Genomic DNA, 57,671 nt, shown 5'->3' on the forward strand with positions numbered 1-57,671 from the left:
TTGTCTCCGTAGCCCTCACGGTCGAAGTACACGATGAACGCCGTACCGACGAGGACGAGCAGCGCCATCAGCAGCCGCTTGGCGACCTGCCACAGCGGACGCTCGACGACGCGTTTGGGCAGCTTGACCCGCCCGGTGACCAGATGTTCGTCGGCCTGACGGGCGATCGCGTCATGGCCCGGAAGTTTCACGTGGAACACACCCCAACGGCGGAAAGTGACCAGGGTAGGTCGAGAATCTCCAGTTCGTGCCCGGCCCGGACCCCACCGGGCGGCACCACCGCGATCGCGTCGGCGGCGGCGATCCCCCGCAGCATCGCCGGTCCGCTGTAGCGCAGCGGTACGGCCTCGTCGCCGCGCAGGGACACGGGGACGAGCCGGGTGTCGGACGGGTGCCCGGTGACCGCGTCCCGTACGGGTGCCGTGCACGGCTCCGGTGCGGGGCGTCCGGCCAAGGCGCGGATCAGCGGTTCGGCGAGCGTCAGCAGACCGGAGACCGCGGCGAGCGGATTGCCGGGCAGCCCGACGAGGTACCTGGGGTGCCGTCCGCCGGTGAGCCGGGCCAGCAGCATGGGGTGACCGGGACGCACCCGCACCCCGTCCACCAGGAGTTCGGCGCCGAGCCGTTCGAGGGTGGGCCGCACATGGTCGGCGGGGCCCGCGGCGGTGCCTCCGGTGCTGATGATCAGGTCGGCCGTGGACGCGGTCAGCGCGTCGTGGAGCGTGGCGGCGTCGTCGCGGAGATGACGGACGGCCGTCACCTCGACGCCGAGCGCGTGCAGCCAGGGGGGCAGCAGCGGGCCGAGCGCGTCGCGGATGAGCCCGTCGTGCGGCAGGCCCTCGTCGAGCAGTTCGTCACCGAGGACGAGGATGTCCGCGGTGGGTCGCGGGACGACGGTCAGCGTGTCGTAGCCCGCGGCGGCGGCGAGGCCCACCACGGCGGGGGTCACCAGGGTCGCGGCGGGCATCAGCAGATCGCCCTCGCGGCACTCCTGGCCGCGCGCACGGATGTCCTGGCCGGGCTGGACCTCGCGCGACGGATACAGCTGACCGTGGCGGTCGGCGTGGGCGTGTTCCGTCCTGACCACGGCGGTGGCGTCCTTGGGGACCCGGGCACCGGTCGCGATCCGTACCGCCTCGCCGTCGGTGAGCGGCGAGGGCGTGGTCCCGGCGGTCCCGGCGAGGACCCCCGCGCCCGTCTCGCGGACGGTCCAGGGGGCGGGACCCGAGACCGCCCAGCCGTCCATGGCCGAGGTGTCGAACGACGGAAGGTCCGTCAGCGCGGTGAGCGGGTGCGCGAGGGCCACTCCCGTGGCGGTGTGCAGCGGGGCGCGCACCGCGGGTCTCGTACGCCGCTCCGCCGCACCGGCCGCGGCGGCACGATCCCGCGCGACGGTCCAGGGGACGTGGCCGGGGTGTTGATCGGGGGGCTGCTGGTCGGGGTGCCGCTGGTCGAGCTGCCCCTGCTCCGGGCGCTGCTGATCGAGATGTCGCTGGTCGGGGGGCTGCTGATTCGGGTGCGGCTGATCCGGGTGCCGGCGGCCGGTGTGTCGGGCGGGTGCCTGCGCGGGGTGTCGGGCGGGTCGCCGCGGGCCGGAGTGCGGTGGGGCGGGGGCCTCGGTGCTGACCGGTCCGGTGTCGGTGCTGGCCGGTCCCGTGTCGGTGCCGGTCGGGGCCTTGTCGGTGCTGACCGGTCCTGTCTCGGCGAAGGCCGGGTCGGTGTCCGGGTCCGTGTCGGTGTCGGTGTCCGGGTCGCCCCGCCCTGCGTCGGCCGAGGCCGGGCCCGTCGCGCTGGATTCCTCCGTGCCGTCACCGGGGCCGGGTGGTGCGGGAGCCGGGTCGGGTGGGGTTTCCGGGGCGCCGGGGCCCTGTCCCGTGTGGTGCGCCGGGGCCGGTCTCCCGTCCGTCGTGCCCGTCGTGCCCGTCGTTCGCCGGGGGGTTTCGGTGACGGCTTCGTAGAGGGCCAGATGGTCGTCAGGATGCGGGCCGGTCATGGAGCATCGGGCCGGGGCGCGGCGGAGTCGGTGCCGGAAGCGGGAGCGGGGTTCGGGGCGGGGTCCGGGTCCGGGGCGGGGTCCGTCGGCCGCGTCCGTGCCGTCGGGTCCGTCGGCGCTCCGGGCCCCGGGGTTGCGGTCGGGTCCGTCGGCGCTTCGGGCTCCGGGGGTTCGGCCGGGTCCGTGGGTGCCCGGGGTCCCGGGGGTTGGGCCGGGTCCGGTTGTTCCGTGGCCCAGCGGGTGGCCAGGTCCGTCGCGCGGCGGGCCGCCGAGGCCACCGCCTCGGGGTCACCGCCCGCGCGGGCCGCCGCGTAGCCCACGAGGAACGTCGTCAGGGGCGCGGCGGGGCGGGCGACCCCGTGCGCGGCGTCCCGGGCGAGGTCCAGCAGCAGCGCGGTGTCGACGTCGAGGTCGATGCCCAGCTCGTCCTTGACCGCGGTCATCCATTCGTCCAGCACATGCCCATGCTCCCTGATCCGGGCGCGGGCCGTCGCGATGTCCTGCCAGGTGTCGCAGTCGAAGGAGGCGAGGGGGTCGGGGAGCCGGACCACGCGGAGGGCCGCGATCAGGGGGCGCAGCGGCAGACCGGCCGGGCCGCCGTGCTCCCTGATCCGCGCGGCGAGCGCGTCGCGCAGCGGGCGGGTGCGGTAGGCGGCGACCAGTGGCTGGTCACGGCCGTGCGCGTCGGTGAGCAGGACGGCGTCGGCGTCGGGGACGGCGTTCAGTGCGGCGGGCAGACCGCGTACCGACCGGCGGTCGAGGAACGGCAGGTCGGCCGAGAGGACGACGGTCACGGGGGCGGTGACGTGCCGCAGTCCGGCGTCGAGGGCGGCGAGGGGGCCGCCGCCGGGCGGGTCCTCCCGGGCCCACCGCACGGGTCGGGCGGTGGGCCGTGGCGCGGCGACGACGACGGTCGACGCGGCGTCGGCGCAGGCCGTGAGGACACGGTCGAGCAGCGTGCGGCCACCCACCCGTATCCCCGGCTTGTCCGCCCCGTCGAGGCGCCGGGCGGCACCTCCGGCGAGGACCACGGCGTCGTACGCGCCGTCATTCGCGGTCATCCCCCGAGTATGGGCGCTGAGTGGATCAGCGCCGCCCCGGGGGCCGTCGTGGTGGTCGGCCGGCGCTCGGGGGAGGCGGCCCAGGGGTGCGGGTCAGAGGGTGCGCAGCAGCACCGCCGGTTGTTCCACGCAGTCCGCGACGTACCGCAGGAAGCCGCCCGCGACCCCGCCGTCGCACACCCGGTGGTCGAAGGTCAGGGTCAGCTCGACGACCTGGCGGACCGCGAGCTCTCCTTCGTGGACCCAGGGCCTCGGGATGATCCGGCCGACGCCGAGCATGGCGGCCTCGGGGTGGTTGATGATCGGGGTGGAGCCGTCGACACCGAAGACGCCGTAGTTGTTGAGCGTGAAGGTGCCGCCGGTGAGTTCCGCGGGGGTGAGGCGGCCTTCGCGGGCCGCGTCGGTGAGCCGGGCGAACTCGGCGGACAGCGACTCGGCGTCGCGGGTATGGGCGTCCTTGACGACGGGCACCACCAGACCGCGCGGGGTCTGGGCCGCGAATCCGAGGTGCAGGGCGTCGAACCGGACGATCTCCCGGGCTGCCGTGTCGACCGTGGAGTTCAGCTCGGGGTACCGCTTGAGGCCCGCGGCGCAGATCCGGGCGAGGAGCGCGAGGAGCGAGACCCGCGGGCCGGTCCCGGCGTTCATCGCGGTCCGCGCGCGCATCAGCTCGGTGGCGTCGGCGTCGACCCAGACGGTCGCCTCGGGTATCTCCCGGCGGCTGCGGGCCAGCTTGTCGGCGACGGCGCCCCGTACGCCCTTCAGCGGGGTACGGACGACGCCGCCCGCGGGGACGGACCGGTCGGCCGGGGAGCTCTCCGCCGACGGGCGGGGGGCCGGGGTCGTGGCGTGGTCCTGGCCGGGCACGGCACGCGGGCGTGTGCGCGCGGCGTGGGCCGCGTACTCCACGTCGGCGCGCAGTATCAGGCCGTCGGGGCCCGATCCGGCCAGCTCCGCGAGGTCGATGCCGTGCTCCCGGGCGAGCCTGCGCACGAGCGGCGAGATCACGGGGACGGGGCCGTCCCCCCGCGCGGGTGCCGTGCCGGGCGCGGCCGGGGTGTCCCGTCCGGCGGTCACGGACACGGGGATGCCGACGGGGGCGGGCCCAGGAGTCCCGGGGGTCCCGGTGGCCGGGGCGGTGCGCGGCACGGTGGCGGTCGGCCTGGTGGGGCCGACCCGGCGGCGCCGGGCGGGCGCCGCGGCGGTGCCGTATCCGACGAGTACGTTGCCCGAGGCGCCGTCGGCCTCCCGGGCGGCCCCGTTCGTGGCGGAGCCGTTCGTGGCGGAGCCGTTCGCGGCAGATCCGCTCGGGGCGGCGTCGTTCGCGGCGGCGTCGTGCGCGGCGGCGGGGTCCGCCGTGCCGGACGGGGCCGGGGTGGCCGTCTCCAAGGCGTCCGGCACCTCGTCGGGGCTCAGCGCGCCGACCGCCACGGTGATCAGCGGCGCGCCCACGGGCAGTTCCGTGCCCTCCTCGCCGAAGCGGGCGGTGACCACCCCGCCGTACGGGCAGGGCACCTCGACCATCGCCTTCGCCGTCTCCACCTCGACCACCGGCTGGTCGACGGCGACGACGTCGCCGACCTCCACCAGCCAGTGGACGATCTCCGCCTCGGTGAGTCCCTCCCCGAGATCGGGCAGCTTGAATTCCAGCACCTGTGCCATCAGCTATCCGCCTCCCACTGAAGCCGGGCCACGGCGTCCAGGATCCGGTCGACGCCCGGAAGGTGGTGCCTTTCGAGCATCGGCGGCGGATACGGGATGTCGAACCCGGCCACGCGCAGTACTGGAGCCTCAAGGTAATGGAAACAGCGCTCGGTGACCCGGGCGGCGATCTCGCCACCCGGTCCGCCGAAGCCGCCCGCCTCGTGGACGACGACGGCGCGGCCGGTCCTGCGCACCGAGGCGCAGACGGTCTCGTCGTCGAAAGGCACCAGCGAGCGCAGATCCACCACCTCCAGGTCCCACCCTTCGGCCGTCGCCGCCTCGGCCGCCTCCAGGCAGACGGGGACGGACGGCCCGTACGTCAGAAGCGTGGCGCTGCGGCCTGTCCGCCGCACCACCGCGCGTCCGATGGGTTCAACGGACAGCGGGTGGTCCGGGTTCCAGTCGGCCTTCGACCAGTACAGCCGCTTCGGTTCGAGGAAGACCACGGGGTCGTCGGAGGCGATGGCCGCGCGCAGCAGCCCGTAGGCGTCGGCGACGGTCGCCGGGGTGACGACATGCAGACCGGGTGTGGCCAGGTAGTACGCCTCGGAGGAGTCGCTGTGGTGCTCGACCCCGCCGATGCCGCCGCCGTAGGGCACGCGCACGGTGATCGGCAGGGGCATGGCGCCCCTGGTGCGGTTGCGCATCCGGGCCACATGGGAGACGAGCTGCTCGAAGGCGGGGTAGGCGAACGCGTCGAACTGCATCTCCACGACGGGCCGCAGCCCGTACATGGCCATGCCGACGGCCGCGCCGAGGATGCCGGCCTCCGCGAGCGGGGTGTCCGCGCAGCGCTCGTCGCCGAACTCCGCGGCGAGCCCGTCGGTGATCCGGAAGACCCCGCCGAGGGTGCCGACGTCCTCGCCCATGACATGCACGGCCGGGTCGTCGGCCATGGCGTCCCGCAGGGCGCGGCCCAGGGCCTGGGCCATGGTCGCGGGTTTGGCGGCGACGGTGGTGCTCATCGGGGCGTTCCTTCCGGCCGGTCCTCGGCTGCCGCGGCGATCTCGGCGCGCAGCTGTGCTTCCTGTTCGCGCAGCTGGGGGGTCGGCTCGGCGTAGACGTGGGCGAAGAGGTCCATGGGGTCGAGCGGGGCGTCCTGGTTCATCCGGGCGCGCAGGTCGGCGGCCATGGTCTCGGCGTCCGCCCGTACGGCTTCCAGGGTGTCCGCGTCGAGGAGCCCGCGGGCGGTCAGCTCGGCCTCGACGAGGGCGACGGGGTCGTGGGCGCGCCAGGCGTCGCCGTCGGTGGGGGCGCGGTAGCGGCCCGCGTCGTCGGCGTTGGTGTGGGCCTCGACGCGGTAGGTGAGGGCTTCGACGAGGGTAGGTCCGCCGCCCGCGCGCGCGTGGCGGACGGCTTCGGTGAGCACCTCGTGGACGGCGAGGGCGTCGTTGCCGTCGACCAGCCGGCCGCGCATGCCGTAGCCGACGGCCTTGTGGGCGAGGGAGGGGGCGGCGGTCTGCTTGTCGAGCGGGACGGAGATCGCGAAGCCGTTGTTCTGGACGAGGAAGACGACGGGGCTGCGCCAGACGGCGGCGAAGTTCAGCGCCTCGTGGAAGTCGCCCTCGCTGGTGCCGCCGTCGCCGACCATGGCCAGCGCGACCACGTCGTCGCCCTTGAGCCGGGCCGCGTGGGCGAGTCCGACGGCGTGCGGGAGCTGGGTGGCGAGGGGGGTGCTGAGCGGGGCGACCCGGTGCTCGTAGGGGTCGTAGCCGGTGTGCCAGTCGCCGCGCAGCAGGGTCAGCGTCTCGACGGGGTCGACGCCCCGGGCGATCACGGCGAGGGTGTCGCGGTAGCTGGGGAACAGCCAGTCGCGCTCCTCCAGGGCGAACGCGGCGCCGATCTCGCACGCCTCCTGCCCGGTGCTCGACGGGTACACGGCGAGCCGGCCCTGCTTGGTGAGCGCGGTGGCCTGGGTGTTGTAGCGGCGGCCGCGGACCAGCGCGGTGTGCAGGCGCCGCAGCAGCTCCGGGTCCGCCTCACGGGCCGCGGGGGTGCCGAGGACGCGGTACGGCTCCGCGTCGGGCAGCAGCGGGGCGGGATCGGTACGCGGGGTCCAGGCGGGGGGCGGGGTGGGCGTGTATGCCCCGCGCTGCTCCATCACCGGTGTGCTGTGCCTCTTCACGCGTGCACCTCCTCGTCGAAACGGTCTCCTCGTGGGAGCGGTGGAGGCGGCGACGGGGTGCCACGCCTCACCTACCGATTGTTCGGTCGTCGGCACAATCTGGCTACAGGCACCGCCAGGCTGTGGACAAACGGTTCTCCACATCCTGGGATAGGCGCAGTACGTCCATGGTAGGGAGGCCGGGGGACATGGCATCTGAACGAATGGCCGACGGGGCCGGGGCACAGGGCCGGGGCGGGCCGGAGGACGACGGCCGCCCGGAGCCTGGCGATCCGGCCCGGGAGGAGTCCCTGGGACTCATGGCCCGGGGCCCGGCCGGACCCTCCGCGCTGCCGCCCCGGCCGCTGGACGCCATCGACCGGGACATCCTCCAGATCCTCCAGACCGACGGCCGTGCGTCGATACGCTCGGTCGCCGAACGGGTCCATGTGTCGCGGGCGAACGCGTACGCGCGGATCAACCGTCTGGTCGAGGACGGTGTCATCCGGGGGTTCGGCGCCCGTATCGACCATGAGCGGGCCGGGCAGGGCGCTTCGGCCTACATCACCCTGAAGATCGTCCAGAACTCGTGGCGCACGGTCCGCGAGCAGTTGCGGGCGCTGCCGGGCGCCGCGCACATCGCCCTGGTCAGCGGGGACTTCGACGTACTGCTGCTGGTGCACTCCCCGGACAACCGGGCCCTGCGCGAACTGGTCCTGACCCGGCTCCAGGCGATCCCTGAGGTGCTGAGCACCCGCACCCTGCTGGTCTTCGAGGAGGACCATCTGTACCCCGAGCCGTGACGGCCCCGGGGCGGGGTCCACGCGCGCGGGTGCACTTCGGCACGGAGTGACGTGGGCAGCGTGCACGCGCGCGGGGCGACGTTGGGCGGGATGGCGTCGGGTGAGGGCGGCGGGGTGACGTACGACGGTCGTGGGTCGGCTCCGCCGGGGGTCAGGGTTGGCGGCGCAGGCCCTCGAAGACGAGGCGGACCACGGCGTCCACGACCTCCCGGTCACCGCTGCCCCGGCTGTCGGGGCGGTACCACTCCACGATCGAGTTGATCATCCCGAAGACCAGCCGGGTGGCCAGCCGGACCTCGATGTCCCCGCGCACCTCGCCGTCGGCCGCCGCGGCCTTCAGCAGATCGGAGACCCGGTGGTCGAAGTCCCGGCGGCGCTCCAGCGCCCAGCGCTCGGTGTCGGTGTTGCCGCGCACCCGCAGCAGCAGCGTCACATAGGGCAGTTCGCCTATCAGCACCTCGACCATGCGCCGGGTGACGTACTCCAGTCGCTCCACGGCGCGTCCCACGCGCGCGGGTTCCTCGTCGAGGATGCCGAAGAGGCCGTCCAGGGCCCGGCTGACGGCCCGTCTCAGCAGTTCCTCCTTGCTGGTCACATGATGGTAGATGGACGACTTGGAGATGCCCGCGGCCTTGGACAGATGCTCCATGGAGGTGCCGTCGTAGCCACGTTCGTTGAAGACGGTGACCGCCACGGCGAGCAGGGACTCAGGGGTGTACGTGTCGCGCTTCGGGGCGGTCATGAGGCGGGCTCCCGCTTCTCGGAGGCGTAGGCGTGGCGGTAGAGCGCCAGCGAGGGGGCGTAGCGGCCCGAGGGGTCACGCAGATGCAGATCGTCCAGCAGGGAGTGCGCCCAGCTGCGGCCGAGCCTGCGGCTCCACGCGAACGGGCCCAGCGGGTAGTTGACGCCGAGCCGCATCGCGGTGTCGATGTCCTCCTCGGTGGCGACGCCCTTGGCGACGGCGTCCATGGCCAGGTCGATCAGCCGGGCCACGGTCCGCGCGACGATCATCCCCGGGACGTCCCCGATGAGGCTCACGTCCTTGCCGAGCGCCTGGAACAGCCCGGTGGCCTCCTTCAGGGTGCGTGCGGAGGTGTCCTGGGAGGCGGACAGGGCGATCCGGGTGGCGGCCCGGTAGTCGAGGGCGAGATCGAAGTACACGACGTCCCGGAACTCCACCGACGTCTGGCCGTCGGCCAGCGCGAGCTGACCGCCGCCGGGCAGCAGCAGCCGGGTGCCGTGGTCCTCCTCCTCCTCGCGCACGGGGATGCCCGCCTCGCGGATCAGGTCCAGCAGCGCCCCGGCCGGGCCGAGATCGCCCTCGGCGACGACATGGGCGGGCACGGGCGCGGGGTCGGCGGTGTGCGGTTCGGGCTGTTCGGCGTCGTCCCCGTACGCGTACCAGCCGCGGCCGGCCTTGCGGCCGAGCATCCCGGACTCGACGAGCCGCCGCTGGGCCAGCGACGGGGTGAACCGCACATCGTGGAAGAACGCCTCCCACACCGAGCGGGTGACCGCCTCGTTGACGTCCTGGCCGATGAGGTCGGTGAGTTCGAACGCGCCCATCCGGAAACCGCCGCACTCGCGCAGCACGGCGTCGATGGTGGCCGGGTCGGCGCCCTGGTACTCGTGCACCGCGAACGCCTCGGCGTAGAAGGGGCGCGCGATGCGGTTGACGATGAACCCGGGGGTGTCCGCGCAGGCGACCGGGGTCTTGCCCCAGGCCATGGCCGTCTCGTACGCGCGCGTGGCCGACGAGAAGTCCGTGGCGAAACCGGAGACCACCTCGACCAGCGGCAGCAGCGGCGCCGGGTTGAAGAAGTGCAGCCCCACACAGCGGCCCGGGTGCCGCAGCGCCCCGGCGATGGCGGTCACGGACAGGGACGAGGTGTTGGTGGCGAGCAGACAGTCGTCGTCGACGATGTCCTCCAGGTCGCGCAGCAGCCGCTGCTTGACCTCCAGCCGCTCCAGGACGGCCTCGATCACCAGGCCGGACCCGGCGAGCGCCGAGAGCGTGGTGACGGGCTCCAGCCGGGCGCGGGCCGCGTCCCGCTCGGCGGCGTCGAGGCGGCCCTTGTCGACCAGCCGGTCGAGCCGGGCGCCGATCGCGTCGGCGGCCGACGCGGCGCGCCCGGGTTCGGCGTCGAGGAGCCGTACGGGGTGACCGGCGGTCAACGCGACCTGGGCGATGCCCTGGCCCATGGTGCCGGCACCCACCACGGCCACCGGGCTGCTGAGGTCGATTGCTGTCATGCTCGCAGATCCTCCCGCACGGGGTTTTCCACAGGTTCGGCGGACCCCCTTGTCCCGACCGATCGTTCGGTTACTCTAGCTCTGTCCGCCTGTTCCTGCCCAGCTCGTCGGCTCAGTCAGCAGCCGTCCCGAGGAGGAGTTGGTCCCCCATGGCCGCCGAACCCACCGCGCACCCGCTGGTAGCGAAGCACCGCCAGCTGCTCGACCAGGCCCTTGAGGCGATCGGTACCCGCGCGTACTGGTCCCCGCACCCCGAGCACCCCAAGGCGTACGGGGAGAACGGCAGCCTCGGCCCCGCCGAGGGCAAGGCCGCGTTCGACGCCGTCGCCGGGACCCGGCTCGACCTCGGCCAGCCCGGCACCGACGACTGGGTCGGCGGCGAGCGCTCGCCGTACGGCCCCGAGCTGGGCGTCGAGTACCCGCACCCCGACCCGGGCGTCCTGCTCCCGGCCATGCGCGCGGGCCTGCCCGCCTGGCGCGCGGCCGGGCCGGAGCTGCGCGCCGCGGTCTGCCTGGAGATCCTGGCCCGGATCAACGCCCGGACCCATGAGTTCGCGCACGCCGTCATGCACACCAGCGGCCAGGCGTTCATGATGGCGTTCCAGGCGGGCGGCCCCCACGCCCAGGACCGCGGTCTGGAGGCCGTCGCCTACGCGTACGCCGAGCAGGTCCGCACCCCCGCGTCCGCCGGGTGGACCAAGCCCCAGGGCAAGCGCGACCCGCTGGAGCTGACCAAGCGGTTCACCCCCGTGGGCCGCGGCGTCGCCCTGGTCGTCGGCTGCAACACCTTCCCCACGTGGAACGGCTACCCGGGCCTGTTCGCCTCGCTCGCCACCGGCAACGCCGTCCTCGTCAAGCCCCATCCGCGCGCGGTGCTCCCGCTGGCCCTCACCGTCCAGGTGGCCCGCGCGGTCCTCGGTGACGCCGGCTTCGACCCCGACCTCGTGGCCCTGGCCGCCGAACGCCCCGGCGAGGGCCTCGCGAAGACCCTCGCGCTGCGCCCCGAGGTCCGGATCATCGACTACACCGGCTCCACGGAGTTCGGTGACTGGCTGGAGGACAACGCCCGCCAGGCGCAGGTGTACACCGAGAAGGCGGGCGTCAACACCGTCGTCGTCGACTCCACCGACGACTACAAGGGCATGCTCGCCAACCTGGCCTTCTCGCTCTCCCTGTACAGCGGCCAGATGTGCACCACCCCGCAGAACCTGCTCATCCCCCGCGACGGCATCACCACCGACGCGGGCCCGCGCACGTACGACGAGTTCGTGGCCGACCTGGCGGCGGCGGTGAGCGGTCTCCTCGGCGACGACGCCCGTGCGAACGGCCTGCTGGGCGCCCTGGTCAACCCCGGGGTGAAGGCCCGGCTCGACGCCGCCCCGGACCTCGGTGAGGTCGCCCTCGCCTCCCGCGCGGTCAGCAACCCGGAGTACCCGGAGGCCGTGGTCCGCACCCCCGCCGTCGTCAAGCTGGACGGCACCAAGGCGGACGACGGGGCCGCGTACCTCGACGAGTGCTTCGGCCCGGTCTCCTTCGCCGTCGCCATGGACTCCACCGCCGACTCCGTGGAGCTGCTGCGCCGGACGATCCGGGAGAAGGGCGCGATGACGGTCGGGGCGTACACGACGTCCGAGGAGGTGGCACGGGCCGTCGAGGAGGTCTGTCTGGACGAGCCCGCCCAGCTGTCGCTCAACCTCACCGGCGGGGTCTATCTCAACCAGACCGCGGCCTTCTCCGACTTCCACGGCTCGGGCGGCAACCCGGCGGCGAACGCCACCCTGTGCGACGGCGCCTTCGTCGCGGGCCGCTTCCGTGTGGTGGAGGTCCGCGGCACGGTGTGACGGGAAGCGCGCCTACACCGCCGGGCCGTGGCCGGCGGACCAGTGGAAGAGGGTCATCGCGACACTCGTCGCCAGGTTGTAGCTGGAGACCCGGGGGTTCATCGGCAGCGACACCAGCTGGTCGGCGCGCTCGCGCAACGGAGCGGACAGTCCGGTGCGTTCGGAGCCGAAGGCGAGGATCGCGTCGTCGGGGAGGGTGAGGCCGCGGATGTCCTCGCCCTCCGCGTCGAGGGCGTACAGCGGCCCCGGGGGAAGCTGTCCGGCGTCCTCGACGCGCTCCACCACCGTCGCGAAGTGCAGCCCGGCGCCCCCGCGTACGACCGTGGGGTGCCAGGGGTCGAGCGTCCCGGTGGTGATCACCCCGGTGATCCCGAAGCCCGCCGCGAGCCGGATCACGGCCCCGGCGTTGCCCAGGTTGCGCGGCTGGTCGAGAACGACGACGGGGCGGGTCCGCGGGACACGGGACAGCGCGGCGAGCCCCTCCGCACGGGACGGACGCGAGCCGAGCGCGGCGACAGCGGTGGGATGCAGCCGGGGCACCAGCGCGCGCAGGGTGTCGGCCGGTACCTCCACGAGCAGGGCGTCCAGCGCGGCCCGTACATCGGGCGCGAGATCGTCCGCGAGGGCGAGGACGGCGGCCCGGTCGCTGGTCAGGGCGACGGGGACCGTCGCGCCGAACCGCAGGGCGTGCTTCACCGCGTGGAACCCGTCGAGCAGCACGGCGTCCGGGGCGAGACCCCGCCACGCCCGGACGGCGCCGTCGGGGTCACGGCCGTCGCCGGGGTGGGGAAGGGTTCCGCTCGCGTTCATGCCGGTCAGCCTACGTGCGGTCCGGGACCCGACAGTCGTGCCCCGGAGACGTGCGGTCGGGGCCCGGCCGCCCCGGCCCGGCCCGCCTCAGCCCTTGGCGGCGCCGCCCACGCTCGGCTCGGCCTCCCGCGGTCCCGGAGCGTCGGCGGACGGCTCCCCGGCACGCTGCCCCGGCAGTCTCACGGCCTTGGGCACCCGGCCGGCGAACGCCTTGGTGACCCGCACCCGCGCGCGCTCCGCCCGACGGCCGACCCGCCGCAGGAACGACGTCGGCAGGAAGACGGCGTCTGCCGCGATCATCGCCAGCGAGAAGAACGGCAGCCCCAGGGTGACCGCGATGACGCTGTGCTCGACGATCATGATCGCGAGAAGGACGTTCTTGACGCGCCGGTTGAACAGCGTGAAGGGGAACGCGACCTGCACGATGACGGTGCCGTAGGTGACGATCATGATGAAGGTGCCGTACTGCGTCATCAGGTCGGACAGCGCGGGCCACGGCGAGAAGTAGTCCAGATGCAGCGGGTAGTAGACCGCCGTACCGTCCTGCCAGCGACTGCCCTGGACCTTGTACCAGCCGGCCGTGGCGTAGATCAGACACGCCTCCGCCATGATGATCAGCAGCCCGGCGTTATGGGCGATGTTGGCGACGACGTCGAGCAGCCGCCGGTTCGCGTTGCCGGAGCCGCCACGGCTGCGGTTCGCGGCCCACCACAGGGCCTGGACGACCCACAGGCTCCAGAAGACCAGCAGCCAGCCCCAGGTGCCCTTGCCGCTGAACGTGACGGCCGACAGGACGACGCCCAGGGTCCACCACAGGACGGGCCCGACCACGTCCTCCGAGACCCGCACCCCGCGCGCGTGGGCAGCGGCCCGGCGGCGTTCCCTGCGGGCGTCCAGCGACCACACCTGACCGCAGCGGGTGAGGACCAGGTACATCGCCATCAGATGGATGACGTTGTCGCCGCCGTCGCCCATGAAGACACTGCGGTTCTGGAGGGACAGCACGCCGATCATGAACAGCACGGACATGGTCCGGGTGCGCCAGCCGAGCATCAGCAGGGCGCTGGACAGCAGGGCGATCCCGTAGACGATCTCGAACCAGAGCACGCTGTCGGACCACATCAGCACCGTGAAGGCGCCGTTGTCGGCGATGAGCTGACGGGCCATGTCCCAGTTCCACGGACCGTCCGGACCGTAGAGCTCATGGCGGTGCGGCAGTTCGCGCAGCAGGAAGAACAGCCAGGTCGCGGCGAAGCCGATACGGATGATCGCGCTCTGGTAGGGGCCCAGGGCACTGCCCGTGACCCGGTCGACGCCACGCGCGAAGGTACTGGCGAATCGCCTCACCGGGACCCCGCCTCCGTCCGGCCCTCACCCGCGCGCGGGTCGCCCGCCGCGTCGAGGGGCTTGTCGTCCTCGTCCACCAGCCACCAGGGGAGCTGCCGGAACGTGGGTTTGCGGTCGGCGCTCTCACCGCTCCAGGGCGGCGGCGCCACATTGGTGGTGACGGAGCGCATCTGGACCCGCTCGATCGTCCCGTCCCGCTCGTCGGGCCGCTCCGCGCGCAGACGTTCCAGCCGCATCACGGCGATCCGGCGGACATAGCGCTCGGAGAGCGCGCCGCGCAGCCCGGTGGCGCGGTTCTCGTTGTCGTGCGAGTTGCTGAAGAAGTCCCACGCGCGGCGCAGTTCGTTCTGCTGGGTGTGGCTCGGCAGCAGATTGCCGTCGATGGCCTCCCCGTCCAGCGCGGACAGGTCGTACCACCCGGTGACGAATGTGTCCCCGCCCTTGTCCCGCAACTGGGCGCGGACCTGGACGGCGACGTTCTGCTGCAACGGGTTCGGCGCGAACAGCTTCCAGTTCTGCTCGAACTCCGGGTACACCCAGTCGTCTATGGCCTCGCTGTGCTGCTTGGTCAGCGTGTTGGACGGCGCGACATGCAGGAAGACGATCGCGAGATGGGTACCGGCGGCGACGGCGATCAACGCGAGCGCGAGGGCCGCGACGATCTGCTGCCCGAACGGCAGCCCCGCTATGCCCGCGCGGGGCGGGGCGGCGGGGGCGGCGGGCCTGCCGGGGGTGCCGGGCCCGCCGGGAGTGCCCGGTGCGGTGTGGGTGCCTGGTGCGGCGGTGGGCCAGGTGCGGTTGTCGGGGGCCGGGGTGCCCGCGGGGGGCCAGGCGGCACCCGGAGGCCAGGCGGCACCGGTGTGTGGGGTGCCACCCGGTGGAGGCCAGGCGGCACCGGGGAGCGGGGCGCCGGGGGCGTTGGCCGTGGGGCCGTCGGAGCCCGGTACGGGGCCCGGTACGGGGCCCACCAGGCCCGGGATGGGGGTGGGGACCGGGCCCAGCACCGGACCGGGGGCCTGGCTGCGGCGCTGACCGGGGACGGGGCGGGGGCGGGGAGGACCGGGGTCGGCGTCTGCGTCGGCATCGACGTCGGTGTCGGTGTCGGTGCCAGCGCCAGGGCCGGCGTCGGCATCAGGGCCGGAACCGGGGCCGGGGCCGGAGTCAGGAACCGGATCGGGGTCCGGGGTGTCCGCGCGGGCCGCGGGGGCTTCGGACGCGGCCGGGGCTTGCGCCAGGGCGTCCGCCGGGTCACCGGCGGGTGTCTTCGACACCGGGCCGGCCGATCCGTCGGCCGACCCGTCAACCGACCCGTCAACCGGCTCGCGGACCGGCTCGCGGACCGGCTCAGGGACCGACCCGTCGGCCGGGGCGTCGAGCGGGCCGGGAGGGGGCGCGGACCGGGGTTCGTGGGCCCCGTCCTCCTCACGCGCACCCCGTGCGCCCCGCGCCTCACCGTCGTACGAGTTCATACCGCCCCGCTTCCGCTTCCGGTCCGATGCCGCGCCGCCCCGCCGCTCTCGCTTCGGCACGCTACTCAGGGCCGCCCGCCCGGCACAGCGTCATGGGGTTATCCACAGGGTTGACACCCTACGGGGCGGGGTCTCACCATTGAATCCGACGAACCGAACGATCGGTCGGTACACTGATCGGGAGCGGCCCGCACCGGACCGGGGCGGGCCGGAAGCCGATCGGGGGCGGACCGAAGCCGATCGCGCCGTGGACCACGGGCGCATCGGGGCGAAGCGGGACCAAGTCAGGCCGAATCAAGATCGAGCAGAGCCGGATCAGGGCCGGATCGGGATCGAAGGGGACGGGCATGGCGACAGCAGCGGCGCGACAGGCGGCCGGTACGGCACCGGAGGGCGCCGCCGAGGCGGTGCACACAGCCGCTTTGGAGGCGGTGTTCGACGCGGCGGTGGCGGCCGACGAGCGGATCGAACCACGTGACTGGATGCCGGACGCCTATCGGGCGACGCTGGTCCGGCAGATCGCCCAGCACGCCCATTCCGAGATCATCGGTATGCAGCCCGAGGCCAACTGGATCACCCGCGCCCCCTCGCTGCGGCGCAAGGCCATCCTGATGGCCAAGGTGCAGGACGAGGCCGGGCACGGTCTGTATCTCTACGGCGCCGCGGAAACCCTCGGAGCCAGCCGGGACGACCTCCTGGACAAGCTGCACACCGGCCGCCAGAAGTACTCCTCGATCTTCAACTACCCCACCCTGACCTGGGCCGATGTCGGCGCGATCGGCTGGCTGGTGGACGGCGCCGCGATCACCAACCAGGTCCCGCTCTGCCGCTGCTCCTACGGCCCGTACGCCCGCGCGATGGTCCGCGTCTGCAAGGAGGAGTCGTTCCATCAGCGCCAGGGCTACGAGCTCCTGCTCGCCCTCAGCCGGGGCACCGACGCACAGCACGCGATGGCCCAGGACGCGATCGACCGCTGGTGGTGGCCGTCCCTGATGATGTTCGGCCCGCCGGACGGTGAGTCACCGCATTCGGCGCAGTCGACGGCGTGGAAGATCAAGCGGCATTCGAACGACGAGCTGCGACAGCGCTTCGTGGACATCTGCGTCCCCCAGGCCGAGTCCCTGGGCCTCGCCCTCCCGGACCCTGACCTGCGGTGGAACGAGGAGCGGGGGCACCACGACTTCGGCGCCATCGACTGGACGGAGTTCTGGGAGGTGCTGAAGGGGAACGGCCCCTGCAACGACGAGCGGATCTCCCGGCGCCGCCGCGCCCACGAGGAGGGCGCCTGGGTCCGGGAAGCGGCGGCCGCCCACGCGCGCAAGCACACCCCCGGCGCCGCCGCAGGCGGCCACCCGCCCGCCACGGACCCCACGCACCCCACGGACCCCACGGACCCCACGGACCCCACGACATCAGCGGAATCAGCGGACGGCACGGCACCGTCGGGCGCTCCGGCCCCGGCACCGGCCGGGAGCGGGAAGGCGACGGCATGAGCGACACGACGGACTGGCCGCTGTGGGAGGTCTTCGTACGCTCCCGGCGCGGCCTGTCGCACACCCACGCGGGAAGCCTGCACGCCCCGGACGCCGCGATGGCCCTGCGCAACGCCCGGGACCTGTACACCCGGCGCGGCGAAGGCGTCTCGCTGTGGGTCGTCCCCTCCACCGCGATCACCGCCTCGTCGCCCGACGAGAAGGACCCGTTCTTCGAACCGGCGGCCGACAAGGCGTACCGGCACCCGACGTTCTACGAGATCCCGGAAGGGGTGAAGCACCTGTGACGCGCACCGTCCCGCCCACGCCGACCGCCCTCCCCACCACGCGTCCCACCGCGCACCCCGCCGCGCTGCCCCTCGGTGACGACGCGCTCGTGCTCTCGCACCGGCTGGGCGAGTGGGCGGGCAACGCCCCGGTGCTGGAGGAGGAGGTCGCCCTGGCGAACATCGCCCTGGACCTGCTCGGCCAGGCCCGGATACTGCTGTCGATGGCCGGTGACGAGGACGAACTGGCGTACCTCCGCGAGGAACGCGCCTTCCGCAACCTCCAGTTGGTCGAGCAGCCGAACGGCGACTTCGCCCACACCATCGCCCGTCAGCTCTACTTCTCCACGTACCAGCGGCTGCTGCACGAGGCGCTGGCCGCCGGTGACACGCCCTTCGCACCGCTCGCGGCGAAGGCCGTCAAGGAAGTGGCGTACCACCAGGACCACGCCGAGCAGTGGACCCTGCGCCTCGGCGACGGCACGCGGGAGAGCCGGGCGCGGATGAGCCGGGCGACCGAGGCCCTGTGGCGGTACACCGGTGAGATGTTCCAGCCGCTCGACGGCCTCGACCTGGACTGGGCCGGGATACGGGACGCGTGGACGCGTTCCGTGAGCGGCGTCCTGGAGGCGGCCACCCTCGCCCTGCCCGAGGGCCCGCAGTCCGGTGCGTGGCGCGCGGGCGCGGGCCGGGACGGTCTGCACACCGAGTCGTTCGGCCGGATGCTCGCCGAGATGCAGCATCTGCACCGCAGCCACCCGGGGGCGTCATGGTGACCACCCACAGCGTCCCCGGGGCGGCAAGCCCCGCCGCGACGGACGACCGCGGCCAGGAGCCCGGCACGGACACCGCCCTCGAAGCGCGGCTGCGGCGGCTCGCCGGATCGGTGCTCGACCCCGAACTGCCGGTGATCACCCTCGCGGAGCTCGGCGTGCTGCGCGCGGTGCGGCTGCGCGGCCCCGGCCGGGTGGAGGTCGACCTCACCCCCACGTACACCGGCTGCCCGGCCGTCGAGGCCATGTCCCTGGACATCGAGCGCGTGCTGCACGCGCACGGCATACCCGATGTGACGGTCCGTTCGGTGCTCGCCCCCGCCTGGACCACCGACGACATCACCGACGAAGGCCGCCGCAAGCTCCGCGAGTTCGGCATCGCCCCGCCCCGCACCCAGCGCCCCACGAGCCCGGTCGAGATCCGGCTCGGGCCGACCCGGGCGGCGGACCCGTCCGCCGCGGCCCCCGCCCCGGCCGCCCTGGAGCCGGTGACCTGCCCGGTCTGCGGATCGGCCGACACCGAACTGCTCAGCAGATTCTCCTCGACGGCGTGCAAGGCCCTGCGCCGCTGTCTTGCCTGCCGGGAGCCCTTCGACCACTTCAAGGAGCTGTGATGGCCCGCTTCCACGCGCTCCGGGTGGCCGCGGTCGACCGGCTCACCGACGACTCCGTCGCCCTCACCTTCGACGTACCGCCGGAGCTGCGCGCCTCCTACCGGCACGCGCCCGGCCAGCATCTGGCCCTGCGCCGCGTCCTGGACGGCACGGAGGTGCGCCGCACGTACTCCATCTGCTCACCCGCGCCGGGTCCCGAGGGGCCCCGGACACTGCGCGTGGGGGTGCGGCTGGTCGACGGCGGCGCCTTCTCGACCTACGCGCTGAAGGACCTCACCGTCGGCGACGAGGTCGATGTGATGCTCCCGGCCGGCCGGTTCACCCTCGACCCCGCGCCCGGACGGTACGCGGCGGTGGTCGGCGGCAGCGGGATCACCCCCGTCCTGTCGATAGCGGGGACCCTGCTGGAGCGCGAGCCCGAGGCCCGGTTCTGTCTGCTGCGCGGTGACCGGACGACGGCGTCGACCATGTTCCTGGAGGAGGTGGCCGACCTCAAGGACCGCTTCCCCGACCGCTTCCAGCTGGTGACGGCGCTGTCCCGCGAGGAGCAGCAGGCGGGCCTCGCCTCCGGTCGGCTGGACCGTGAGCGGCTGACGGCCCTGCTCCCGGCACTGCTTCCGGTGGAGCGGGTGGCGGGCTGGTTCCTGTGCGGGCCGCTGGGGCTGGTGGAGGGCGCCGAGCGGGCGCTGCTCGGCCTCGGGGTGTCGCGGTCCCGTATCCACGAGGAGATCTTCCATGTGGACGCCGCGCCCGCCCCGGCGGACCGCGTGCCCGCTCCCGCGCACAGCTCGGTCACGGCGCGGCTCGACGGACGCGCGGGGACCTGGGCGGTCCAGGACGGCGAGACGCTGCTCGAAGCGGTGCTGCGCAACCGGCCGGACGCCCCGTACGCGTGCAAGGGCGGCGTATGCGGTACGTGCCGGGCGTTCCTGGTCTCCGGTGAGGTACGGATGGACCGCAACTTCGCGCTGGAGCCGGAGGAGACCGGCGCGGGATTCGTCCTGGCGTGCCAGTCCCGTCCGGTGACGGAGGAAGTGGAGCTGGACTTCGACCGCTGACCGTCCGCCGCGGCCCGGGTACGCCCGGGCCGACGCGGGCTCCGTCCCGTCGGCCCGAGGTGCGTCCCGGTACGCGAGGTCCCGTCCAGGCGACGCGAGGTCCGTCCCCGTAGGCCCGGGCGGGGTGCGCCCGGCCGAGCGGGAGGGGGTCAGGTCAGACGACGAAGCCCGGGTTTCCCTTGGGGTCGGTCACGGGACGGCCCTCGGCCTGCCACGCCTCCATGCCCCCGGCGACGTTCGCCGCGTCGATACCCTGCTGCGCGAGGTACATCGTCACCTGGGCGGAGCGCCCGCCCGAGCGGCAGATGACATGGACGCGGCCGTCCTGCGGAGCGGCCTCGGTCAGCTCCCCGTAGCGGGCGACGAACTCGCTCATCGGGATGTGCAGGGCGCCTGCCGCGTGGCCCGCCTCCCATTCGTCGTCCTCGCGGACATCGAGCAGGAAGTCACCGTCCGAGAGGTCGGAGACGCCGACCGTGGGCACACCAGATCCGAGATGCATGCCCCCGACGCTACCCGACCTACCCGACCGGGTCCGCCTCGCCGTCCGGGCGCGGGGAGCCACCGGCCGCGGGTCCCGGAGCGGACGGGCCGGGCTCCGGCTGCTTGGGGGTGGGCAGATCGGCCGGGTCCGTGGCCGGGAAGGGGAACGTCGACGGGGCGGGGGCCTCGGGCGCGCGCGCCCCGAGCTGCCTCACGAGCCCGTCCAGCTCGCTCTCGCGTTCACCGACCTGGGTCAGCAGCTGCTCGGCGATCTCGTCCAGCAGGTGGTCCGGGTCCTCGGGCGCCATCCGCAGCATCGCGCCGATCGCGCTCTCCTCCAGCTCCCGCGCCACGACGGTCAGCAGCTCCTTGCGCTGCGACAGCCACTCCAGCCGGGCATACAGCTCCTCGCTGCGGCTGGGCCGCCACTCGGCCGGTACGGGGCCCGCGGCCCACTCCTCGGCGAGCTCCCGCAGCAGGGCCTCGTCGCCCCGGGCGTACGCGGCGTTCACCTGGGTGATGAACTCGTCACGGCGTTCGCGTTCCGCTTCGTCCTGCGCGAGGTCGGGGTGCGCCTTGCGGGCCAGCTCCCGGTACAGCTTGCGGGCCTCCTCGCTGGGCCGGACCCGCTCGGGCGGCCGCACCGGCTGGTCGGTGAGCATCGCGGCGGCCTCGGGGGACAGCCCGTCCGAACTCAGCCAGCCGTGGAACAACTCCTCGACGGCGGGCATCGGCATGACCCGCGCCCACGCCTCGGCCGCGGCACGCTTGTCCTCGGGGTCGCCGCTGAGCTTCGCCCGCGCGTCCGCGATCTGCGCGTCCAGCTCGTCGAGACGGGTGTACATCGGGCCCAGCTTCTGGTGGTGCAGCCGGGAGAAGTTGTCGACCTCGATACGGAACGTCTCGACGGCGATCTCGTACTCGATCAATGCCTGCTCGGCGACGCGGACGGCTCGTTCCAGCCGTTCCTCGGGGCGCGCGGCGGTGGTCTCCGTGCCGGGCTCCCGCGCGGCCGCTTCGGTGGGCTGCGCGGTCCTCCCGGACTCGGCGGCTTCGGCGGACTCAGATTCGGGACTCGTCACCCGTCCAGCGTAGGGCCTGCGGCCGCCCGTAGGTTCCTGTACTGGGCGTACTTGTCCCCGTGCGGGTCGCCTTCGCTTGCGCTTGTGAGGTCCGTCCGGGTGGGCGCACTTCGTTCCGGTGCCGTCGCTCGGTGGGTGCGCAGTTCCCCGCGCCCCTGGATGCTGCCCCGATCCGTTGTCCGTCGGGTGCGGGTCGCCCTCGTCTTTGCGCAGTTCCCCGCGCCCCTGAGGTTCCCCACCTGGACGTACCTGTTCCCGTGCGGGTCGGACGGGGGTGCGCAGTTCCCCGCGCCCCTGGATGCTGCCCCGATCCGTTGTCCGTCGGGTGCGGGTCGCCCTCGTCTTTGCGCAGTTCCCCGCGCCCCTGAAGGGGCGCCCCTTGCTGTTGTCCGTTGTCTGCGGACCCCCCCTCCTCGCGCAGTCGCCCGGCTACGGGAGGGGGTGGGCGGGAATCTCTGCTCGCAGACTCCGATGCTCTTCAGTCGGGTCACCGGACGACTTACCGAGCGTGTCGGATCGAGGACGGAGAATCCCGACCGGCACCGACCCGAAGTACCGGCCGGACGCGCCCCAAAGGGGCGCGGGGAACTGCGCGAAACCACCGAGCGACGGCACAGGAACGAAATGCGTCCACCCGGACAGACCTAGGAGGCGCAAGCGAAGGCGACCCGCGGGGAACTGCGCACCCCACGAGCGACGGCACAGGAACGAAGTACGCCACGCCGGACAGACCTCAGAAGCGAAGGCGACCCGCACGGGGAACCCCGGGGGCGAGGGGGACGAAGGACCCCCTAGACCCCCAGCTCCGCGGCCACGCGGCCACCCCGCACCGCCGCCAGCAACGCCGCGTGATCCGCCTCCGTACGGTCCGCGTACGCCACCGCGAACGCCGCCACCCCCGCGTCGAACTCGTCGTTCTTGCCGCAGTAGCCCGCGAGCACCCGCGGGTCCGCGCTGTGCGCGTGGGCGCGAGCCAGCAGCGCCCCGGTCATCCGCCCGTAGTCGTCGAGCTGGTCGGCGGCGAGGGCGGCCGGATCGACACTGCCCTTGCGGTTGCGGAACTGGCGCACCTGGAACGGACGGCCCTCGACCGTCGTCCAGCCGAGAAGCATGTCGCTGACGACCTGCATCCGCTTCTGCCCCCGGACGACCCGCCGCCCCTCGTGATCCGGCTCGGGCGCCGTGAACCCGGCCGTCGCCAGATGGGGCACGAGCACGGAGGGACGGGCCTCCTTGACCTGGAGTATCAGCGGCTCGCCCCGGTGGTCGAGCAGCAGCACGACATACGAGCGGGTGCCGACACTGCCGGTGCCGACGACCCGGAACGCCACGTCCTGGACGGTGTACCGGGCGAGCAGCGGCACCCGGTCGTCCGCGACGGTGTCCACGTACTCCGCGAGGGACGACGCCACCGACAGCGCCTCCTCGTCGGAGATCCGGCTCAGCACGGGCGGCGCGGCCAGAAAGCGCCGGCCACCGCCTTCGACGGGCTCCGTCGACCTCTCGGCGAACCGGCCACTGGTGTTGTTCCGGGCCTTCTCGCCGACCTTGCGCAAGGTGCCGGCCAGATCCTGGGCGTCCGCGTGGGAGACGAGCTCCTCGTCCGCGATGGCGTTCCACGCGTCCAGCGCGGGAAGCTTCGCCAGCAGCCGCATCGTGCGCCGGTACGCGCCGACCGCGTCGAAGGCGGCCCGCTCGCATATCCCGTCGCCCGCGCCCGTCTCCCGTCCGGCGAGGACGAGCGAGGTCGCGAGCCGCTTGACGTCCCACTCCCAGGGGCCGTGCACGGTCTCGTCGAAGTCGTTGAGGTCCATCACGAGCTCGCCGCGGGCGTCCCCGTACAGGCCGAAGTTCGCCGCGTGGGCGTCGCCGCAGAGCTGTGCGCCGACGCCGGTGACCGGGGTGCGCGCGAGGTCGTACGCCATGAGCCCGGCCGAGCCGCGCAGGAAGGCGAACGGGCTCGCGGCCATCCGGCCGACCCGTATCGGGGTCAGCTCCGGCAGCCGGCCCTGGTTGGACTCCACCACGGCCGTGACCGCGTCGGGACGCCCGGCGTCCGGCTCGAACCGGGCGTGCGCGCCGCGGGGGACCCGCTCCCGCAACGCCTTGCCCGCGTCCTTCGCGGACTCACCCGGCACCGGGGAGCCGTTGGCGAACCCCCGCACCCGCGAGAGCCGCACGGAACGGGCCGCACCCAGCGCCACCGCTTCGCCGTCCTCCTCGCCACCGCCGCCGGAACCGGCGTACACCGCCGCACCCCCGGTCGGATCCGCTTCCGGCTCCGCACCCACCAGATCCTTGGCCATCACGACCGCCCCCTCCCTCGTACGGCACCCGCCCGCCGCCGGCCCGCATCGGATCGCACTGATGAGCGATGAACACCGATCGGCCAGAACCGTACCCCCACAACCGGAGTCCGCGTCAGCCCTGTGGACAACCGCGCCCGCCCGGCCCACCGGACCGTCCGACCCGCCCCCACCTGTGGAAAACCCGGCCACCCGTCCGAGTGAGACCCCGACGCACCCCCGACGCGGCCATCCCGCCGAGCCCGCCCCCACACCCCGATCCGGCCGAACCCGCACCCCACGACCCGTACCCCGCACCCCACAGACCCGCTGCCCCGTCGACCCGCTGGCCCACCGCCCCGTCGACCCAGCAGCCCGTCTCGGCGGCCAACCCTCTGCGACTAACCCCCGGTGGCCGGACCCGCGCCCCGCGGACCGCCCGTCGCCCTGGGCGCGATCTGCTCCCGGCACGCCTGCGCCTTCTCCGGCAGATAGGTCTCGGCCCACAGCCCCAGCGCGGCAAGCGCGGGCTTCAGCGCGGCGCCCGTCTCCGTCAGCCGGTACGCGACCCGCAGCGGGGGGCCCTCGACGACCTCGCGCAGGACAAGCCCCTCGGCGGACAACTCGCTGAGACGGTCCGACAGCATGCGCTCGCTGATCCCGGGGATCGCCCTGCGCAGATCGGAGAAGTGCACGGGCCCGTCGAGCAGGACGGCGATGATCAGGCCGGTCCAGCGCTTGCCGAGCAGGCCGAACACCCGGGTCATCCCGGCGTCCACCGTCGCGCACGGACCGGCACCGTGCGCGTCCGCGGGACCCGGCCCGTGACCTGGCCCGGGACGGGCCTCCGTACCGCCGCGACCCGCCGCACCCCGAACCGCCGCAGCGGTCGGCTCCATCGCGTCCGTCGCGTTCGCGTTGCTCTCCGGGGCCGCCATGCCCACCAGCGTACTGCCCCTCCGAGGCGGGCTGAGAAAAAGTAAGTAGCTGTGCTACTAATAGCTACGAACGGAAAGGACGGCACGTCCGTCCCCCATGGTCGACGCCCAGCGCCGTGCGCCGCCATGAGATGTCCGGAAAATGTCTGTCCGCACCGATACCAGGAGACTTGATGGCCACCCTCCTCCACCTGGACTCGTCCCTCTTCCCGACCGTCGGCTCCACCTCGCGCACCGTGACCGGCGCCTTCCGTGAGGTCTGGGAGGCGCGGCACCCGCACAGCTCGGTGGTCTACCGCGACCTGGCCGCCGACCCGGTCCCGCACCTCGACTCCGTCGCCGCGTCCGCCGGGTTCGCCGATCCGGCGACGCACACCGCCGAACAGGCCACCGCCTTCGCCGCCCGGCTGGCGCTGGTGGAGGAACTGGAGCGCGCGGACGCGGTGCTGATCGGCGCGCCCATGTACAACTTCTCGATCCCGTCCACCCTGAAGGCGTGGCTCGACCAGGTGATCCTTCCCGGCCGCACCGCCGGACCCGCGTCCACGCTCAAGGGCAAGCCCGTCACGGTCGTCGCCAGCCGGGGCGGTTCGTACGCCCCCGGGACGCCCCGCGAGTCCTTCGAGTACGTGCAGAACTACCTGGGCGACCTGCTGAGCGAGATGCTCTCCCTGGACGTCGACTTCATCGTCCCGGAGCTGACGCTGGCACGGACCAACCCGGCGATGGCGGAGCTGATACCACTCGCCGACGCCTCCCGCGAGAAGGCCCTGGAGGACGCGAACACCAAGGCGAAGTCGCTGGCCGACCGTCTCGTCTCGTCCGCCGCGTAGACGACGCACGCCGGTGCGGGTACGGAGGACACCCTCCGTACCCGCACCGGCGTACCCGTACGCACCCCACCGCCACCGGCCGACCGACCACCCCGCGCGCGTGGACGTCGATCCGGGGCACGAGCGGGCACCGCCGCACACGCGACTCAGTACCGACGGCCTCGGCCCCGAGCGGCACCGACGGCCCCAGCCCTGGCCCCGGCGGCCTCAGTGCTCGTGCCCGTCACCGCTCTCCCCGGACCCACCGGACCCACCGCTCTCGCCGGACTCCCCGGCGCCACCGGACTCCTTGGGCGTCGCGTCCGAGGGCCCGCCCGCCGGCTCGCCCGCCCGGACGGTGAACGCGGCCGTCCGCACCTCGCCCTTGTGCTGGAAGTCGAGGAACAGCCGGTACGTGCCCGTGCTGGGGGCCGTGGCGTGGAACGACACCTCCGGGCCGGGCTTCGTCCTGCCGTCGCCGGGCTCACCGCCCGGGTGGACATGCAGATAGCCGAGGTCACCGGAGCGCAGCGCGACCAGATGACCGTACGAGCCGAGGTAGGGCTGGAGGTCCGTGACCTCGCGGCCGTCCCTGCTGACCTTGAGCCGCAGCTGTTCGGCCGCGCCGGGACGCAGCTCACCCGCGAGGGTGACGGTGTATCCGTCGACGGTGGTGGTCCGGGACGGGGCCGGGACGGCGGACGGCCGGTAGGCGCCGGAGACGGCGAGGTCCGTGCCCAGCGTCAGATTGCCGGGGTCCTCGGCGTCGCCGCCAGGGGTGAAGTCCGCGAAGAGACGGTAGTCGCCCGCCTCGGGCAGCTTCACGGGGGTGCTCCAGGTGCCGTCGGCGGCCAGCTCGGGGTGCAGATGCCGATAGGTCGTCAGATCCCGTGAGGCGAGGATGAGATGGAGATCCTTGCCGTGCTCACGGGTGTACGAGGTGAGCTTCCCGCCCTGGTCGTCGCGGATGGTGAAGCGCAGGTCCGTCTCCCGGTCTGCCGCGATCCGCGGGGTCCCGAGGTCGAAGGTGTAGCCGCCCTCGGACACCTGGAGCCCACCGGGCCGCGCCTCACCCGCCCCACCCGCCCCCTCGCCCTTCGCCTTCTCCTTCTCCTGCGGCTGCTCCGAGGAGGCGTGCTCCCCGTGAGCGGCGGGTTCCGCGTTCACCGGGTCGACCCCCGCACCCACCCCGTAGGCGGTCCCGAAGGACGCCGCCAGTGCTGCGGCGAAAGCGGTGATCTTCACTGCGGTGTTCATGGCTGCTCCTTGTGGCGTCAGGCGGCATGACTGCGGTCGGCACGGGCGGGCCGTCCGGCCGCCCCACACCGCGAACCTATACCCCTGGGGGGTATATTTCCACTCCCCTGGAACGCTTGCCTTTCGATAGGGGGTGGGGGTATACATGACCTCGACGCAAGGATACCCCCACAGGGTATCCAGACAACTGTGGGACAGCCCGTCGCACGACCCGCCGGAAGACAGTCCCGGCACGTCCCGCCCCTACGTACCGAGGAGCAGTTGATGAGCACGACGCTCGCCCCGACCGAACAGGTCGAGCTGGCCATCGGCGGCATGACCTGCGCCTCGTGCGCCGCCCGGATCGAGAAGAAGCTCAACCGCATGGACGGTGTCGAGGCGACCGTCAACTACGCCACGGAGAAGGCCAAGGTCACGTACTCGGGCGACATCGCCGTCGAGGACCTGATCTCGACGGTCGAGGCGACCGGCTACACCGCCGCGCCACCCCCGCCGCCCGACACGGGGAACGGCGGACAAGCGGCCGGCACCACCGCGCCCACCGAGGCCGACGAGCTGCGCCCGCTGAAGCAGCGGCTGGTCACGGCCGTGCTGCTGTCCGTACCGGTCATCGCGATGGCGATGACCCCGGCCCTCCAGTTCGAGTACTGGCAGTGGCTGTCACTGACCCTCACCGCCCCGGTCGTCACCTACGCGGCCTGGCCCTTCCACCGCGCCGCCTGGACCAACGCCAAGCACGGCGCGGCCACCATGGACACCCTGATCTCGGTCGGCACCTCGGCCGCGCTGCTGTGGTCCCTGTGGGCCCTGTTCTTCGGCACCGCCGGTATGCCGGGCATGACGCACGCGTTCGAGCTGACCATCGCGCGCGGCGACGGCGCGGCGAACATCTATCTGGAGACCGCCGCGGGTGTCACCGCGTTCATCCTGGCCGGGCGCTACTTCGAGGCCCGCTCCAAGCGCAAGGCGGGCGCGGCCCTGAGGTCGCTGCTCGAACTGGGCGCCAAGGAGGTCACCGTCCTGCGGGACGGCCGTGAGGAGCTCATCCCCACCCAGGACCTGGCGGTCGGGGACCGCTTCCTGGTGCGCCCCGGCGAGAAGATCGCCACCGACGGCACCGTGGTGGAGGGCTCGTCCGCGGTGGACGCGTCGATGCTGACCGGTGAGTCCGTTCCCGTGGAGGTCCAGGTCGGCGACACCGTCACGGGCGCCACACTGAACGCCGGCGGACGTCTGGTCGTGGAGGCGACCCGGATCGGTTCCGACACCCAGCTCGCCCGGATCGCCCGGCTCGTGGAGGACGCGCAGAACGGCAAGGCCGCCGCCCAGCGCCTCGCGGACCGTATCTCCGCCGTGTTCGTGCCCGTGGTGATCGCCCTGGCACTCGGCACGCTCGGCTTCTGGCTCGGCAACGGCGCGGGACTCACCGCCGCGTTCACCGCCGCGGTCGCCGTACTGATCATCGCCTGCCCCTGCGCCCTCGGGCTCGCCACCCCGACCGCGCTGATGGTCGGCACCGGCCGGGGCGCGCAGCTCGGCATCCTGATCAAGGGCCCGGAGGTGCTGGAGACGACCCGCAAGGTCGACACGATCGTGCTGGACAAGACCGGTACGGTCACCACCGGCCGGATGACCCTGCTGCACGTACGGACCGCCGAGGGCCAGGACGAGACCGAGGTACTGCGTCTGGCGGGCGCTCTGGAGCACGCCTCCGAGCACCCGATCGCCCGGGCCGTGGCCACGGGCGCCGAGGAGAAGGCCGGTCCGCTGCCGGTCCCCGAGGACTTCGCGAACATCCCCGGACTGGGCGTCCAGGGCGTCGTCGAGGGCCACGCGGTCCTGGTCGGCCGTGAGCGGCTGCTCGCGGAGTGGGCGATGGAACTGCCCGCCGACCTGAAGCGGGCCAAGGCGGAGGCCGAGGCCGCCGGACGGACCGTCATCACCGTGGCGTGGGACGGCGAGGCCCGCGCGATCCTGGAGGTCGCCGACGCGGTCAAGGAGACCAGCGCGGAGGCCGTACGGCGACTGCGGGACCTGGGCCTCACCCCGATCCTGCTGACCGGTGACAACAAGGCCGTCGCCGAGTCGGTCGCCCGTGAGGTCGGGATCGACGAGGTCATCGCGGAGGTCATGCCCGAGGACAAGGTCGCGGTGGTCAAGCGGCTCCAGGGCGAGGGCCGTTCGGTGGCGATGGTCGGGGACGGCGTGAACGACGCCGCCGCGCTCGCCCAGGCCGATCTGGGCCTCGCGATGGGCACCGGCACGGACGCCGCCATCGAGGCGGGCGATCTGACCCTGGTCCGCGGGGACCTGCGGTCGGCCGCCGACGCGATCCGGCTGTCCCGCAAGACCCTCGGCACGATCAAGTCCAACCTGTTCTGGGCCTTCGCGTACAACGTCGCCGCGCTTCCCCTGGCCGCGGCGGGCCTGCTCAACCCGATGATCGCGGGCGCGGCGATGGCGTTCTCGTCGGTCTTCGTGGTCGGCAACAGCCTGCGCCTGCGGGGCTTCCGCGCCGCGAGCTGATCCCCCGGGCGACCTGTGCCCCGTACCCCCGCTTCCTGGGAGTACGGGGCACAGCCGTGCGCGCCGGACCGTGTCGCGGGTGCCGTACCCGGGGGCGCGGGTCCGCGGGTGAACGGCGGAGGCGATGATTTCGGCATATGCCATCCGCAGCGTCGGTATGTCGGGCACGATGGGCGGGCCGCTTCGCACGCGGTCGCCACCGCCCGTCACCGTCGACCGGGTCCTCTCCCGTGTGTCATGGCCGGACCGGTGGTTGTACCGTCCCGGTTCCATGGCAAGTGTCAGAACCTTGCGGTGGCACGCGACTTGAACCGGGACCCGGGCCGACGGCGAGGGTGCCCGGCCCGGGTCGCGGATTCCATGGAGAGAAGAGCGCACCCCGGGGCCGTCGCCGCGCCGGGGTCGCTCGGTTCAGCACCCGGAGGTCCCGACATGACCAGCACTCCTCCCCCGACACCCCCGATACCCCCGATACCGCCCGCCGACCGGCCCGACGCCTTCGGCCCCCCGCACTGGGGACCCACGACACCCGCCCACGCCCCGCAGCCGTCGTCGGCCGGGGGAAAGCCGTCGAGACGCTGGGCGTTGCTCACCCATGGCGCGACGGCGGTCGTGGCGCTGATGCTCGGTATGGCGGCGACCGGCGGCGGGGATTCCGGCGGGGCGGGGGACGGCAAGGCGGCGCCCGCCCCGACCATGACGGTCACGAAGGCCCCCCGGGGCGGGGCCCCGGAGCCCGCCGCGACCGTCACGAAGACGGTCGAGAAGACGGTGAAGGAGACGGTCACCGCCAAGCCGAAGCCCGCGCCCAAGAAGGCCGCGGAGCCCGGCCCGTCCGCCGCGATCGAGGCCGACGGGATGTTCCTGGTGGGCGAGGACATCCAGGCCGGGACGTACAAGACGGCGGGTCCCGAGGACGACGACTTCGGCCTCGGCTGCTACTGGTCCCGCCAGAAGGACGCCTCGGGCGAACTGAGCGGGATCATCGCCAACGGCAACATCACCGGCATGACCCGGGTGACGGTCAACAAGGGCGAGTACTTCGAGACCACGGGCTGCCTGGAGTGGCGCAAGGTCTCCTGACCCACCACGGCCCACCGCGTGCACCGCCCGACACGGCGCTGGCACCGCCCGCCACGGCCCACCGCCGGCACCACCCGCTTCGGTCCGGCGCCGACACCGCCCGCCACGACCCCCCGTCGACCCCGACCACCACGGCGGACCCGCGTCCTCGGTCCCCCGTCGGTCCCGCCCACCGCGGCGGTCCCTCGGTCCGCCAACGGCCGTCCGCCCGCCGTGACCCATGTCACGGCGGGCAGGGCAGCACAGTCCCCGGACAAGGCGCCTGCGGACAACGAGAAACGGGCCCCCGCCCGGACCTGAGTCCTGGACGGAAGCCCGTTCACCGGTACTTCTCTGTGCGCGAGGGGGGAGTTGAACCCCCACGCCCTTTCGGGCACTGGAACCTGAATCCAGCGCGTCTGCCTATTCCGCCACCCGCGCATGGGTGTCGTCCTCGGGCCCCTCACTGGTGGTGCGGGCGCCTTCCGACATGCAGAAGATTAGCACGATGGCGAGGGTGGACTCACCCCCGTTTTCCCGCACCCCGGACCCGCCCGAACCCCGTCCCGCCCCGCCCGGAACCCATCGGACGCACCCCGCCCCACCGCTCCGACCACGGGAAACGCGCCCTCGGACACTCTCCCGGATGAAGTGCCGGGAGCCGGGCACTGCGCGCGGTGCTCGCACGTTCACCGTACGAAGGCACCCTCGGCGCCAAGAGGTCAACGGCACCACGGGGGACACCGGCCGCGGCGGATTCGGCGGCGGAAGAGCGGAAGCGGAGCACGTAAAGACGCGTAGGACACGGAGAAGGAGATCAGCGGAATGACGTAGGAGGCGGGAGAGGCGGAAGAGGACCGCCGGGCGGCAGGAGGCAGCCGCCGGGAGCGGAGAGCAGCGAGCCGCTGTTGACCGCCGGACCGGGAAACAGCCGGGCCGGCAGGTCGCCTGGCCGAGAAGCAGCCGGACCGAGGAGCAGCGGTCGGGGCCGAGGAGCAGCGGCCAGGGGCGCGGGGCAGGGGCACCGGGTGCGGGGCACAGGGAGGAGCACGGAGAGTGGTGAGCGGAGGCGTGGCGCCACCGACGCGGCAGACCGGGGCAAACCCGCACAAGCGGGGGAGTCGGTCCTGGGCCGGTTGCCCGTCACAAGGCACCGCGGGCGTCCCCGTCCTGTCCCAACCCGGCACCAGGCCGCGTCCATCCCACCGGTATGGACCGGAGTGCTCGCCAGGTGCGGGACACTGACACAAGAGCCCCTCTACGATCCCCCCGTGGGAACACGTTGTCGAGGGGGCCATGGGAACGGTCGGGAGGGGAAGGGGTTCCGGAGGGCCTGCGGAAGCCAGGTCCGGCTCGGAAGGATCACCCGCCCCGCCATGGGGCAGTCCTGTGAAGGCCGACACTCGTCGGCCGGGGCGGACAGGGGGAACCAGCCGATCGACCGGCGCGTGGATACGATCAGTAAGCAGTACCAGGACGGCAGCGAAGGAGGAGGTGCCCGATGGGAGTCCTGAAGAAGTTCGAGCAGCGCCTCGAAGGTCTGGTCAACGGCACCTTCGCCAAGGTCTTCAAGTCCGAGGTCCAGCCCGTCGAGATCGCCGGCGCGCTCCAGCGCGAGTGCGACAACAACGCGACGATCTGGAACCGCGACCGCACGGTCGTCCCCAACGACTTCATCGTCGAACTGAGCACACCGGACTTCGAGCGCCTGAGCCCCTACTCGGGCCAGCTCGGCGACGAGCTGTCCGGCATGGTCCGCGACTACGCGAAGCAGCAGCGGTACACCTTCATGGGACCGATCAAGGTCCATCTGGAGAAGGCGGAGGACCTGGACACGGGTCTGTACCGCGTCCGCAGCCGCACGCTCGCCTCCAGCACCTCCCAGGGCCCGCCCGGCTCCGGCGGCCCCACCGCGGCCGGCGCCCCCGGCGGCTTCCCGCCCGCCCCGGCCAGCCCCTCGGCGGCCCCAGGCCGTTCCGGCGGCGGCTACGGCTACCCGAACCAGCCTCCTGGCGCGCCTCCCATGCCCGCCGCACCGCCCGGACGCCCCGGCGCGGGCGGCCGCGGCCCCGGTGGACCCGCAGGCGCGCCCGGCACGCATACTCGGCACTGGGTGGAGATCAACGGCAACCGCCACCAGATCTCCGGCCCGACGCTGGTGCTCGGCCGCAGCACCGACGCCGACGTGCGGATCGACGACCCCGGAGTCTCCCGCCGGCACTGCGAGATCCGGACCGGAACGCCCTCGACGATCCAGGATCTCGGGTCCACCAACGGCATCGTGGTGGACGGGCAGCACACCACCCGCGCTACGCTCCGCGACGGCTCGCGGATCGTCGTGGGCAGCACGACCATCGTTTATCGGCAAGCCGAAGGGTGAAGCGGGGGCAATGTCAGAGCTGACCCTGACGGTCATGCGGCTGGGTTTCCTGGCCGTACTGTGGCTGTTCGTCATCGTGGCCGTCCAGGTCATCCGCAGCGACCTGTTCGGTACGCGCGTCACCCAGCGCGGTTCGCGCCGTGAGAGCGCGCGACCGCAGCAGGCCGCACGACAGGCCGCCGCGCCCCCGCAGCAGCGGGGCCAGCAGAGTGGTGGTGGTGGCCGCCAGCGGCGCGGGGCGCCGACCAAGCTCGTCGTCTCCGAAGGCACCCTCACGGGCACCACGGTCGCCCTCCAGGGGCAGACGATCACGCTCGGCCGGGCGCACGACTCCACGATCGTGCTGGACGACGACTACGCGTCCAGCCGTCATGCCAGGATCTACCCCGACCGGGACGGCCAGTGGATCGTGGAGGACCTCGGGTCCACCAACGGCACCTATCTCGAACGGGCCAGGCTGACGACCCCGACCCCGGTACCGCTGGGCGCGCCGATCCGCATCGGCAAGACCGTCATCGAGCTGCGGAAGTAGTACGACAATGAGCCAGCGGAGCGAGCGGGCCGGGACCGTCCCCACGACGGACGCCGGTGCGCTCCCGACCGGAGGGTGGGCACCGTGCGGATGTACCCGGAGCCGACAGGCGAGGTGCGCATGAGTCTGTCACTGCGCTTCGCCGCCGGATCGCACAAAGGCATGATCCGTGAGGGCAACGAGGACTCCGGTTACGCCGGTCCCCGGCTGCTCGCGATCGCCGACGGGATGGGCGGGCAGGCGGCGGGCGAGGTCGCCTCGTCCGAGGTGATCTCGACACTCGTCACCCTCGACGACGACGTGCCCGGCTCCGACATCCTCACCTCGCTCGGTTCGGCGGTGCAGCGCGCCAACGACCAGCTCCGGATGATGGTCGAGGAGGACCCGCAGCTGGAGGGCATGGGCACCACGCTCACGGCCCTGCTGTGGACGGGCCAGCGCCTCGGTCTGGTGCACGTCGGCGACTCCCGCGCGTACCTCCTGAGGGACGGCGTCCTCACCCAGATCACCCAGGACCACACCTGGGTGCAGCGGCTGGTGGACGAGGGCCGGATCACCGAGGAGGAGGCCACCACGCATCCGCAGCGCTCGCTGCTGATGCGCGCGCTGGGCAGCGGCGACCATGTGGAACCGGATCTGTCGATCCGTGAGGTCCGCGCGGGCGACCGCTATCTGATCTGCTCCGACGGGCTGTCCGGAGTGGTCTCCCACCAGACGATGGAGGAGACCCTCGCCAGCTACCAGGGCCCCCAGGAGACCGTGCAGGAGCTGATCCAGCTCGCGCTGCGCGGCGGCGGCCCCGACAACATCACGGTGATCGTCGCCGATGTCCTCGACATCGACAGCAACGACACCCTGGCCGTACAGCTCTCCGACACCCCGGTCGTGGTCGGCGCGGTCGCCGAGAACCAGCACCAGCTGCACGACGGCGGCGCCATGCAGACGCCCGCGGGGCGCGCGGCCGGCCTCGGCCGCCAGGTGCCGGGACAGGGCGGCGGCAGGGACGGCGAGTTCGGCCCGCCCGGCAGCGGTGACGACTACGCGCAGGAGGGGTCCTTCGGCGCGTACGGCGACGACGACTTCACCAAGAAGCGCGGCGGCGGCATGAGATGGCTGAAGATCTCGCTCGTCCTCGTGCTCGCCATCGCGGTCGTCGGCGGTGCCACGTACGGGGGCTGGCGCTGGACCCAGACCCAGTACTTCGTCGGCACCAAGGACGAGCACGTCGCGCTGTACCGGGGCATCAGCCAGGATCTCGCCTGGGTGAGCCTGTCCGAGGTGCAGAAGGACCACCCCGAGATCGAACTCAAGTACCTGCCGCCCTACCAGCGCAAGCAGGTCGAGGCGACGATCGCCGAAGGCGGCCTCGACCAGGCCACCGACAAGATCAACGAGCTGGCCACCCAGGCGTCGGCGTGCAAGAAGGACGCCGAGCGCCGCACGGTCGAGCGGGACAGCGCCAAGCCCGGCGAGGGCGAGGCGGGCGGCACCACCGGCACCCCGTCCCGTGCGGGCGCGGGGACGGCCACCGGCGCCGCGCAGGCACAGCCCGCGAGCTTCGGGCGGGCGCCCACCCCGACCCCGACCCCGGGCGCGAGCTCCAGTCCCCGTCCCACACCCACACCCGGCCCCAGCTTCTCCGAAGAGGAGCGCAAGCTGGTCTCGCTGTGCGGTAAGCAGTAAGCAGCCGTGAGGGGCCCTGTCACACCATGAGCCGTACGAATTCGTCGACGCACAACACCTCGACCATCGGTGCCATCGGCGCGCCCAGCAGGCGCAACACCGAGCTGGGACTGCTGGTCTTCGCGGTGGTCATCCCCGTGTTCGCGTACATCAACGTCGGGCTTGCCATCGACGGCGAGATCCCGACCGGTCTGCTCGGATACGGCATCGGGCTGGGCCTGCTCGCGGCCGTCGGCCATGTGGTCGTGCGCAGGTTCGCGCCCTACGCCGACCCGCTGCTGCTGCCGCTGGCGACCCTGCTCAACGGCCTCGGCCTGGTGGTGATCTGGCGTCTCGACCAGTCACCGCGGCTGCACGCGATGGCGGCGTCCCGGGGCAACGAGTTCGTCGCGGCGGCCCCCCGCCAGCTGCTGTACTCCGCGATCGGCATCGCGCTCTTCGTCGGTGTGCTGCTGCTGCTGAAGGACCACCGCATCCTCCAGCGGTACACCTACATCTCGATGGCCGCGTCGCTGGTGCTGCTGCTGCTGCCGCTGGTTCCGGGGCTCGGCCGGGATGTGTTCGGCGCGAAGATCTGGATCAGCATCGCCGGGTTCTCCATCCAGCCCGGTGAGTTCGCGAAGATCGTCATCGCGGTGTTCTTCTCCGGCTATCTGATGGTGAAACGCGACGCCCTCGCGCTGGCCAGCCGCCGGTTCATGGGGCTCTATCTGCCGCGTGGCCGGGACCTCGGGCCGATCCTCACCATCTGGGCCGTCAGCCTGCTCGTCCTGGTCTTCGAGAACGACCTCGGTACCTCCCTGCTGTTCTTCGGCATGTTCGTGATCATGCTGTACGTGGCCACCGAGCGGACCAGCTGGATCGTGATCGGCCTCGGGATGTCCGCCGCCGGAGCGGTCGGTGTGGCCACCTTCGCCGGCCATGTCAAGGCCCGGGTGGACGCCTGGCTCGACCCGTTCGGCTGTTACGCGGACTCCGGCGCCTGTGAGCAGATCGGCCAGTCGATCATGTCGTTCGGCTCCGGCGGGGTGCTCGGCACCGGCCTCGGCCAGGGCAACAGCGACCTGATCGGCTTCGCCGCCAACTCCGACTTCATCTTCGCCACCTTCGGCGAGGAGCTCGGTCTCGCGGGCGCCATGGCGATCCTGCTGCTCTACGGCCTGATCATCGAGCGGGGTCTGCGTACCGCGCTCGCCGCCCGTGACCCGTTCGGCAAGCTGCTCGCCGTCGGCCTCTCCGGCGCGTTCGCCCTCCAGATCTTCGTGGTCGCCGGCGGTGTGATGGGCCTCATCCCGCTGACCGGTATGACGATGCCGTTCCTCGCCAACGGCGGTTCCTCCGTGATCGCCAACTGGGCCCTCGTCGGCATCCTGCTCCGTATCAGCGACACCGCGCGCCGTCCCGCGCCGATGCCCGCTTCGAACCCCGACGCCGAGATGACCCAGGTGGTCCGCCCGTGAACAAGCCACTGCGCAGGATCGCGATCTTCTGCGGTCTGCTGATCATGACCCTGCTCATCCGGGACAACTGGCTCCAGTACGTCAAGGCGGGCGAGCTCCAGGACAACGGGAAGAACCGCCGGATCTCCATCGAGCGCTACGCCCAGCCGCGCGGCGACATCATCGTCGACGGCAACCCGATCACCGGCTCGGCGAAGACCAACGGCAGCGACTACGCGTACAAGCGCACGTACAAGAACGGCCCCATGTGGGCGCCCGTCACGGGCTACGCGTCGCAGGCGTTCGGGGCGACCCAGCTGGAGTCGCTGGAGGACGGGATACTCACCGGCAACGACGACCGGCTCTTCTTCCGCCGCACCCTCGACATGATCACGGGGAAGAAGAAGGAGGGCGGCAATGTCGTGACCACCCTCAACGGCGCTGCCCAGAAGGCCGCGTTCGAGGGGCTCGGCAGCAAGAAGGGCGCCGTCGCCGCGATCGACCCGACCACCGGCGCGATCCTGGCGCTGGCCTCGACCCCGTCGTACGACCCGTCCAAGTTCGCCGGGAACTCCACCACGACGGACACGCCCGCCTGGCAGAAGCTCCAGAAGTCGCAGAACCCGGACGACCCGATGCTGAACCGGGCGCTGCGGGAGACCTACCCGCCGGGCTCGACGTTCAAGGTCGTCACCGCGGCGGCGGCCCTGGAGCACGGCCTGTACCCGGACCCGGACGACAAGACCGAGACCCCGCTGCCGTGGGTCATGCCGAACACCCGGACCGAGCTGAAGAACGACGGCCCGCTGCCCTGCAAGGACGCGACACTGCGGATGGCCCTCCAGGTCTCCTGCAACACCGTCTTCGGCAAGGCCGGCGCGGACCTCGGCAAGGACAAGATGCGGGAGACCGCGGAGAAGTTCGGCTTCAACTCCGAGCACTTCATCCCGGTCCGCGCCAACGCCTCCGTCTGGCCGAAGGAGATGGACGAGCCGCAGACCGCGCTCAGCTCCATCGGCCAGTTCGAGACGGCCACCACCCCGCTCCAGATGGCGATGGTCGCCGCCGCCGTGGCCAACGACGGCAAGCTGATGGAGCCGTACATGGTCAGCCGGCTCCAGGCGCCCAGCCTCGACGTCATCGAGAAGCACACCCCGGACGAGATGAGCCGGCCGCTCTCCGAGGAGAACGCGCAGAAGCTCCAGTCCATGATGGAGACCGTCGTCGAGAAGGGCACCGGCAGGAACGCGCAGATCAACGGCGTGAAGGTCGGCGGCAAGACGGGCACCGCGCAGCACGGTGTCGACAACAGCGAGAAGCCGTACGCGTGGTTCATCTCGTACGCCAAAACGGACTCCGGCTCGCCGGTCGCCGTCGCGGTGGTCGTCGAGGACAGCGACGCGAGCCGGGGTGACATCTCCGGTGGCGGACTGGCCGCGCCGATCGCCAGGGACGTGATGAAGGCGGTCGTCGACGGCAAGGAGTGACCCCGGTCACGTCCCTTTGACATCGGTGCACGTTGCGGTACCGGTCCTGTATCAGGTCATCCACACGGCCGGGGCAGGTAGGACGATCCGGGTACGGTATGCCGGACAGCACACCGCCCGGACCGTACGACGACGGTACGGTCGGGACCGACGGAGAGGGCTGGAATAGCTATGGAAGAGCCGCGTCGCCTCGGCGGCCGGTACGAGCTGGGCCATGTGCTCGGCCGCGGTGGCATGGCCGAGGTTCACCTCGCGACCGACACCCGGCTCGGCCGCACAGTAGCCGTGAAGACACTGCGGGCCGATCTGGCCCGCGATCCGTCGTTCCAGGCCCGGTTCCGCCGTGAGGCCCAGTCCGCCGCCTCGCTCAACCATCCGGCGATCGTCGCGGTCTACGACACGGGTGAGGACTACATCGACAACATCTCCATCCCGTACATCGTGATGGAGTACGTCGACGGTTCCACACTGCGTGAGCTGCTGCACTCGGGCCGCAAGCTGCTGCCCGAGCGGGCCATGGAGATGACGATCGGCATCCTCCAGGCCCTGGAGTACTCGCACCGCAACAACATCGTCCACCGTGACATCAAGCCCGCGAACGTCATGCTGACGCGCACCGGGCAGGTCAAGGTCATGGACTTCGGCATCGCCCGTGCGATGGGTGACGCCGGGATGACGATGACGCAGACCTCCGCCGTCATCGGCACGGCCCAGTACCTCTCGCCCGAGCAGGCCAAGGGCGAGACCGTGGACGCCCGTTCCGACCTCTACTCCACGGGCTGTCTGCTCTACGAGCTGCTGACCGTGCGCCCGCCGTTCATCGGGGACTCCCCGGTGGCGGTGGCCTATCAGCATGTCCGGGAAGAGGCCCAGCCGCCGAGCGTCTTCGACCCCGAGATCACCCCCGAGATGGACGCGATCGTCCTGAAGGCGCTGGTCAAGGAGCCCGACTACCGCTACCAGTCGGCCGACGAGATGCGCGCCGACATCGAGGCGGCCCTCGACGGCCAGCCGGTCGCGGCGACCGCGGCCATGGGGTCCGTCGGCTACGGCGGCTACCAGGGCGGCTACGGCGACGACCAGTCGACGACGGCGCTGCGCAGCCACGACGGCGCGCCCGCGACGACGATGCTGCCGCCGGTCAACCCGGACGACGGCGGTTACGGCTACGACGACCGGCCCGACCGCCGCCGGCAGAAGAAGAGCAGTGCCGCGACGATCCTGCTCGCCGTGGCGGGTGTGCTGGTGCTGGTGGGCGCGATCCTGATCGGCAGGTGGATCTCCAGCGGCGGCGGCGGTGAGGACGCCCCCGTCGAGGTGCCGAACTTCGTCAGCAAGAAGCTGACCGACGCCGAGCGGCTGGCCGACAACAGCTATCTGAAGCTGAGCGTCGTCCGCAAGCCGTGCGAGGACCAGCCGCGCGAGAGCGTGTGCGACCAGACCCCGGCGGCGGACACCGAGCTCGACAAGGGCGAGACGGTCACCGTGACGGTGTCGACGGGCGCCCCCAAGGTCGCCGTGCCGAACGTCATCGGTGACGACGTCGGCGACGCCACCAAGAAGCTTGAGGCGGACGAGTTCAAATTCGACGTGTCGGAGGAGGCCAAGGAGTCCGCCGAGGAGCCGGGCACCGTCCTCGACCAGAAGCCGGGCTTCGGCACGGAGCTGGAGAAGGGCTCGCCCGTCACGCTGATCGTCGCCAAGGCCAAGCGCCAGGTCACCGTGCCGGATCTGGCCGGGCAGACCTGTGACACGGCCAAGCAGCAGCTCCAGAGCAACGACCTGGTAGGCACCTGCACCGAGGTCGAGACCGAGGACAGTGAGGCGGGCAAGGTCTTCGGCCAGACCCCGTCGGCGAACACCTCGGCCGTCCCCGGGTCCACGGTGTCCCTCCAGATCGCCAAGGCGCCGAAGGAAGAGGAGGAGGAGCAGCCCGCGCAGGTCGCGGTGCCGCTGCTGACCGCCAAGACCCTCGGCCAGGCGAAGCAGGAGCTGACGAACCTGAAGCTCGCGGTCGGCCAGGTCGGCGGACCGACGGACGACAACGCGATCGTCATCACCTCCAACCCGCCCGCCGGGACCCAGGTCGCGGAAGGCACGGCGATCACCCTCCAGACGACCGCCGGGGCCACCACCGGGAACCCGGGCGGTCCGGGCGACCAGGGCAACGGCGGCACCGGGGGCGACGGGGGCGGCGGCGAGGAAGGCGGCGACGAGGTCGGCTTCTTCGGCGGCGTGCTCGGAGGCCGCAGGAGCTAGCGGCTCCCGCGCACGGTCCGGTCCGGTCCGTCCAGCGCATCGCAGAAGGTCCCGGTCCCCCGCTCGACGGGGGGCCGGGACCTTCTGCTGTACGGACGGGTCCGCAGGCCGTACGTGCCGGTGGCCGGTTGCCTGTACGTGCCGCTCAGGGCGTCAGCGCAGTTCCTTCGGGGGTGTCCGGTCCTCGTCGACCTTCTCGGTGCGGACCATCTCGCCCCAGACCACGTACCGGTAGGTGGATGTGTACACCGGGGTGCACGTGGTGAGCGTGATGTACCGTCCGGCCTTCTTGGCGCCGGACTCCTTGGGCACGGGGTCGAGGACCTTCACGTTGTACTTCGAGGTCTCGGGCAGCACCGAGTACACCTTGTAGACGTACCAGGTGTCCTTGGACTCGAAGACGATCGGGTCGCCGTTCCTGATCTTGTGGATGTCATGGAACTTGGCGCCGTGGCCGTCCCGGTGCGCGGCGAGCGAGAAGTTGCCCTTGGGGTCCTGCGGGAGCGCCGACCTCACCGGCTTGGTGTAGTAGCCCGCGACCCCGTCGTTGAGGAGGCCGGTCGCCGTCCCCTTCTTGATCAGGATCTCGTCGTCGCCGTTCATCGTCGGGACATGCAGGAAGCCGATGCCGTCCTTGGTGTCCAGCGCGCCCGGTCCGCCGGGTCCGGCGGGCCCGTCACCGGCCCAGGTGTCACGGACCTTGTCGCCCTGCTTGTCGGCCTCCCGGTCGGCGAGGACGTTGGTCCACCACAGCGAGTACGCGACGAACAGACCGAGCACCAGCCCGGCCGTGATCAGGAGTTCACCGAAGACGCTGACGGCGGCGGCGGCCCTGCCGCGCCCCCGCCGCTGTCCCGGCGTGACCGGAGCCGTGTCCGGCCGCTCGTCGTGCTCGGTCGTCGTCACCACTGCATCGTGCCCTGTCTGTCCGTACGGTCCGTGCGGCTCAGCCGACGAGGGCGTCCGGCTTCCCCTCGGAACGCGGCCGCTCCTCGGCCATCTTGCCCCACACGATCATCCGGTACTTGCTGGTGAACTCGGGGGTGCACGTGGTCAGTGTGAGGTAACGGCCCGGTCCGGTGAAGCCCGACCCGGGCGGAATCGGTTCGAGGACGGAGACGTTGCTCGGCGGGGTCTGCGGCAGGATGCTCGCCATCTTGTAGACGAAGTAGGTGTCCTGGGTCTCGATCACGATCGGGTCACCGGGCTTCAGCCGGTTGATGTACCGGAACGGCTCGCCATGGGTGTTGCGGTGGCCCGCGACCGCGAAGTTGCCCGACTTCGCCTCCGGCATCGCGGTCTTGAGGCTGCCCTCGGCGTAGTGGCCGACCAGCCCGCGGTCGAGGACGCTCTTCTTGTCTATGCCCTCGGCGACGGGCACGACCACGTCCAGGGCCGGGATGTGCATGATCGCGAAGCCCTGGCCGGGCTCGAACGACCCGGGGGCGCGCTTGCCCTTGGCCCAGTCCTCCTGGATCTGGTTGGCGGCGCCGTTCGCCTGCTGCTGGGCCCGGATGTTCGTCCACCAGAGCTGGTACGTGACGAACAGCAGCATCAGCACACCGACGGTGATGAACAACTCCCCCAGCGCCCGGCTGACGACGACACCGGCGGTCGGCTTCCGCGCCCGTGCCGCGCGCCGGGCCTCCACCCGGGAGAGCGGGGCGGGCCCGTGGGAGTCGGGGTCGTCGTCGTAGCAGGCCCGGTCGCCGTACCGGTCGTACTCGTCGTGCTCGCCGTCCTCGTCGTACTCGTCGTGGGACCCGTGGCCGTCGTACGGGGCGGCGTCGTAGGGGGCCGGGGCGTGCGGGTCCCGGTGGCGGGGCGCGCGGTGGGCGGACCGGTCGTGGGCGCCGGGGTCGCGCCCGTCGTCCCAGCGGGGTCCGGCGAAGCCGTCAGGTGCCCCGGAGACGGCCGGGAGGACCACGGTGCTCTGTACGTCACCCGGGTCGCGTTCCGCGGCCCTGTGGCGGGCGGTACGGCCTTCGAAGGGGCGTTCGGGACCGGGGCCACCGCTCCGGGGGCCCGCCCGGTGCCCTCCGGGGGCGCCGTCGTACGGACGGAAGGGGGCGGTGTGCGGTGCGGGGACCTCCGCCGGGAGGGGGCCGGGTCCCGCTATTCGCGCGGCGGGCCCGGGGCGGCCGGTCCCGTCTACGGGAGCGGGGGCGGGGCCGGTCGCCGCGGGGCCGGTCGCTGCGGGAGCGGAGGCGGCGGGGCCGGCCGGGGCGGGGGCCGGGCCCGGGTGACGCGGGGCGGCCGGGCCCGGGGTGCCGTGGCCCGGGGTGGGGTACGGGGCGGGGCCGCCGTGCGACGGGGGTGCCGGGTCGACGGGGTGGTCCACGTATCCGTACGGGATGTCCTGGGCGGGGGCGGGCCGCTGCGGGGGATACCCGTCCGGTGCGGGCCGCTGCGGCGGGTATCCGTCCGGTCCGGGTCCGCCGTACCAGTCGCGGGCGTAGCCCTGGGGGTCGTACCACTCGCCCGTGGCGGGCGGCGGCTGGCCGGGCGGGCCACCAAGGTCCGGCAGCGGATCGCTCAGCGGATCGGCGAGCCCCCGCACGGCCGCCTCGAACGCCCCCGGCACCTCGTAGGCCGCCTCGTAGGACCCCGTACGGGGCACCTCGTACGGTCCGCCGTACCGGCCGTCCCCGTGGACGGCACCGGGGTCGCCGGTGTCCGGCGGGTCCGCGGCTCCCGGGCCGGAATCCCGCTCGGGGCGTACCGCGGTCACGCGCTGGCCCTGCCCACGACCGGGGCCAGCCCGGCCGATCTGTCCACGGCACCGCTGTCCCCGCAGACCGTCAGCCAGTTGGCGAGCATCCGGTGGCCGTGCTCGGTGAGCACCGACTCGGGGTGGAACTGCACACCCTCGACGGGAAGTTCGCGGTGACGCAGTCCCATGATGATGCCGTCGTGGGTGCGGGCCGTGACCTCCAGCACATCGGGCACGGTCGCGGGCTCGGCGGCGAGCGAGTGGTAGCGGGTCGCGGTGAACGGCGAGGGAAGCCCGGCGAAGACGCCCTGCCCGGCGTGCTCGACCGGTGAGGTCTTGCCGTGCAGCAGCTCGGGGGCCCGGTCCACGACACCGCCGTACGCGACGGCGATCGACTGCATCCCGAGACAGACCCCGAAGACGGGCACCCCGGTCGCGGCGCAGTGCCGGACCATGTCGATACACACGCCGGCCTGCTCCGGGGTGCCCGGACCGGGTGACAGCAGCACACCGTCGAACCCGTCCTGGGCATGGGAGGTGGAGACCTCGTCGTTGCGCAGCACCTCGCACTCGGCACCGAGCTGGTAGAGGTACTGGACGAGGTTGAAGACGAAGCTGTCGTAGTTGTCGACAACCAGAATCCGCGCGCTCACTGGGTGGGGGCCCTTCCCTCGTCGACGGTCACGTCGTTGAAGGGGAGCAGGGGCTCGGCCCACGGGAACACGTACTGGAACAGCACGTACACGACCGCCAGGGCGAGGATCAGGGACAACATCGCCTTGATCAACGCGTTTCCCGGCAGATGCCGCCAGATCCAGCCGTACATGCCGTCCCTACTCGCCGTCGGTGTTGTATGCGTCAACCAGAGTACGGGGACGGGACTCGGGTTAGGGGGTGTTGCCGTGCAAACCCCCGTCCGAGCGGCTCGGTGTCCGCGCCCTGGAGCACGGGCATGTTCCACGTGAAACAGAGCCGGGGGATGTGCGTCACAGCGAAGGGGCCCCTGAACCGATCCGGTTCCGGGGCGGGCCCGACAGAGCCCCTAGCCCACCGGCTTCGCCTGGTGAAGGTCCACCGTGCCCGCGTAGCCGGGGAGGGTCGTCATCCCGTCGTCGTTCACTTTCCAGCCCAGGCCGTAGACGTTCACGTACAGCATGTAGTTCTGGATCGAGGGGGCCGAGCTGAGGGCCCGCTTGAGCTTGGCGGGGTCGCCGACCGCGGTGATCTTGTAGGGCGGTGAGTAGACCCGGCCCTGGAGGATCAGGGTGTTGCCCACGCAGCGGACCGCGCTGGTGGAGATCAGCCGCTGGTCCATGACCCGGATGCCGTCGGCGCCGCCCTGCCAGAGCGCGTTCACCACGGCCTGGAGGTCCTGCTGGTGGATGACCAGGTCGTCGGGCTGCGGGTCGGGGTAGCCGGGCAGCTTGGGGGTGGCGTCCGGCGGGGCGTCGTCGAGGGTGACGGTGAGGGCCTTGCCGCGCAGTTCCTGGGTACCGGCCTGGGCCTCCAGCGCCTTCAGCCGGTCCTCCTCGGTCCTGGTCGCACCGCCGTGGCCGTTCTTGGTGAGGGTCTCGACGTCGTCGCGCAGGACGCCGTTGGACTCCTCCAGCTCCCCGTTCCTGCCGCTGCGCTCCTGGATCAGGTCGGAGAGTTTCAGCATGGAGGCGTCGGTGCGGATATTGGTGCCCTTGGCGGTGTTGAAGCTGGTCACGAAGAGGAGTCCGGCGAGCGCGAAGACGCCCGCGGTGAGGATTCGCACCGGTCGCAGACGCTTCTGACGAGCGGGACTGGTGCGCAGACCGGGGGAGTCGGCAGAATTGCTCAACGTACCCTTACTCCTTACGGCGCCGAGGAAGCACTACGCTAACGGACGCCCGGGGGAGCGATCGGTTTCCCCTAGCAGTTCCGCTTGTACGCTGCCCCCGAGCCCGCCGAGTCCAAGCGCGGCCACGCAGCGCATCGACAGGAGAGCCCCTCGTGCCGAAGTCACGTATCCGCAAGAAGGCCGACTACACGCCGCCGCCGTCGAAGGAGACGACGGCGATCAAGCTGAGCAACCGGAGCTGGGTCGCTCCGCTGATGCTGGCGATGTTCTTCATCGGCCTGGCCTGGATCGTCGTCTTCTACGTCACGGACGGCGATCTCCCGATCGACGCACTCGCGAACTGGAACATCGTCGTCGGCTTCGGCTTCATCGCCGCGGGCTTCGGTGTCTCCACGCAGTGGAAGTGACCTCCCGCTAGTCTCCGCACCCGCAGCCCCTGGCCAGGCACCGATCCATCCCCGGTCATGGGGCTTCTCGGGCTGCCCGGAGGGCGTCGGAGTATGGGTCCGGCAGTCCCCTCGCGGACCCGTGGGAGACCTCTGCCCCGAGCTGTTCCCTGAGTTATCCACAGAACTTTTCCACACTGGGGAAAAGGTCAGACGATCTGTGGATAACTCCTCGCGGGTTGACGCCGATGTGACTGGCGTACCGGTATCCGAAAACGTGTTCGCCCCTTGTCCTGGCTGGGAAAACCCAGGTCGGGGACAAGGGGCACAGACGTTCCCCACGCCATGCACAAGATCCGCCACACGCTGTGGACAACCATCGGGTGGAGTTGTGCGTCAGGGCCGTGCGGTGCCCGGTCGGCCCGGTCTCAGAGCAGCGTGAGCGAGCGGACGAGCACGGTGCCCACCACGACCAGCAGTACCGCCGCACAGGTCCCCCACTGGACCAGCGGCCGCCGCTCGCGCGGGGCGTGCACCATGGCGTAGGCGATGGCCAGACCGGCGATCAGACCGCCGACATGGGCCTGCCAGGCGATACCCGGCATGGTGAAGGTGAAGATCATATTGATCGCGAGAAGCGCGATCACCGGGCGCATGTCGTAGTTGAGCCGCTTCACGAGCACCGCTGTGGCACCGAAGAGACCGTAGACCGCGCCGGACGCGCCCAGCGAGGCGGAGGTGGGGTCGACCAGCACATACGTGAGGGCGCCGCCCGCGAGACCGGAGAGCAGATACAGCGCGAGATACCGGCTCCGGCCGAAGGCCGCCTCCAGCGGACCGCCCAGCCACCACAGGCTGAGCATGTTGAACGCGATGTGCCACACCTCCTGGTGCGCGAACATCGACGTCACCAGCCGGTACCACTGACCGTCCGCGACACCTTCCGTGACGGGGTACGGGGCCGGGGGCCAGGCCCCGAGCAGCACCAGATCGTTCACCAGACGGCTGTCGATCTGGATCGCGACGAAGACGAAGAGATTGACCGCGATGAGGATCTTCGTGATCAGCCGGGGGTCCTTGACGAGGGAACCGCCCGTGAGGGTGCGCGGCTGGTTGGCCGTGGGGGCGTGCCCGGTGCCCGATCCGTCGCGTACACACTCGGGGCACTGGAACCCGACCGACGCGCTGATCATGCACTCCGGGCATATCGGCCGCTCGCAGCGGGTGCAGCGGATGCCTGTCTCACGGTCCGGATGCCGGTAGCAGGTGGGCAGGCTCGGTGCGCCCTGCGGGCCCTGAGTCCCGTGCGGTCCGCCTGGCGCCTGGTCCATGGTCCCCTCATTCCCACTCGTCCGAAGGCATACGCCCGACCCGCGCGCCCCGGTCGGGAACACGGCCCCGGGGGTCGCACGGCCAACGCACTGCCCCGCCCTCCTTGACGGATGGGCGGGGCGGTTTGTTCCCCGGCTCACCGCCGGACGGGTACGGGGCGGGGCCCCGGTACCGGTCGGCGGCAGCGACGGCGGCTGTACCGGTTCAGCGCTTCTCGACGACGACCGACTCGATGACCACGTCGTTGACGGGACGGTCGGTACGCGGGTTGGTCTGCGTACCGGCGATCGCGTCCACGACCTTCTGGCTGGCGTCGTCCACGACCTCACCGAAGATGGTGTGCTTGCGGTTCAGCCACGCCGTCGGCTCGACCGTGATGAAGAACTGGGAGCCGTTGGTGCCCGGACCCGCGTTGGCCATGGCCAGCAGGTAGGGGCGGTCGAACTGGAGGTCGGGGTGGAACTCGTCCTTGAACTGGTAGCCCGGGCCACCGGTGCCGTTCCCCAGCGGGTCCCCGCCCTGGAGCATGAACCCGGGGATGACCCGGTGGAAGACCGTTCCGTCGTACAGCCGGTCGGTCGACCGCTTGCCCGTCTCCGGGTGGACCCACTCCCGCTGCCCCTGGGCGAGCTCGACGAAGTTCTTGACCGTCTCCGGCGCGTGGTCGGGCAGGAGCCTCAACACGATGTCGCCTTGGTTGGTCTTCAGGGTGGCGTAAAGCTGCTCGGCCACGATCTGCCTTCCGTTGTCCTCTGTGACCCTCCGATCCTCGCACGACCGGGAGGGCGCGTCGTGCGGCGGTCGGTTCTGCCCCGGCCGCACCCCCTTTCCCCGGCCCGGCACCCGCCACCGGTGTGACCCGGATGCCTTTCCTCACATGCTGTCGCGTGGTACGGCAGGCATGATCGCAAAAAGGGTGGAAAGGTGAACGGTGACTTTGTGTGTGTGGGGGACGACGCCCCAGGCATTACGTACGCCACCGAGGAGGAGGTTCCCGTGACCCGCATCGACAGCGTGCGCGCCGCGACCGGTTCGGCGAAGGACAGCGTGCTGCACGCCGCGGAAGTGGTGGCGCCCTACGCCGACACCGCCAAGGACCGGGCCGCACAGTACGCGACCGAGGCCCGCGTACGGCTGGCACCCAAGGTGTCGCATGCCGCGCAGCAGGCCGCCGAGCAGGCCCGTGTCCAGTACGGCGCCCATCTCGCACCCGTGATCGAGCAGGCCCGTACCCATGTACCGCCGAAGGTCGACCACGCCGCCCAGGAGGCCGCCCTGCGCACCCGCAAGGCGGCCCGGCAGGCCGCGGAGTACTCCCGGCCGCGGATCGAGCACGCGGTGGCCGCCGCCGGACCCGTACGGGACGAGGCGGCCTCCCGTGGGGCGGCGGCGATCGCCGCGCTGCGCGGACAGGTCAGCGCCGACGAGGTGCGCAAGCTGGTCCGCAGGCATGAGCGCCGGGCCCGTGCCGGACGTGCCGTGAAGGGGGTGCTGATCCTCGGCGTGCTGGCGGGTGGCGCCTTCGCCGCGTGGAAGTGGTGGGACAAGCAGGCCAACCCGGACTGGCTGGTCGAGCCGCCCGCCGCGACGGAGGTACCCGAGTCGGGCGGCACGCTGAACGCCGTCGACGGTTCCCCGGATGCCCTCGACCCCGAGGTGGAGGCCAAGCAGGCACAGCTGGACGCCGAGGGCGACCCGCAGGACCGGGAGTAGCGGCGCCACCGGGACCCGGGCTCCAGCTCCCGCGGCTCCAGCGACCACGACTCCGGCTCCGACTCCGGCTCCGACTCCGGCTCCGGCTCCGGCTCCGGCTCCGGCTCCGACGATGGGCGGCCACCCCGCGAGGGTGGCCGCCCATCGTCATGTTCCACGTGAAACCGTCGTGTTCCACGTGAAACGTCGCCGGATGGGTGTTTCACGTGGAACATGCTCTGCGGTGCCACGGAGACGTGGCGCCCCGGCGACGCGGCGGCCGTGCGGTGCGGTGCCTGCCTGCTGCCTGCTGCCTGCTGCCTGCTGCCTGCTGCCTGCTGCCTGGCGGTGGTGACGGTGGCGCGGTCGGGCGCCTGACACCTGCTGGCGAACTGGTGGAAGGTACGGCCGGCCGGCTCAGACCGCCGCCCGTCGTCGCAGATGGGTCAGCAGCACGTCCAGGGTGTTCCATGCCTCCGCGCGGGTGCCGTCGCCCAGGGGATAGTGCAGTGCCGGCCTGGCCTCCGGTCCCAGTTGCACGGGGCGCAGGGTGAGCGGGGGCCGGCGGGCGTGGGTGAGTGTGGTCTCCAGGACACCCTCGGCGCCGAGGGTGAAGGACAGCGGTACGGGCGGCGCCTCGAAGACCGGGGGCGCGGTGAGGTCACGGCGGGCCGGACCGAGGGTCGCCAGCAGGGAGATCAGCCCGTGCTCCCCGTCCGCCAGGGCCCCGGCAAGGGTTCGCACGGCGTCCAGGGGGACCCGCTCCCCTTCGCCGTAGCCGATGGTGAGGGTGACGTTCTCCTCGACGCCCGCCGTCGTCCGGGTGATCCGTACCGTCGCCAGGGCGGGCCGGTCGGGGCTGCCGACCGCCGTGATCAGGGTCGGCTCTGGCACCCGGCCGCGCGCCAGATCGGTGATCTGACGGGGTGACCACGGCAGATTGACCGGCTCGGCGGTTCCCCAGCCGGCCGGGGGCGCACCGGTGAGGGTCCGCCAGGCCAGTTCCAGGGAGCGGCCGAGCAGCAGTTCCCCTTCCGGCGGATAGGCAGTGCGGAAGGAGACGGTGAGCTGGTGTTCGCCGGTGGGGCCGGACGGCCGGTACGGCTCGGCGACGGTGCCCTGACCGGACTCGTCGGTGACGACGGCGAAGGTGCCGTGCTGCCAGCGCAGTACGGCACCGGTCAGCCCGTCGTAGTAGCCGCAGTCGGGGTGCTGGACGACCCAGCGGTTGGGCGGGCCGGTCAGCGCGGTCCGCAGATGGTGGCTGAGGCGGCAGTGGGCGGGGGTGACGATCTGGAGCGCGGAGTCCTGTGCGGCGGTGGTGCGCAGCACCTCGGAGAGCCAGGCGGTCAGCGGGACGACGGGCCGGTCCGCGAGCACGACCACCGTCGACTCGGTGACCACGTCGACCGCGGGCAGCGCGTCCTCGGCGACGATCACGGCCGTCTGGTCGGTCCCGTCACCGGGATCGCTCTCCACCGGCACCACGCCGATCGTGCCCGCGCCGGGCGGCCACACGGTGCCGCCGAGCAGATGGGTGAGCCGTCCGACGACCGATCCGGCGAGCCGCTCGGCCTCGGGCACCGCGCTGGAGGCACGGGTCTCCGTCCACCACACCGGTACGGGGGCCTGGGCCGCGCTCTCCGCCCCGAGCAGTCGCTCGATCTCGCCCGGTACCTGGACCAGGAGCGGTGACTCCACGGACACCAGCGGACGGCCGCCCGAGCCGAGGAGCTGGACCACGGCGCCGTCGGCGGTGGCCGTCACCTCCGTACCGGGACCGCCCGCGTGCAGTCCCACCAGCAGGGACAGCGCGTCGGGCATCTTCGGGGTGAGCGCGATGACGTCCTTGGTCATACGGCGGCCCGCCGCGCGGTGTGCTCACGGGTCCGGGGGCCGGGACGCCCGGGGCGGCGATGCCCGGGTCCGGGGTGCGGGGGATCGAGGGGCGGGGGATCGGGGTGCACCAGGCCCGGACGCGCGAGGTCCGGACGCGCTAGGTCCAGGTGCGCAAAGTCCAGGTGCACCAGGCCCGGACGCGCGAGGTCCAGGTGCACAAGGGCCGGGTGCACGGGGGCGGGGTGCACGGGGGCGGGGGGCGCGGGGGTCACCGGGTGCGCGTCGGTCATGAGTCGTCCGTCTCGTCGTCGGCGGCGGCCAGGGCGGTCTGGATCAGCTGATGGGGGCGTCCGCGCCGGACCAGGGTGCCCCGGCCGGGCGGCTGGGGGCTCGCGTAGAGACCGGGGAAGAGCTGGCCCTCGGAACGGTCGCCGGTCATCACCAGGGCCGCCGTCCCCGATTCCCGCAGGGTCGTCAGGAACGGCTCGTACAGGGCCCGGGAGGACCCGGCGACCCGGCGGGCGACCACGAAGTGCAGACCGATGTCCTGGGCGGAGGAGACATACGGCAGGAAGGGCGCGAGCGGCTGCTGTCCGGCGGTGGTCAGGATGTCGTAGTCGTCGACGAGGATCACGATCCTCGGGCCCGTGAAGGACGGGCCGTCGGCGGGTGCGTCGGGGTCGATGCCCTCGTCCGGGAGCCGTTTGTCGAGTTCCTTGGCGATGCCCGAGGCCAGCGCGGCGGAGATCCGGGCGTTGTGGGCGTAGCCGCCCCGGTACGGCTCGGGGACCACCGCGCGCAGTCCCCGCCGGGGGTCGAACACGGCGAAGACCAGCTCGTCGTCCGCGTGGCGGGCGATCAGCCCGGCGGCGATCAGCTTCAGCAGGTTCGTCTTGCCGCACTCGTTGTCACCGAGGATCAGCAGATGCTGGTCCTGGGCGAACAGGTCGAGGAGGACGGGTGCCAGCGCGTCCTGGTCGACCCCGATCGGGGTGCGGCGGGGTTCGCTGTGCGCGGCGGGCAGCTTCGCGGACGACAGCCGGGTGGGCAGCACCCGGACGGGCGGCGCGAGGTCGCCGTGCCAGGTGGCGCGGATCGTGGCGACGGCGTCCTCCAGCGCGGCGCCCGGGTCGCCCACGGTGTCCCCGTCGCCGTCGTCGCCCGTGCCGCCGTCGATACGGGGCAGCGCGACCTGAGCGAACAGCTTCTGGTCGGTGAGCACCCGGCCCGGGGCGTCCGTCGGGATCGTCTCGGAGAGCTTCCGGTCGATCCCCGAATCGGAGGGGTCGTTGAGCCGCAGCTCGACCCGCGTACCGAACATCGACTGGCCCGCGATCCGGACATCGTTCCAGCGCAGCATGCCCGCCACCACATGGATGCCGTAGCCGCCGCCGCGCCGGAGGATGTCGTTCACCGCGTCGTCGATGGAGGAGAACTCCTCGCGCAGGGCCCCGTATCCGTCGATCAGGAGCACCACGTCGGTCGCGGGGAGCTCACCGATCCGGCCCTGGGCGCGCAGCCGCCGGAGCTGGTCGACGGAGTCGATGCCGTGCTCGCGGAAGAGCTGCTCCCGGGCGGCGAGCATGTTCCGTACCTCCGCGACCGTGCGGGCCACCCGCTCCTGGTCGGCGCGGCCGGCGACCCCGCCGACGTGCGGCAGCCCGGCGAGCGCGGCGAGCCCGCCACCGGCCAGGTCCAGTCCGTAGACCGCGACGTCGCGGGGGGTGTGGGTGAGCGCGAGGGACAGGGCGAGGGTGCGCAGCAGCGTCGTCTTGCCGGACTGGGGGCCGCCGATCACGGCGGTGTGCCCGCCCGCCACGGTCAGATCCAGTTCCCAGGGGCCGCGCCACTGCCGGGCGGGGGCGTCCAGGACGCCCAGCGGGACCTTCATGGGGGCACCGCGCCGGTCACCGAGCCGCATCCCGTGCTCATCGGCGCCGAGCGGACCGGCGGCGGTGTCCAGGGACAGCGCGTCGGGCAGCGGCGGCAGCCAGATACGGCGGGCGGGCGGAGCGGCGCCCTTGAGCTGGTCGACCATCACGGACAGCACGGTCGGGCCGGTCTCCCGGACGGTGGCGGCGGGTCTGCTGTCCTCGGCGCCCGGTCCCTCGGCGCCGCCCGCGCTGTCGGCGAGGGTGTTGTACGTGGGATAGGCGAGGGCCAGCGGGCCCTCCTCCTCGGTCTTGTCCAGCAGCGCGCCCCGGTAACGCCCGGAGACGTAACCGGCCTTGAAGCGTGTGTACGCGGAGGTGTCGACCTTGAGGTAGCCGAAGCCGGGCAGCGGCGGCAGATGGAACGCGTCGGTGGTGTCGAGGACGGTCCGCGACTCGTCGGGGGAGAACGTCCGCAGCCCGAGCCGGTACGACAGATAGGTGTCGAGGCCCTTGAGCTTGCCGCCCTCGATGCGCTGGCTGGACAGCAGCAGATGGACGCCGATGGAGCGCCCGATCCGGCCGATGGACAGGAACAGGTCGATGAAGTCGGGCTTCGCGGTGAGCAGTTCGCCGAACTCGTCGATGACGACGAACAGATGCGGCAGCGGCTCCAGCTCGGGACGGCGTTCGGCGCGCAGCGCGGCGTAGTGGCCGATGTCGGCGACGTTGCCCGCGTCCTTGAGGACCTGCTGACGGCGCTTGACCTCGCCCGCGAGGGAGGTGTGGACGCGTTCGACCAGCCCCGCCTGGTTCTCCAGGTTGGTGATCACGCCCGCGACATGGGGGAGTTCGGCGAACGGCGCGAAGGTCGCGCCGCCCTTGTAGTCGACGAGGACCATCGCCAGTTGTTCCGGCGAGTGGGTGGCGACCAGCGCGAGGACGAGGGTGCGCAGCAGTTCGCTCTTGCCGGAGCCGGTCGCGCCGACGCACAGTCCGTGCGGGCCCATCCCCAGCTGGGAGGACTCCTTGAGGTCGAGCAGGACGGGCCCGTGCCGGTCGTCCAGTCCGATCGGTACCCGCAGGAAGTCGCGTTCCCCGCGCGACGCCCACAGCCGGTCGAGGTCGAGGGCGGCGGGATCGGTGACGCCGATCAGGGCGGGGAAGTCGACGGGCCCGGAGACCGGGGTGCCGTCCGCGACGGACTCGGCGGACAGCCGCAGCGGCGCCATCATCCGGGCGAGGCCCTCCGCGCCGGGCACCCCCAGCGTGTCCGAGGTGCCCTCGTCGGGCCGGGCCTCGGGCGCGGCGGACGTCGGGTCGGGCACCACCCGCAGATCCTCCACCGTGACGTGCTCACCGTCGACGGTGATCCGTACGGACACCTCGTCGGGCTCGTGGACCTGCTCGGCGAGCAGATGCAGCACGGTGACGTTCATGTCGGCGAGGCCCACCGCCGAGTCGGGGACGGGCAGTTCGACGGCGTTGCCGCCGTACTCGTCGCTGACCACCAGCATGCGGCTCGCCATCCGCAGCGCGTTGCGGTCGGACAGTCCCCGGCGGACCTCGGCCGCGTAGGACGCGCGGCGGCGCAGTTCCCCGCCGAGCACCACGGCGAGCTGCGGCATGCTCGGGGCGATCCGGCGCACGGCCACCGGGCCGTCCTGCTCCTGGGTGTCGAGGACATGGGGAAGCCACTTGGCCCACTCCCAGTCGTCCGCGAGCCGCTCCCCCGGCACCCCGAGGGCCAGCGACACGTCCTCGGGGGCGTGCAGCACGGCGGTGTGCGTGAGCAGCGCCCGCGCCACCCGCAGCACGCCCTCGCGGTCGCCGACGACGCTGATGTTCCCGGCGCGGTCCAGCGGCACGGTCAGCGGGAAGTCCCGGGCCCGGGTGAAGCGGGACAGCAGGGCGCCCGCCTCGTTCAGCATGAAACGGTCGGGCGGGGCGAGGACCCCGCCGGGGTTCTGGCCGAGCGTCAGGTCCTGGAGGGCGACCTCACCGGTGCCGAGGCGTACCCGCAGGAAGTCCGGGTCGGTACGGCGCCGCTCCCACAGCCGGGCCGGGTCCCGCACGATGTCGTACAGGGCCTGCGGCGGCGGATTGAGCCGCCGGGCCTGGCCACGGAGCTTGCGCTCCACGACGCCCAGTTCCTCGCGCTGCTCCTCCAGGTACTCCAGATAACGCTCGCGCTGGGTACTGCGGGTGCGCTGCGCCTTGCCGCGCTGGGACCAGAACAGGGCGACGGCGCCGAGCAGCGCGAAGACCAGCACGATCGCGCCGACGGCGGCGAACCGGCTGTTGCGGATGACCGTCATCATCACGACCGAGCCCATCACCCCGGCCATCGGCAGCAGCGCGGTCGCGGCGCCGCCGATCTTGCCCTCGGGGAGGTTCGGCGGGGCCTCGACGACCCGGTTCGCGGGCGGCGGCAGGGGCCGGGAGCTGCGGGCCGGCCGGTGGACGAGCTGCTGGGTCACCGCGCACCGACCGCGCGTTGCATCACCTCGGCGGCAAGCCGGGTCGCCGCCTGCCGGGTGGCCGCGCCGAGATGGTCGGTGCGGATGACCCCGCCGGACGCCAGATGACGGTCGTAGGGCAGGACGACGACGCCCACCCCACTGCGGGCCAGCGCCTCGGCGGCTGCGCCCGCGTCCAGGGAGGCATCGGGACTCGTGGCGGTCAGTACGACGACGGTGCGTGGCAGGACGGCCACCGGCAGGGAGCCGAGCCAGTCCAGGACCGCGCCGGTCGACGCGACGCCCTCGGTGGTCGCGGGGGTGACGAGCACCCGGGCCTGGGCGGTGTCCAGCGCGGTACGGGCGACCTCGCCGGGCAGGGTCTCGCAGTCCACGAGGGTCACCCCGAAGTACCGGCGCAGCGCGACCATCACCGTGCGGTAGGTGGCGATGTCGATCCGGGCACCGATCCGGCCCTGGCTGCCGGGCAGCAGCCAGCCTCCGTCGGTGAGCGGTACGAGATAGCCGGTGACGTCGGTGAGCTGCATCGACGGGCGCAGGATCTGGACGAGGTCGGTGCACGTCCAGCGCAACTGGTCGACGCCGAGCCGGGCGGGGAGGGTACCGAGCGCGGCATCGGCCTCCAGGGTGAGCACCGGGTCGTGCCGGAAGTGGTTGAACGTGCGGCTGAGCAGGGCGGTCACCGTGGTCTTCCCGGCGCCGCCCCGGATGCTGGTGACGACGATCTGCCGTCCGGTGGTGACGGGCTGCTGCACCTGGGCGACGAGTTCCGTGCTCTCGGCCACGGCCCGCGCGGCGGAACTCCCGAACGCGTGCTGCGCCAGCCGGAGCACCCGGCGCAGCACCGGGTCGCCGTGCCGGAGCCGGGCGCTCTTCGCCCCGGCGCCCAGTACGGGGACGGTGTCGGGGCCCGGGGCGGAACCGGGACGCACCCCGCCGGGCAGGGGCCCGTCGGGCCGGGTGCCGCCGGAGGTACGGGTGGCGGTACCCGTGAACGGGGCGGCGTGGGCGTACGGCTGGGCGGTGGGGTGTCCGGCGCGGGCGGGGGTACCGGCGGGGGCGGGGGTACCGGCGGGGGCGGGGGTACCGGCGGGGCCGGACGGTCCGGTGGGGCTCGTGGAAGCGGGGGAAGCGGCGGAGACGGGGGGAGTCGCGCCACCAAGGGCACCGACCGGGGGTCCGGCGGCGGGGGCGACCGGCCCGGCTGTCGCGGCACCCGGCCCGGCAAGGGCGGTGCCAGGCGCGGCGTGGGCGGGGCCAGGCGCGGCGTGGGCGGTACGGGGTTCCGGGGCGGTACCGGGTTCCGGGGCGGTACGGGGTGCGGGGGCGCCCGCCACGGGAGCGGTCTGGGTCGCGCTGGGCGGCGGCTGCTGCCCGGAGCGGCCCTCCCCGGGTCCGGCCGGGGAACCGGGCGAGGCACCGGACGGGGGCGCGGCGGTCGACGCGGTGGTGGGCGAAGCGGTCGGCGAAGCGGCAGGCGTGGACGACCCGGGTACAGACGACCCAGGAGTAGCCGACGCAGGGGCAGACGACCCGGGGCTGGATGGCGCAGGGGTACCTGACGCGGGGGTGGACGGTGTGGCGTCGGGTGGAGTGGCCGGAGCGGTCCCCGCAGGCTCCCCGGGCCGCGCCGCCGTGGCCGGGGTGTCCCCGCCCGGCCGCGCTCCCGGCTTCTTCGACGAGGTCAGAGCGCCCAACTCACCCAGCACGCCCGCCTGCCAGTCGTTCCGTTCCACAACACCGCACCCCCTGGGGCGAACCACACGCCTGCACGAACTGTCTGAGCTGTCCGGGCCGCCGACCGCCGTGCCTCTACGGTCACCGTGCCCCCGTGGCCCCCGGGGGCCACCTCCCTCACGCGAACGTGTCGAGCAGATCCCCGTACACCCCGAACGCCCCGATGAGCAGCGGCACCAGGGCGATCACACCGAAGGACTCGGCGGTGTCACCGGCCCTGCGCAGCCGTACCCGGACGTCCTCCGGGGGCTGGACGGCGAGGGCCAGCAGCGGCAGGACCGCGAGCACCACCAGCACCGCGAGGGGGCCCTCGGCCCCCGCGTTCCCGCTCCACACCAGCACCGCGCGCAGCGCGACGGCTCCGCCGGCGAGCAGCAGCACCACGACCTCGGCGACGAGCGGGAAGGCCCGTGCCCGCAGCCAGAGCACCAGCGCGGTGTCGACGGCCAGCAGCACGGTCCAGACGTTCGGATCGCGCAGCGCCAGCACCCCGGCCGCCGCGGCGGACACCGCGACGACGACGGTCGCCAGCGCGAGGCCCCGGTGGGTGGCGCCGAGCGCGGTGGACACCTGGTAGCGGCTGACGGACGCGCCACGGGAGCGGTGGTCGTCCAGACCGGTCAGACCCGCGGCGGACAGCGCGAGCCGGGGCAGCAGTCCGAGGACGACCACGGACACCACCGCGAGAACGGCTCCGGTGCGGGCCTGCTGGGTGACGGTCAGTGCGCCGTCCTGGGTGGCGGCGACGACCTCCCACACCGTCGTCATCACCAGGGTCGCGGCGGCACCGACGAGTCCGCCACGCCCCAGCGGGGTGAAGAGACCGAGCAGCGCGAGGGAGACGACGACGGCCACGGCGACCACCGCGAGCCGTGCGGTGCCGTCCCAGCCCTGGGCGTCGGCGAGGGTCCACGCGCCGAGGACGGCGACGGCTCCCGTGACGGCGAGCAGCGCGGTCGCGAGGCCCGCCTTGCCGCGCCGTCCGGCTATCGCCCCGCCGCCACCGGTGACGGCGGCCGTGGCGAGCAGGGCGGTGGCGACCGTCCGGGCGTCGAAGGCGCCACGGGCGAGAAGCCCGGCGGCCAGCGCCCAGCCGACCAGTCCCGCTCCGGCGGTCGCCCGCCGCGCGGCAGGACGCCAGCGCCAGGCCCGTACGTCCAGATCCTCGGCGACCTCGTCGGTGACGTCATGGACGACCGGGGCGGAGGGCGCGTCCTGGACGCGGACCAGCCGCAGCACCGCGCCGTCCGGCACGCCCGCGTCCTCCAGGGTGCTGTCCTGGGCGAGGACGGAACCGTCGGCGGTCACCAGATGCCGCAGTTGCGGCTGGCTCGCCACCCGGTCGTCGAGCAGTCTGATGACATCGGGCAGCAGCCGTCCGATGGGTTCCTGGGACGGCAGCACCAGATCCATGCGCCGTCGTTCACCGACCAGGGTGACCCTGCTCAGGACGGTCCGGCTTCTCGTTCCCCCGCTCACCACGCGACCGAACCTATCACCGGGCAACGCCCGTACCAGGGGCCCCGGAAGCACCGCTCCCGGAGCCGTGACGAAGGCCGTACGGTCCCTCGTCGACGACGGAGACGACAGCAGGGCCTTGGGACTTGGACGTGTCGTCCTCCAGCAGCCGGTTCACGACGAACGACCAGCCCACGCAGCCGGCACAGAGCACGGCGGCGATGACGAGCCCGGCGAGCACCTTGCCCACCCGCTCGTCGGCGGCCCGCCGGTACCGCTCCGCCCCGAACAGCAGGGCGTCCCGCATCCGCCGCCGCCGGATCACCACGGACTCCAGCAACTGACTGTCGTAGTCCTGCGCCGCCATCTCCCGCTCCCCGTCGTCCGACCGCCCGGATCGGCCTGTGGCACCCCGTCAGGACAGCACGCGCACGTTTCCCCCGCGCTCGGCGATCCACCGCGCGAGTTCCTGCCCGGCGATCTCCCGGAACCCCACGTCGGTGACGACCTCGACCGGCCCGAAT

General features: G+C 72.6%; 45 protein-coding genes, 1 tRNA gene and 2 pseudogenes (2 of these 48 cut by a window edge). 18 read left to right on the forward strand and 30 right to left on the reverse strand.

All coding sequences use genetic code 11. The annotated features are described in order from the left end of the window. The 6 genes and pseudogenes from OG711_RS19810 to pdhA all read right to left on the reverse strand — a co-directional run. Window positions 1-200 carry the 5' portion of a potassium channel family protein gene (locus tag OG711_RS19810; RefSeq protein ID WP_073782748.1) on the reverse strand. It extends 907 nt beyond the left edge of the window, so the window shows 200 of its 1,107 coding nt (coding positions 1-200); it begins with the start codon at window positions 198-200; its stop codon lies off the left edge, out of view. After that, a pseudogene (locus tag OG711_RS19815) lies at window positions 188-1,429 on the reverse strand (molybdopterin molybdotransferase MoeA); the annotation flags it as partial. The gene OG711_RS19810 and the pseudogene OG711_RS19815, both read right to left, overlap by 13 nt. Before the next feature lie 560 nt (window positions 1,430-1,989). Further along, window positions 1,990-3,054 carry a DUF6457 domain-containing protein gene (locus OG711_RS19820; RefSeq protein WP_329559946.1) on the reverse strand — a complete coding sequence of 355 codons (1,065 nt, stop codon included), beginning with the start codon at window positions 3,052-3,054 and terminating at the stop codon, window positions 1,990-1,992. Window positions 3,055-3,147: 93 nt separating this feature from the next. After that, entirely contained in the window at window positions 3,148-4,716 is a 1,569-nt protein-coding gene (locus OG711_RS19825) for a dihydrolipoamide acetyltransferase family protein (RefSeq protein ID WP_329559947.1), read from the reverse strand. Continuing rightward, the gene (locus OG711_RS19830; protein ID WP_073782744.1) at window positions 4,716-5,723 is read right to left on the reverse strand and encodes an alpha-ketoacid dehydrogenase subunit beta; all 1,008 of its coding nucleotides are present in this window, start codon (window positions 5,721-5,723) and stop codon (window positions 4,716-4,718) included. The genes OG711_RS19825 and OG711_RS19830 overlap by 1 nt, the downstream gene beginning before the upstream one ends. Then, the gene (gene pdhA, locus OG711_RS19835) at window positions 5,720-6,859 is read right to left on the reverse strand and encodes a pyruvate dehydrogenase (acetyl-transferring) E1 component subunit alpha (RefSeq protein WP_073782742.1); all 1,140 of its coding nucleotides are present in this window, start codon (window positions 6,857-6,859) and stop codon (window positions 5,720-5,722) included. The genes OG711_RS19830 and pdhA overlap by 4 nt, the downstream gene beginning before the upstream one ends. A gap of 212 nt (window positions 6,860-7,071) precedes the next feature. Between pdhA and OG711_RS19840 the strand changes: the two genes are divergently transcribed. After that, window positions 7,072-7,665, forward strand: coding sequence for an Lrp/AsnC family transcriptional regulator (locus OG711_RS19840; protein WP_404048316.1), 594 nt, complete (start codon window positions 7,072-7,074; stop codon window positions 7,663-7,665). 151 nt (window positions 7,666-7,816) lie between these two features. On the opposite strand, the gene OG711_RS19845 is transcribed toward OG711_RS19840, so the two are convergent. Next, the gene (locus OG711_RS19845) at window positions 7,817-8,407 is read right to left on the reverse strand and encodes a TetR/AcrR family transcriptional regulator (RefSeq protein WP_073782738.1); all 591 of its coding nucleotides are present in this window, start codon (window positions 8,405-8,407) and stop codon (window positions 7,817-7,819) included. Next, window positions 8,404-9,918 (reverse strand): 3-hydroxyacyl-CoA dehydrogenase, encoded by a 1,515-nt coding sequence (locus OG711_RS19850; RefSeq protein ID WP_073782735.1) that lies wholly within the window; start codon window positions 9,916-9,918, stop codon window positions 8,404-8,406. The genes OG711_RS19845 and OG711_RS19850 overlap by 4 nt, the downstream gene beginning before the upstream one ends. Window positions 9,919-10,067: 149 nt before the next feature. Here OG711_RS19850 and paaN point away from each other — a divergent pair, with 149 nt between their 5' ends. Next, window positions 10,068-11,759: a phenylacetic acid degradation protein PaaN gene (gene paaN, locus OG711_RS19855; protein ID WP_329559948.1), complete on the forward strand. Its 1,692-nt coding sequence runs from the start codon at window positions 10,068-10,070 to the stop codon at window positions 11,757-11,759. A 12-nt stretch (window positions 11,760-11,771) separates the two neighbouring features. Here the strand turns inward: paaN and OG711_RS19860 are convergent, their stop codons facing one another. The 3 genes from OG711_RS19860 to OG711_RS19870 all read right to left on the reverse strand — a co-directional run bounded on the left by OG711_RS19860 (window position 11,772) and on the right by OG711_RS19870 (window position 15,187). Beyond that, window positions 11,772-12,569: a TrmH family RNA methyltransferase gene (locus tag OG711_RS19860; protein WP_329559949.1), complete on the reverse strand. Its 798-nt coding sequence runs from the start codon at window positions 12,567-12,569 to the stop codon at window positions 11,772-11,774. A gap of 87 nt (window positions 12,570-12,656) precedes the next feature. Continuing rightward, complete coding sequence (locus OG711_RS19865; RefSeq protein ID WP_329559950.1) at window positions 12,657-13,916, reverse strand: HTTM domain-containing protein; 1,260 nt, start codon at window positions 13,914-13,916, stop codon at window positions 12,657-12,659. Continuing rightward, window positions 13,913-15,187 carry a DUF5819 family protein gene (locus tag OG711_RS19870; protein ID WP_329559951.1) on the reverse strand — a complete coding sequence of 425 codons (1,275 nt, stop codon included), beginning with the start codon at window positions 15,185-15,187 and terminating at the stop codon, window positions 13,913-13,915. Before OG711_RS19870 ends, OG711_RS19865 begins: the two co-directional genes overlap by 4 nt. 545 nt (window positions 15,188-15,732) lie before the next feature. Here OG711_RS19870 and paaA point away from each other — a divergent pair. The 5 genes from paaA to OG711_RS19895 are packed head-to-tail and all read left to right on the forward strand — an operon-like array spanning window position 15,733 to window position 19,589. Then, the gene (gene paaA, locus OG711_RS19875) at window positions 15,733-16,878 is read left to right on the forward strand and encodes a 1,2-phenylacetyl-CoA epoxidase subunit PaaA (RefSeq protein WP_329559952.1); all 1,146 of its coding nucleotides are present in this window, start codon (window positions 15,733-15,735) and stop codon (window positions 16,876-16,878) included. Continuing rightward, window positions 16,875-17,165: a 1,2-phenylacetyl-CoA epoxidase subunit PaaB gene (gene paaB / locus OG711_RS19880; protein ID WP_073782727.1), complete on the forward strand. Its 291-nt coding sequence runs from the start codon at window positions 16,875-16,877 to the stop codon at window positions 17,163-17,165. Before paaA ends, paaB begins: the two co-directional genes overlap by 4 nt. Beyond that, window positions 17,162-17,920 carry a 1,2-phenylacetyl-CoA epoxidase subunit PaaC gene (gene paaC / locus OG711_RS19885; protein WP_073782725.1) on the forward strand — a complete coding sequence of 253 codons (759 nt, stop codon included), beginning with the start codon at window positions 17,162-17,164 and terminating at the stop codon, window positions 17,918-17,920. The genes paaB and paaC overlap by 4 nt, the downstream gene beginning before the upstream one ends. Beyond that, window positions 17,914-18,531: a 1,2-phenylacetyl-CoA epoxidase subunit PaaD gene (gene paaD / locus OG711_RS19890; protein WP_329559953.1), complete on the forward strand. Its 618-nt coding sequence runs from the start codon at window positions 17,914-17,916 to the stop codon at window positions 18,529-18,531. The genes paaC and paaD overlap by 7 nt, the downstream gene beginning before the upstream one ends. Continuing rightward, on the forward strand, window positions 18,531-19,589 hold the full coding sequence (locus tag OG711_RS19895; protein WP_073782722.1) for a 2Fe-2S iron-sulfur cluster-binding protein: 1,059 nt from the start codon (window positions 18,531-18,533) through the stop codon (window positions 19,587-19,589). Before paaD ends, OG711_RS19895 begins: the two co-directional genes overlap by 1 nt. A gap of 154 nt (window positions 19,590-19,743) precedes the next feature. On the opposite strand, the gene OG711_RS19900 is transcribed toward OG711_RS19895, so the two are convergent. The 4 genes and pseudogenes from OG711_RS19900 to OG711_RS19915 form a co-directional block, all read right to left on the reverse strand. Continuing rightward, window positions 19,744-20,073 carry a rhodanese-like domain-containing protein gene (locus OG711_RS19900; RefSeq protein WP_073782720.1) on the reverse strand — a complete coding sequence of 110 codons (330 nt, stop codon included), beginning with the start codon at window positions 20,071-20,073 and terminating at the stop codon, window positions 19,744-19,746. A gap of 211 nt (window positions 20,074-20,284) precedes the next feature. After that, a pseudogene (locus OG711_RS19905) lies at window positions 20,285-21,154 on the reverse strand (J domain-containing protein); the annotation flags it as partial. A gap of 791 nt (window positions 21,155-21,945) precedes the next feature. After that, window positions 21,946-23,460: a DUF2252 domain-containing protein gene (locus OG711_RS19910; protein WP_329559955.1), complete on the reverse strand. Its 1,515-nt coding sequence runs from the start codon at window positions 23,458-23,460 to the stop codon at window positions 21,946-21,948. Between the two features lie 380 nt (window positions 23,461-23,840). Further along, window positions 23,841-24,206 carry a winged helix-turn-helix transcriptional regulator gene (locus OG711_RS19915; RefSeq protein WP_329563925.1) on the reverse strand — a complete coding sequence of 122 codons (366 nt, stop codon included), beginning with the start codon at window positions 24,204-24,206 and terminating at the stop codon, window positions 23,841-23,843. A 344-nt stretch (window positions 24,207-24,550) separates the two neighbouring features. Between OG711_RS19915 and OG711_RS19920 the strand changes: the two genes are divergently transcribed. After that, entirely contained in the window at window positions 24,551-25,210 is a 660-nt protein-coding gene (locus OG711_RS19920; protein ID WP_073782716.1) for an FMN-dependent NADH-azoreductase, read from the forward strand. Window positions 25,211-25,417: 207 nt separating this feature from the next. Here the strand turns inward: OG711_RS19920 and OG711_RS19925 are convergent, their stop codons facing one another. Further along, window positions 25,418-26,446, reverse strand: a complete 1,029-nt coding sequence (locus OG711_RS19925) for a hypothetical protein (protein WP_329559956.1) — start codon at window positions 26,444-26,446, stop codon at window positions 25,418-25,420. Between the two features lie 264 nt (window positions 26,447-26,710). Here OG711_RS19925 and OG711_RS19930 point away from each other — a divergent pair, with 264 nt between their 5' ends. Then, window positions 26,711-28,972, forward strand: coding sequence for a heavy metal translocating P-type ATPase (locus OG711_RS19930; protein WP_073782712.1), 2,262 nt, complete (start codon window positions 26,711-26,713; stop codon window positions 28,970-28,972). A gap of 432 nt (window positions 28,973-29,404) precedes the next feature. Continuing rightward, on the forward strand, window positions 29,405-30,055 hold the full coding sequence (locus OG711_RS19935) for a hypothetical protein (RefSeq protein ID WP_329559957.1): 651 nt from the start codon (window positions 29,405-29,407) through the stop codon (window positions 30,053-30,055). 336 nt (window positions 30,056-30,391) lie between these two features. On the opposite strand, the gene OG711_RS19940 is transcribed toward OG711_RS19935, so the two are convergent. Next, window positions 30,392-30,475 (reverse strand) — tRNA-Leu (locus OG711_RS19940). Between the two features lie 1,060 nt (window positions 30,476-31,535). On the opposite strand from OG711_RS19940, the gene OG711_RS19945 reads away from it, so the two are divergent. From OG711_RS19945 to pknB, 6 genes are all read left to right on the forward strand, one after another. Continuing rightward, window positions 31,536-32,414 carry a DUF3662 and FHA domain-containing protein gene (locus OG711_RS19945; protein WP_329559958.1) on the forward strand — a complete coding sequence of 293 codons (879 nt, stop codon included), beginning with the start codon at window positions 31,536-31,538 and terminating at the stop codon, window positions 32,412-32,414. Window positions 32,415-32,424: 10 nt separating this feature from the next. Further along, the gene (locus tag OG711_RS19950) at window positions 32,425-32,946 is read left to right on the forward strand and encodes an FHA domain-containing protein FhaB/FipA (RefSeq protein ID WP_073782706.1); all 522 of its coding nucleotides are present in this window, start codon (window positions 32,425-32,427) and stop codon (window positions 32,944-32,946) included. Window positions 32,947-33,066: 120 nt separating this feature from the next. Next, window positions 33,067-34,629 carry a Stp1/IreP family PP2C-type Ser/Thr phosphatase gene (locus tag OG711_RS19955; protein WP_245876566.1) on the forward strand — a complete coding sequence of 521 codons (1,563 nt, stop codon included), beginning with the start codon at window positions 33,067-33,069 and terminating at the stop codon, window positions 34,627-34,629. A gap of 26 nt (window positions 34,630-34,655) precedes the next feature. Then, the gene (locus OG711_RS19960; RefSeq protein ID WP_073782702.1) at window positions 34,656-36,089 is read left to right on the forward strand and encodes an FtsW/RodA/SpoVE family cell cycle protein; all 1,434 of its coding nucleotides are present in this window, start codon (window positions 34,656-34,658) and stop codon (window positions 36,087-36,089) included. Continuing rightward, entirely contained in the window at window positions 36,086-37,555 is a 1,470-nt protein-coding gene (locus OG711_RS19965) for a peptidoglycan D,D-transpeptidase FtsI family protein (RefSeq protein WP_329559959.1), read from the forward strand. The genes OG711_RS19960 and OG711_RS19965 overlap by 4 nt, the downstream gene beginning before the upstream one ends. Window positions 37,556-37,726: 171 nt before the next feature. Beyond that, window positions 37,727-39,814 carry a Stk1 family PASTA domain-containing Ser/Thr kinase gene (gene pknB / locus OG711_RS19970; protein ID WP_073782698.1) on the forward strand — a complete coding sequence of 696 codons (2,088 nt, stop codon included), beginning with the start codon at window positions 37,727-37,729 and terminating at the stop codon, window positions 39,812-39,814. Between the two features lie 153 nt (window positions 39,815-39,967). On the opposite strand, the gene OG711_RS19975 is transcribed toward pknB, so the two are convergent. The 5 genes from OG711_RS19975 to OG711_RS19995 all read right to left on the reverse strand — a co-directional run bounded on the left by OG711_RS19975 (window position 39,968) and on the right by OG711_RS19995 (window position 44,352). Next, window positions 39,968-40,723, reverse strand: coding sequence for a class E sortase (locus OG711_RS19975; RefSeq protein WP_107499100.1), 756 nt, complete (start codon window positions 40,721-40,723; stop codon window positions 39,968-39,970). Between the two features lie 37 nt (window positions 40,724-40,760). Continuing rightward, a complete protein-coding gene (locus tag OG711_RS19980) occupies window positions 40,761-42,545 on the reverse strand; it encodes a class E sortase (protein WP_405673824.1) in 1,785 nt (594 codons plus the stop codon). Next, complete coding sequence (locus OG711_RS19985) at window positions 42,542-43,180, reverse strand: aminodeoxychorismate/anthranilate synthase component II (protein ID WP_329559960.1); 639 nt, start codon at window positions 43,178-43,180, stop codon at window positions 42,542-42,544. Before OG711_RS19985 ends, OG711_RS19980 begins: the two co-directional genes overlap by 4 nt. Next, window positions 43,177-43,353 carry a hypothetical protein gene (locus tag OG711_RS19990; protein ID WP_099281593.1) on the reverse strand — a complete coding sequence of 59 codons (177 nt, stop codon included), beginning with the start codon at window positions 43,351-43,353 and terminating at the stop codon, window positions 43,177-43,179. The genes OG711_RS19985 and OG711_RS19990 overlap by 4 nt, the downstream gene beginning before the upstream one ends. A gap of 216 nt (window positions 43,354-43,569) precedes the next feature. Beyond that, entirely contained in the window at window positions 43,570-44,352 is a 783-nt protein-coding gene (locus OG711_RS19995) for a DUF881 domain-containing protein (protein ID WP_073782692.1), read from the reverse strand. A 152-nt stretch (window positions 44,353-44,504) separates the two neighbouring features. Here OG711_RS19995 and crgA point away from each other — a divergent pair, with 152 nt between their 5' ends. Next, window positions 44,505-44,759 (forward strand): cell division protein CrgA, encoded by a 255-nt coding sequence (gene crgA / locus OG711_RS20000; RefSeq protein ID WP_073782690.1) that lies wholly within the window; start codon window positions 44,505-44,507, stop codon window positions 44,757-44,759. Window positions 44,760-45,166: 407 nt separating this feature from the next. On the opposite strand, the gene OG711_RS20005 is transcribed toward crgA, so the two are convergent. Further along, window positions 45,167-46,069 carry a rhomboid family intramembrane serine protease gene (locus OG711_RS20005; protein WP_073782687.1) on the reverse strand — a complete coding sequence of 301 codons (903 nt, stop codon included), beginning with the start codon at window positions 46,067-46,069 and terminating at the stop codon, window positions 45,167-45,169. A gap of 205 nt (window positions 46,070-46,274) precedes the next feature. Further along, a complete protein-coding gene (locus OG711_RS20010; protein WP_073782685.1) occupies window positions 46,275-46,802 on the reverse strand; it encodes a peptidylprolyl isomerase in 528 nt (175 codons plus the stop codon). Between the two features lie 264 nt (window positions 46,803-47,066). Here OG711_RS20010 and OG711_RS20015 point away from each other — a divergent pair, with 264 nt between their 5' ends. Further along, complete coding sequence (locus OG711_RS20015; RefSeq protein WP_073782683.1) at window positions 47,067-47,783, forward strand: DUF5324 family protein; 717 nt, start codon at window positions 47,067-47,069, stop codon at window positions 47,781-47,783. Between the two features lie 396 nt (window positions 47,784-48,179). On the opposite strand, the gene OG711_RS20020 is transcribed toward OG711_RS20015, so the two are convergent. The 6 genes from OG711_RS20020 to OG711_RS20045 all read right to left on the reverse strand — a co-directional run. Continuing rightward, on the reverse strand, window positions 48,180-49,619 hold the full coding sequence (locus OG711_RS20020) for a DUF6177 family protein (RefSeq protein WP_329559961.1): 1,440 nt from the start codon (window positions 49,617-49,619) through the stop codon (window positions 48,180-48,182). Between the two features lie 268 nt (window positions 49,620-49,887). Then, complete coding sequence (gene eccCb / locus OG711_RS20025; RefSeq protein WP_329559962.1) at window positions 49,888-53,952, reverse strand: type VII secretion protein EccCb; 4,065 nt, start codon at window positions 53,950-53,952, stop codon at window positions 49,888-49,890. Next, window positions 53,949-55,289, reverse strand: coding sequence for a MinD/ParA family ATP-binding protein (locus OG711_RS20030; RefSeq protein WP_266509929.1), 1,341 nt, complete (start codon window positions 55,287-55,289; stop codon window positions 53,949-53,951). The genes eccCb and OG711_RS20030 overlap by 4 nt, the downstream gene beginning before the upstream one ends. Window positions 55,290-55,806: 517 nt before the next feature. Then, window positions 55,807-57,171, reverse strand: coding sequence for a type VII secretion integral membrane protein EccD (gene eccD, locus OG711_RS20035; RefSeq protein ID WP_329559963.1), 1,365 nt, complete (start codon window positions 57,169-57,171; stop codon window positions 55,807-55,809). A 13-nt stretch (window positions 57,172-57,184) separates the two neighbouring features. Next, window positions 57,185-57,514 (reverse strand): hypothetical protein, encoded by a 330-nt coding sequence (locus tag OG711_RS20040; RefSeq protein WP_266509932.1) that lies wholly within the window; start codon window positions 57,512-57,514, stop codon window positions 57,185-57,187. A 48-nt stretch (window positions 57,515-57,562) separates the two neighbouring features. Beyond that, window positions 57,563-57,671: the end of a pentapeptide repeat-containing protein gene (locus tag OG711_RS20045; protein ID WP_329559964.1), read on the reverse strand. Its footprint extends 461 nt past the window's final position; only the last 109 of its 570 coding nucleotides appear in the window; the start codon falls outside the window, past its right edge; the stop codon is at window positions 57,563-57,565.

Source organism: Streptomyces uncialis, from assembly GCF_036250755.1.
Classification (GTDB): domain Bacteria; phylum Actinomycetota; class Actinomycetes; order Streptomycetales; family Streptomycetaceae; genus Streptomyces; species Streptomyces uncialis.

Excerpts from the sequence above, each read along its gene's own strand:
- paaN (WP_329559948.1), top strand. The coding sequence starts at position 10,068 with ATGGCCGCCGAACCCACCGCGCACCCGCTGGTAGCGAAGCACCGCCAG.
- OG711_RS19920 (WP_073782716.1), top strand. The coding sequence starts at position 24,551 with ATGGCCACCCTCCTCCACCTGGACTCGTCCCTCTTCCCGACCGTCGGC.
- OG711_RS19840 (WP_404048316.1), top strand. The coding sequence starts at position 7,072 with ATGGCATCTGAACGAATGGCCGACGGGGCCGGGGCACAGGGCCGGGGC.
- OG711_RS19850 (WP_073782735.1), bottom strand. The coding sequence starts at position 9,918 with ATGACAGCAATCGACCTCAGCAGCCCGGTGGCCGTGGTGGGTGCCGGC.
- OG711_RS20020 (WP_329559961.1), bottom strand. The coding sequence starts at position 49,619 with ATGACCAAGGACGTCATCGCGCTCACCCCGAAGATGCCCGACGCGCTG.
- OG711_RS19960 (WP_073782702.1), top strand. The coding sequence starts at position 34,656 with ATGAGCCGTACGAATTCGTCGACGCACAACACCTCGACCATCGGTGCC.
- OG711_RS19990 (WP_099281593.1), bottom strand. The coding sequence starts at position 43,353 with ATGTACGGCTGGATCTGGCGGCATCTGCCGGGAAACGCGTTGATCAAG.
- OG711_RS19945 (WP_329559958.1), top strand. The coding sequence starts at position 31,536 with ATGGGAGTCCTGAAGAAGTTCGAGCAGCGCCTCGAAGGTCTGGTCAAC.
- pknB (WP_073782698.1), top strand. The coding sequence starts at position 37,727 with ATGGAAGAGCCGCGTCGCCTCGGCGGCCGGTACGAGCTGGGCCATGTG.
- OG711_RS20005 (WP_073782687.1), bottom strand. The coding sequence starts at position 46,069 with ATGGACCAGGCGCCAGGCGGACCGCACGGGACTCAGGGCCCGCAGGGC.
- OG711_RS19830 (WP_073782744.1), bottom strand. The coding sequence starts at position 5,723 with ATGAGCACCACCGTCGCCGCCAAACCCGCGACCATGGCCCAGGCCCTG.
- OG711_RS19895 (WP_073782722.1), top strand. The coding sequence starts at position 18,531 with ATGGCCCGCTTCCACGCGCTCCGGGTGGCCGCGGTCGACCGGCTCACC.
- OG711_RS19820 (WP_329559946.1), bottom strand. The coding sequence starts at position 3,054 with ATGACCGCGAATGACGGCGCGTACGACGCCGTGGTCCTCGCCGGAGGT.
- paaB (WP_073782727.1), top strand. The coding sequence starts at position 16,875 with ATGAGCGACACGACGGACTGGCCGCTGTGGGAGGTCTTCGTACGCTCC.
- OG711_RS19845 (WP_073782738.1), bottom strand. The coding sequence starts at position 8,407 with ATGACCGCCCCGAAGCGCGACACGTACACCCCTGAGTCCCTGCTCGCC.
- OG711_RS19915 (WP_329563925.1), bottom strand. The coding sequence starts at position 24,206 with ATGACCCGGGTGTTCGGCCTGCTCGGCAAGCGCTGGACCGGCCTGATC.
- OG711_RS19950 (WP_073782706.1), top strand. The coding sequence starts at position 32,425 with ATGTCAGAGCTGACCCTGACGGTCATGCGGCTGGGTTTCCTGGCCGTA.
- OG711_RS19910 (WP_329559955.1), bottom strand. The coding sequence starts at position 23,460 with ATGGCCAAGGATCTGGTGGGTGCGGAGCCGGAAGCGGATCCGACCGGG.
- OG711_RS19925 (WP_329559956.1), bottom strand. The coding sequence starts at position 26,446 with ATGAACACCGCAGTGAAGATCACCGCTTTCGCCGCAGCACTGGCGGCG.
- paaD (WP_329559953.1), top strand. The coding sequence starts at position 17,914 with ATGGTGACCACCCACAGCGTCCCCGGGGCGGCAAGCCCCGCCGCGACG.
- OG711_RS19935 (WP_329559957.1), top strand. The coding sequence starts at position 29,405 with ATGACCAGCACTCCTCCCCCGACACCCCCGATACCCCCGATACCGCCC.
- OG711_RS19930 (WP_073782712.1), top strand. The coding sequence starts at position 26,711 with ATGAGCACGACGCTCGCCCCGACCGAACAGGTCGAGCTGGCCATCGGC.
- paaA (WP_329559952.1), top strand. The coding sequence starts at position 15,733 with ATGGCGACAGCAGCGGCGCGACAGGCGGCCGGTACGGCACCGGAGGGC.
- OG711_RS19825 (WP_329559947.1), bottom strand. The coding sequence starts at position 4,716 with ATGGCACAGGTGCTGGAATTCAAGCTGCCCGATCTCGGGGAGGGACTC.
- pdhA (WP_073782742.1), bottom strand. The coding sequence starts at position 6,859 with ATGGAGCAGCGCGGGGCATACACGCCCACCCCGCCCCCCGCCTGGACC.
- OG711_RS19955 (WP_245876566.1), top strand. The coding sequence starts at position 33,067 with ATGAGTCTGTCACTGCGCTTCGCCGCCGGATCGCACAAAGGCATGATC.
- OG711_RS19860 (WP_329559949.1), bottom strand. The coding sequence starts at position 12,569 with ATGAACGCGAGCGGAACCCTTCCCCACCCCGGCGACGGCCGTGACCCC.
- OG711_RS20040 (WP_266509932.1), bottom strand. The coding sequence starts at position 57,514 with ATGGCGGCGCAGGACTACGACAGTCAGTTGCTGGAGTCCGTGGTGATC.